The sequence below is a fragment of the Streptomyces sp. NPDC096310 genome, assembly GCF_044763125.1.
In the GTDB taxonomy this organism is placed as follows: domain Bacteria; phylum Actinomycetota; class Actinomycetes; order Streptomycetales; family Streptomycetaceae; genus Streptomyces.
In genome coordinates this window covers 1-56570 of record NZ_JBIWFO010000027.1, presented here as the reverse complement: position 1 = coordinate 56570, position 56570 = coordinate 1, and the positions used below count along the sequence as shown (strand labels likewise).

General features: G+C 72.1%; 49 protein-coding genes and 3 pseudogenes (1 of these 52 running past the window's edge). 37 read left to right on the top strand and 15 right to left on the bottom strand.

What is annotated here, in order from left to right:
• The 4 genes from ACIQ7D_RS32620 to ACIQ7D_RS32605 form a co-directional block, all read left to right on the top strand.
• Positions 1-432: the end of a BNR repeat-containing protein gene (locus tag ACIQ7D_RS32620; protein ID WP_403943894.1), read on the top strand. The gene continues 987 nt to the left of window position 1, outside the view; only the last 432 of its 1419 coding nucleotides appear in the window; its start codon lies off the left edge, out of view; its stop codon occupies positions 430-432.
• A gap of 38 nt (positions 433-470) precedes the next feature.
• Positions 471-1907, top strand: coding sequence for an arabinose isomerase (locus ACIQ7D_RS32615; RefSeq protein ID WP_403943893.1), 1437 nt, complete (start codon positions 471-473; stop codon positions 1905-1907).
• Positions 1907-2932: a LacI family DNA-binding transcriptional regulator gene (locus tag ACIQ7D_RS32610; protein WP_403943891.1), complete on the top strand. Its 1026-nt coding sequence runs from the start codon at positions 1907-1909 to the stop codon at positions 2930-2932. Before ACIQ7D_RS32615 ends, ACIQ7D_RS32610 begins: the two co-directional genes overlap by 1 nt.
• Positions 2933-3097: 165 nt before the next feature.
• Positions 3098-4132 carry a glycoside hydrolase family 19 protein gene (locus tag ACIQ7D_RS32605; protein WP_403943965.1) on the top strand — a complete coding sequence of 345 codons (1035 nt, stop codon included), beginning with the start codon at positions 3098-3100 and terminating at the stop codon, positions 4130-4132.
• Positions 4133-4227: 95 nt separating this feature from the next.
• Here ACIQ7D_RS32605 and ACIQ7D_RS32600 read toward each other — a convergent pair whose 3' ends face one another.
• Positions 4228-5184 (bottom strand): YihY/virulence factor BrkB family protein, encoded by a 957-nt coding sequence (locus ACIQ7D_RS32600; protein ID WP_403943890.1) that lies wholly within the window; start codon positions 5182-5184, stop codon positions 4228-4230.
• A gap of 181 nt (positions 5185-5365) precedes the next feature.
• On the opposite strand from ACIQ7D_RS32600, the gene ACIQ7D_RS32595 reads away from it, so the two are divergent.
• A complete protein-coding gene (locus tag ACIQ7D_RS32595) occupies positions 5366-5875 on the top strand; it encodes a tyrosinase family oxidase copper chaperone (RefSeq protein ID WP_403943888.1) in 510 nt (169 codons plus the stop codon).
• 19 nt (positions 5876-5894) lie between these two features.
• The gene (locus ACIQ7D_RS32590) at positions 5895-6752 is read left to right on the top strand and encodes a tyrosinase family protein (protein ID WP_403943887.1); all 858 of its coding nucleotides are present in this window, start codon (positions 5895-5897) and stop codon (positions 6750-6752) included.
• Positions 6753-6867: 115 nt separating this feature from the next.
• Here the strand turns inward: ACIQ7D_RS32590 and ACIQ7D_RS32585 are convergent, their stop codons facing one another.
• On the bottom strand, positions 6868-7137 hold the full coding sequence (locus ACIQ7D_RS32585) for a chaplin (protein WP_403943886.1): 270 nt from the start codon (positions 7135-7137) through the stop codon (positions 6868-6870).
• Positions 7138-7417: 280 nt separating this feature from the next.
• Between ACIQ7D_RS32585 and ACIQ7D_RS32580 the strand changes: the two genes are divergently transcribed.
• From ACIQ7D_RS32580 to ACIQ7D_RS32570, 3 genes are all read left to right on the top strand, one after another.
• A complete protein-coding gene (locus ACIQ7D_RS32580; protein WP_403943884.1) occupies positions 7418-9127 on the top strand; it encodes a SpoIIE family protein phosphatase in 1710 nt (569 codons plus the stop codon).
• 172 nt (positions 9128-9299) lie between these two features.
• Positions 9300-12803, top strand: coding sequence for a phosphodiester glycosidase family protein (locus tag ACIQ7D_RS32575; protein ID WP_403943883.1), 3504 nt, complete (start codon positions 9300-9302; stop codon positions 12801-12803).
• A gap of 89 nt (positions 12804-12892) precedes the next feature.
• Positions 12893-13111, top strand: coding sequence for a hypothetical protein (locus tag ACIQ7D_RS32570; RefSeq protein WP_403943881.1), 219 nt, complete (start codon positions 12893-12895; stop codon positions 13109-13111).
• Positions 13112-13151: 40 nt separating this feature from the next.
• Here the strand turns inward: ACIQ7D_RS32570 and ACIQ7D_RS32565 are convergent, their stop codons facing one another.
• Positions 13152-13796, bottom strand: a complete 645-nt coding sequence (locus tag ACIQ7D_RS32565) for a GNAT family N-acetyltransferase (protein WP_403943879.1) — start codon at positions 13794-13796, stop codon at positions 13152-13154.
• Between the two features lie 216 nt (positions 13797-14012).
• Between ACIQ7D_RS32565 and ACIQ7D_RS32560 the strand changes: the two genes are divergently transcribed.
• The gene (locus tag ACIQ7D_RS32560) at positions 14013-15068 is read left to right on the top strand and encodes an alpha/beta hydrolase (protein ID WP_403943877.1); all 1056 of its coding nucleotides are present in this window, start codon (positions 14013-14015) and stop codon (positions 15066-15068) included.
• A 61-nt stretch (positions 15069-15129) separates the two neighbouring features.
• Here the strand turns inward: ACIQ7D_RS32560 and ACIQ7D_RS32555 are convergent, their stop codons facing one another.
• On the bottom strand, positions 15130-15981 hold the full coding sequence (locus ACIQ7D_RS32555) for an NAD(P)H-binding protein (protein ID WP_403943875.1): 852 nt from the start codon (positions 15979-15981) through the stop codon (positions 15130-15132).
• On the opposite strand from ACIQ7D_RS32555, the gene ACIQ7D_RS32550 reads away from it, so the two are divergent.
• The 5 genes from ACIQ7D_RS32550 to metF all read left to right on the top strand — a co-directional run bounded on the left by ACIQ7D_RS32550 (position 15920) and on the right by metF (position 21033).
• Positions 15920-17518, top strand: a complete 1599-nt coding sequence (locus ACIQ7D_RS32550) for a type III polyketide synthase (protein WP_403943873.1) — start codon at positions 15920-15922, stop codon at positions 17516-17518. The genes ACIQ7D_RS32555 and ACIQ7D_RS32550 overlap by 62 nt on opposite strands.
• Before the next feature lie 138 nt (positions 17519-17656).
• Positions 17657-18187, top strand: coding sequence for a cupin domain-containing protein (locus ACIQ7D_RS32545; RefSeq protein ID WP_403943870.1), 531 nt, complete (start codon positions 17657-17659; stop codon positions 18185-18187).
• A gap of 4 nt (positions 18188-18191) precedes the next feature.
• Positions 18192-18812, top strand: a complete 621-nt coding sequence (locus ACIQ7D_RS32540; protein ID WP_403943868.1) for a hypothetical protein — start codon at positions 18192-18194, stop codon at positions 18810-18812.
• A complete protein-coding gene (locus ACIQ7D_RS32535; protein WP_403943865.1) occupies positions 18809-19870 on the top strand; it encodes a PrsW family intramembrane metalloprotease in 1062 nt (353 codons plus the stop codon). The genes ACIQ7D_RS32540 and ACIQ7D_RS32535 overlap by 4 nt, the downstream gene beginning before the upstream one ends.
• A 218-nt stretch (positions 19871-20088) precedes the next feature.
• Complete coding sequence (metF, locus tag ACIQ7D_RS32530; RefSeq protein ID WP_403943862.1) at positions 20089-21033, top strand: methylenetetrahydrofolate reductase [NAD(P)H]; 945 nt, start codon at positions 20089-20091, stop codon at positions 21031-21033.
• A gap of 114 nt (positions 21034-21147) precedes the next feature.
• Here metF and ACIQ7D_RS32525 read toward each other — a convergent pair whose 3' ends face one another.
• Both ACIQ7D_RS32525 and ACIQ7D_RS32520 read right to left on the bottom strand, forming a co-directional pair.
• Positions 21148-22722 (bottom strand): MDR family MFS transporter, encoded by a 1575-nt coding sequence (locus tag ACIQ7D_RS32525; protein ID WP_403943963.1) that lies wholly within the window; start codon positions 22720-22722, stop codon positions 21148-21150.
• 88 nt (positions 22723-22810) lie between these two features.
• A complete protein-coding gene (locus ACIQ7D_RS32520; RefSeq protein ID WP_403943960.1) occupies positions 22811-23515 on the bottom strand; it encodes a TetR family transcriptional regulator in 705 nt (234 codons plus the stop codon).
• 55 nt (positions 23516-23570) lie between these two features.
• Here ACIQ7D_RS32520 and ACIQ7D_RS32515 point away from each other — a divergent pair, with 55 nt between their 5' ends.
• Positions 23571-24563, top strand: coding sequence for an aldo/keto reductase (locus ACIQ7D_RS32515; protein WP_403943860.1), 993 nt, complete (start codon positions 23571-23573; stop codon positions 24561-24563).
• A 252-nt stretch (positions 24564-24815) separates the two neighbouring features.
• Positions 24816-25019: a cold-shock protein gene (locus ACIQ7D_RS32510; RefSeq protein ID WP_041994569.1), complete on the top strand. Its 204-nt coding sequence runs from the start codon at positions 24816-24818 to the stop codon at positions 25017-25019.
• 87 nt (positions 25020-25106) lie between these two features.
• Here the strand turns inward: ACIQ7D_RS32510 and ACIQ7D_RS32505 are convergent, their stop codons facing one another.
• Positions 25107-25751, bottom strand: a complete 645-nt coding sequence (locus ACIQ7D_RS32505) for a histidine phosphatase family protein (RefSeq protein WP_403943857.1) — start codon at positions 25749-25751, stop codon at positions 25107-25109.
• A gap of 243 nt (positions 25752-25994) precedes the next feature.
• Between ACIQ7D_RS32505 and ACIQ7D_RS32500 the strand changes: the two genes are divergently transcribed.
• Positions 25995-26258, top strand: coding sequence for a type B 50S ribosomal protein L31 (locus ACIQ7D_RS32500; protein ID WP_403943856.1), 264 nt, complete (start codon positions 25995-25997; stop codon positions 26256-26258).
• 93 nt (positions 26259-26351) lie between these two features.
• Here the strand turns inward: ACIQ7D_RS32500 and ACIQ7D_RS32495 are convergent, their stop codons facing one another.
• The gene (locus ACIQ7D_RS32495; RefSeq protein WP_403943854.1) at positions 26352-26810 is read right to left on the bottom strand and encodes a MarR family winged helix-turn-helix transcriptional regulator; all 459 of its coding nucleotides are present in this window, start codon (positions 26808-26810) and stop codon (positions 26352-26354) included.
• A gap of 163 nt (positions 26811-26973) precedes the next feature.
• On the opposite strand from ACIQ7D_RS32495, the gene ACIQ7D_RS32490 reads away from it, so the two are divergent.
• Positions 26974-27210: a hypothetical protein gene (locus ACIQ7D_RS32490; RefSeq protein WP_403943852.1), complete on the top strand. Its 237-nt coding sequence runs from the start codon at positions 26974-26976 to the stop codon at positions 27208-27210.
• 95 nt (positions 27211-27305) lie between these two features.
• Complete coding sequence (locus ACIQ7D_RS32485; protein ID WP_403943849.1) at positions 27306-28130, top strand: aldo/keto reductase; 825 nt, start codon at positions 27306-27308, stop codon at positions 28128-28130.
• Between the two features lie 78 nt (positions 28131-28208).
• Here the strand turns inward: ACIQ7D_RS32485 and ACIQ7D_RS32480 are convergent, their stop codons facing one another.
• Positions 28209-28958 (bottom strand): FadR/GntR family transcriptional regulator, encoded by a 750-nt coding sequence (locus tag ACIQ7D_RS32480; RefSeq protein ID WP_403943847.1) that lies wholly within the window; start codon positions 28956-28958, stop codon positions 28209-28211.
• 242 nt (positions 28959-29200) lie between these two features.
• On the opposite strand from ACIQ7D_RS32480, the gene ACIQ7D_RS32475 reads away from it, so the two are divergent.
• The 5 genes from ACIQ7D_RS32475 to ACIQ7D_RS32455 all read left to right on the top strand — a co-directional run bounded on the left by ACIQ7D_RS32475 (position 29201) and on the right by ACIQ7D_RS32455 (position 36502).
• Entirely contained in the window at positions 29201-30478 is a 1278-nt protein-coding gene (locus tag ACIQ7D_RS32475; protein WP_403943846.1) for an SLC13 family permease, read from the top strand.
• 35 nt (positions 30479-30513) lie between these two features.
• Positions 30514-31986, top strand: a complete 1473-nt coding sequence (locus tag ACIQ7D_RS32470; RefSeq protein WP_403943843.1) for an acyl-CoA synthetase — start codon at positions 30514-30516, stop codon at positions 31984-31986.
• The gene (locus ACIQ7D_RS32465) at positions 31979-33385 is read left to right on the top strand and encodes a carboxyl transferase domain-containing protein (protein ID WP_403943840.1); all 1407 of its coding nucleotides are present in this window, start codon (positions 31979-31981) and stop codon (positions 33383-33385) included. Before ACIQ7D_RS32470 ends, ACIQ7D_RS32465 begins: the two co-directional genes overlap by 8 nt.
• A 61-nt stretch (positions 33386-33446) precedes the next feature.
• On the top strand, positions 33447-34400 hold the full coding sequence (locus tag ACIQ7D_RS32460) for a DUF2510 domain-containing protein (RefSeq protein ID WP_403943839.1): 954 nt from the start codon (positions 33447-33449) through the stop codon (positions 34398-34400).
• Positions 34401-35023: 623 nt separating this feature from the next.
• Positions 35024-36502, top strand: a complete 1479-nt coding sequence (locus tag ACIQ7D_RS32455) for a UDP-N-acetylmuramoyl-L-alanyl-D-glutamate--2,6-diaminopimelate ligase (RefSeq protein ID WP_403943837.1) — start codon at positions 35024-35026, stop codon at positions 36500-36502.
• 106 nt (positions 36503-36608) lie between these two features.
• Here the strand turns inward: ACIQ7D_RS32455 and ACIQ7D_RS32450 are convergent, their stop codons facing one another.
• Complete coding sequence (locus tag ACIQ7D_RS32450) at positions 36609-37631, bottom strand: alpha/beta fold hydrolase (protein WP_403943835.1); 1023 nt, start codon at positions 37629-37631, stop codon at positions 36609-36611.
• A 216-nt stretch (positions 37632-37847) separates the two neighbouring features.
• Here ACIQ7D_RS32450 and ACIQ7D_RS32445 point away from each other — a divergent pair, with 216 nt between their 5' ends.
• On the top strand, positions 37848-38840 hold the full coding sequence (locus tag ACIQ7D_RS32445) for an SDR family NAD(P)-dependent oxidoreductase (protein WP_403943832.1): 993 nt from the start codon (positions 37848-37850) through the stop codon (positions 38838-38840).
• Positions 38841-39125: 285 nt separating this feature from the next.
• Here the strand turns inward: ACIQ7D_RS32445 and ACIQ7D_RS32440 are convergent, their stop codons facing one another.
• Positions 39126-40046, bottom strand: a complete 921-nt coding sequence (locus tag ACIQ7D_RS32440) for a LysR family transcriptional regulator (RefSeq protein ID WP_403943830.1) — start codon at positions 40044-40046, stop codon at positions 39126-39128.
• Between the two features lie 98 nt (positions 40047-40144).
• Between ACIQ7D_RS32440 and ACIQ7D_RS32435 the strand changes: the two genes are divergently transcribed.
• Together ACIQ7D_RS32435 and ACIQ7D_RS32430 are read left to right on the top strand one after the other, a co-directional pair.
• On the top strand, positions 40145-40636 hold the full coding sequence (locus tag ACIQ7D_RS32435) for a GNAT family N-acetyltransferase (protein ID WP_403943829.1): 492 nt from the start codon (positions 40145-40147) through the stop codon (positions 40634-40636).
• Positions 40637-40663: 27 nt separating this feature from the next.
• Positions 40664-41403 (top strand): annotated as a pseudogene (locus tag ACIQ7D_RS32430) (transposase).
• Between the two features lie 22 nt (positions 41404-41425).
• Here ACIQ7D_RS32430 and ACIQ7D_RS32425 read toward each other — a convergent pair.
• Complete coding sequence (locus tag ACIQ7D_RS32425; RefSeq protein WP_403943828.1) at positions 41426-42322, bottom strand: helix-turn-helix transcriptional regulator; 897 nt, start codon at positions 42320-42322, stop codon at positions 41426-41428.
• Between the two features lie 125 nt (positions 42323-42447).
• On the opposite strand from ACIQ7D_RS32425, the gene ACIQ7D_RS32420 reads away from it, so the two are divergent.
• From ACIQ7D_RS32420 to ACIQ7D_RS32405, 4 genes are all read left to right on the top strand, one after another.
• Complete coding sequence (locus ACIQ7D_RS32420; protein WP_403943826.1) at positions 42448-43470, top strand: zinc-dependent alcohol dehydrogenase family protein; 1023 nt, start codon at positions 42448-42450, stop codon at positions 43468-43470.
• Between the two features lie 94 nt (positions 43471-43564).
• Positions 43565-44332 carry an SDR family NAD(P)-dependent oxidoreductase gene (locus tag ACIQ7D_RS32415; protein ID WP_403943823.1) on the top strand — a complete coding sequence of 256 codons (768 nt, stop codon included), beginning with the start codon at positions 43565-43567 and terminating at the stop codon, positions 44330-44332.
• A gap of 642 nt (positions 44333-44974) precedes the next feature.
• Positions 44975-46120, top strand: coding sequence for a PQQ-dependent sugar dehydrogenase (locus tag ACIQ7D_RS32410; protein WP_403943822.1), 1146 nt, complete (start codon positions 44975-44977; stop codon positions 46118-46120).
• Between the two features lie 268 nt (positions 46121-46388).
• Positions 46389-47453 (top strand): alpha/beta hydrolase, encoded by a 1065-nt coding sequence (locus tag ACIQ7D_RS32405; RefSeq protein ID WP_403943820.1) that lies wholly within the window; start codon positions 46389-46391, stop codon positions 47451-47453.
• Between the two features lie 356 nt (positions 47454-47809).
• Here the strand turns inward: ACIQ7D_RS32405 and ACIQ7D_RS32400 are convergent.
• The 3 genes and pseudogenes from ACIQ7D_RS32400 to ACIQ7D_RS32390 form a co-directional block, all read right to left on the bottom strand.
• Positions 47810-48162: pseudogene (locus tag ACIQ7D_RS32400) on the bottom strand (Tn3 family transposase).
• A gap of 13 nt (positions 48163-48175) precedes the next feature.
• Positions 48176-48892 (bottom strand): annotated as a pseudogene (locus ACIQ7D_RS32395) (DUF4158 domain-containing protein).
• Positions 48893-49145: 253 nt separating this feature from the next.
• Positions 49146-50174, bottom strand: coding sequence for a LacI family DNA-binding transcriptional regulator (locus tag ACIQ7D_RS32390; protein ID WP_403943818.1), 1029 nt, complete (start codon positions 50172-50174; stop codon positions 49146-49148).
• Between the two features lie 271 nt (positions 50175-50445).
• Between ACIQ7D_RS32390 and ACIQ7D_RS32385 the strand changes: the two genes are divergently transcribed.
• The 5 genes from ACIQ7D_RS32385 to mptB all read left to right on the top strand — a co-directional run.
• Positions 50446-51753, top strand: a complete 1308-nt coding sequence (locus ACIQ7D_RS32385) for an ABC transporter substrate-binding protein (protein ID WP_403943816.1) — start codon at positions 50446-50448, stop codon at positions 51751-51753.
• A gap of 152 nt (positions 51754-51905) precedes the next feature.
• Complete coding sequence (locus ACIQ7D_RS32380) at positions 51906-52919, top strand: carbohydrate ABC transporter permease (protein WP_403943814.1); 1014 nt, start codon at positions 51906-51908, stop codon at positions 52917-52919.
• 18 nt (positions 52920-52937) lie between these two features.
• On the top strand, positions 52938-53864 hold the full coding sequence (locus ACIQ7D_RS32375; RefSeq protein ID WP_403943812.1) for a carbohydrate ABC transporter permease: 927 nt from the start codon (positions 52938-52940) through the stop codon (positions 53862-53864).
• A gap of 81 nt (positions 53865-53945) precedes the next feature.
• Entirely contained in the window at positions 53946-55394 is a 1449-nt protein-coding gene (locus ACIQ7D_RS32370) for a GH1 family beta-glucosidase (protein WP_403943810.1), read from the top strand.
• A 136-nt stretch (positions 55395-55530) separates the two neighbouring features.
• Positions 55531-56570 (top strand): polyprenol phosphomannose-dependent alpha 1,6 mannosyltransferase MptB (gene mptB / locus ACIQ7D_RS32365; RefSeq protein WP_403943808.1); only part of this gene is annotated, 1040 nt, incomplete at its 3' end.

Here is a 56570-nt window from a genome sequence, read left to right as displayed (position 1 = left end):
TCGGCCGGACTGCCGCACGCCGTCATCAGCTACGTCCCCGGCCGCTTCGGCCAGTGCACCACGAACTACGTGGCCGACCGCACCGCGAACGGCCGCGCCTTCCACCTCTTCAAGAACGAGGCGGGCACCTGGAAGAAGACCGAGATACCGGTCGCGCTCGGCTCCAGCCAGCGCACCCGGCTCGTTCTCGACCGGTACGACAACGCCTACGCCGTCCTGCCGTACGGCCGGATCGTCGCCGCGTCCAAGGCATCGGGGTACACCGACTGGAAGACCCTGTTCGACGGTGCCGGACTGAACGCCTTCGGTGAGGTCGTCGTCGACGACACGCGCATTGCCCAGGACGGTGTCCTGTCGTTCATGTACCAGCAGAAGTCGAGCGGCACCACCCCGTCCGCCCTGCGCGTCGTCGACTTCCGGCTGCCGTCCTGACAACGCCGTCCCGCCCAGAGAGGTACAGAGGAGCCGCCATGACCGCACGTACCCCCACCCGTACACCCGCCGTCGCCCGCAAGCCCAGGATCGGACTGGTCGCCGGGGGCCTGGGCGCCTACTGGCCCCAGTTCCCCGATCTCCTCCCGCAGCTCCGGAGGTCGGCGGCGCGCGTGGCCGAACGCATGCGGGAGTTCGACGCCGAGGTCGTCGACGTCGGATTCATCTCCGACGCCCGGGAAGGGGCCGAGGCCGCCGAGAAGCTGCGCGCCGCCGACTGTGATCTGATCGTCGGCTTCCTCACCACCTACATGACGGCCACGATGCTCGTCCCCGTCGCGCAGCGCAGCGGCGCGCCCGTGCTGCTGATCAACCTCCAGCCCTCCCCGGCCATGGACCACGCCTCCTTCGACACCGGCAAGTGGCTGGCCTACTGCGGCGCCTGTCCGCTGCCCGAGATGGCCAACGCCTTCGAGCGCGTCGGTGTGCCCTTCCGCTCGGTCTCGGGCCATCTGGAGGACGAGCGGGCCTGGCGGCGCATCGGCCGCTGGATCCGTGCCGCCGGGGTAGGTGCCGTGCTGCGCGGCGGCCGGCACGGACTGATGGGCCATCTCTACCCGGGGATGTACGACGTGTCGACCGACCTCACCATGGTCCCGGGACAGCTCGGCGGCCATGTCGAAGTCGTCGAATTCGACGATCTGCGGGTGCGGGTCGAACAGGTCGGCGACGACGCGCTCGCCGCGAAGCTGGAGGAGACCCGGGAGGTCTTCGAACTCGCCGACTCCGTGGTCGAGGAGGACCTGCGCTGGGCGGCCAGGGTCTCCGTCGGTCTCGACCGGCTCGTCGCCGACTTCGACCTGGACTCCCTCGCCTACTACCACCGCGGTCTGGACGCCGAGATCCACGAGCGGCTCGGCGCCGGCATGATTCTCGGCTCCTCGCTGCTGACCGCGCGCGGGATCCCGGCCTGCGGCGAGTACGAGCTGCGTACGTCGCTGGCCATGCTGGTCACCGACCGGCTCGGCGCGGGCGGCTCCTTCACCGAACTCCAGGCCCTCGACTTCGACGCCGGGGTGGTCGAGATGGGCCACGACGGTCCGGGACACCTCGCCATCAGTGCCCGCCGGCCCCTGCTGCGCGGACTCGGCGTCTACCACGGCAAGCGCGGCTGGGGCGTCTCCGTCGAGTTCGACGTACGGCACGGCCCCGTCACCCTGGTCGGAATCGGCCAGACCCGGGACGGCCGCTACCGGCTGATCGCCGCCGAGGGCGAGGTGGTCGACGGACCGCACCTGGAGATCGGCAACACCACCTCCCGGGTCGACTTCGGCTGCGACCCGGGCGAGTGGACCGACGCGTGGAGCGCCAGCGGCGTCGGCCACCACTGGGCCCTGGCCACCGGCCGGCTCCTGCCGGAACTGCGCGCGCTCTCCGGTCTGTCAGGCCTGGAGCTCGTGGAAGTCTCCGTCTGATGCGTCGTCCGGTGGGGATCAAGGACGTGGCGGGGGAGGCCGGTGTCTCGGTGGGCACCGTCTCGAATGTGATCAACCGCCCCGAGTCCGTCACCGAGGAGACCCGCCGGCGCGTCCTGTCCGCCATCGAACGGCTCGGCTACGTACGCAGCGAGTCCGCGCGCCAACTGCGCGCGGGCCGCAGCCGTATTCTGGCCATGCTCGTCCTCGACATGGCCAACCCCTTCTTCGTGGACGTGGCCTCCGGCGCGGAGCGCTCCGCGCGCGCCGCCGGGCTCGGTGTGATGCTCTGCAACAGCGCGGAGTCCCCGGCCGAGGAGGCCACGTATCTCACGCTCTTCTCCGAACAGCAGGTACGCGGCGTCCTGGTCACCCCGGCCGACCTGAGCGGCCGCAACCTCGACGCGTTCCGCCGCCACCACATTCCGTTCGTCCTCGTCGACCGCGTCGTGCCCAGCGCGGACGGCTGCTCGGTCTCCGTGGACGACGTCAGCGGCGGCGCCCTGGCCGTCCGCCATCTGCTGCGCGGCGGCTCCCGGCACATCGTCTACATCAGCGGCCCGATGCACCTCGCGCAGTGCCGCAACCGCCGCGAGGGGGCGCTGCTGGCCCTCGCGGAGGCGGGACTGCCGCCCGGTGCGCTGCGCCATGTGGAGGCCGCGCGCCTCGATGTCACCGAGGGCCGCGACGCCGGAGCGCGGCTGCTGGGCATGGACCCCCGCCCCGACGCGGTGTTCTGCGCCAACGACCTGCTCGCGCTCGGTGTGCTCCAGATCCTTTACCACGCGGGCGTGCGGGTGCCCGAGGACATCGCGCTCGTCGGATACGACGACATCGAGTTCGCCTCGGCCGCCGCGGTCCCCCTGACCTCGGTGCGCCAGCCCGCCGTCCAGCTCGGCGGCACCGCGGCCGATCTGCTCATCGAGGAGACCGGGGACGCCGCCGCGGCGCACACGCACCGGCGCATCGTGCTCCAGCCCGAACTGGTCGTCCGCGCCTCCACACTGGCGCGTTCACGCCACTGACGGCCGGGAAGTGACGCCACGTCGCCCCCGACTTGGTCTAGACCTTGACAGGTGCACGCGATTCCGGTTGGTTCTTGCTCACCCCCCATGGCGAGCGCCTGACCCGGTCGCTCGCGCGAAGGAGTGAGTCGTTTGAGACAGCGCGCACTTGCATTCCTCACGGCGATGGCAGCGGCCCTCGCCCTGGTGATCTTCCTGCCGGCCTCCTCGGCGTCCGCCGCGGCCTGCGCCTCCGGCTGGTCGGCGTCCGCCGTCTACACCGGCGGCGCCACCGCCTCGTACAACGGTCGCAACTGGTCGGCCAAGTGGTGGACGCAGGGCGAGGCCCCCGGTACCAGCGACGTCTGGGCCGACCTGGGCGGCTGCGACGGATCGAGCCCCGGCGGCGGCTCCGGCACGAGCTGCGACTACCCCGCGTGGGCCGCGGGACGGTCGTACGTCACCGGTGACATCGTCCGGTACACCGACGGCAAGCTCTACCGGGCCGAGCACGACAACCCGGGCTACGACCCGGTCATCTCCACCTGGTACTGGGAGCCCTACACCTGCACCGGCGGGCCGAGCGACCCGCCGCCCTCGGGCTCGTTCGTGGTCAGCGAGAGCCAGTTCAACCAGATGTTCCCGAGCCGGAACTCCTTCTACACCTACAGCGGCCTGACCGCGGCGCTCAGTGCCTACCCGGCGTTCGCGAACACCGGCAGCGACACGGTCAAGCGGCAGGAGGCCGCCGCCTTCCTCGCCAATGTGAGCCACGAGACCGGCGGTCTCGTCCACATCGTCGAGCAGAACACGGCCAACTACCCGCACTACTGCGACGCGAACCAGCCCTACGGCTGCCCCGCCGGGCAGGCCGCCTACTACGGGCGCGGACCGATCCAGTTGAGCTGGAACTTCAACTACAAGGCGGCGGGCGACGCGCTCGGCATCGACCTGCTCCGCAACCCGAACCTGGTGCAGACCGACGCGGCCGTGGCCTGGAAGACGGCCCTCTGGTACTGGAACACCCAGACGGGCCCGGGCACGATGACCCCGCACAACGCCATGGTCAACGGCCGAGGCTTCGGTGAGACCATCCGCTCCATCAACGGCAGCATCGAGTGCAACGGGGGCAACCCCGGGCAGGTGCAGAGCCGCATCAACAGCTACCAGAGCTTCACCCAGATCCTGGGGACCACCCCCGGATCCAACCTGAGCTGCTGACGGCATCACCCCAGGTACGCGACCGGGCCGGTGCGACGGGACCTCCCCGTCCGCACCGGCCCCTTCGCGTACCAGGACGCCGCGCCGTACGTGCGCTACGTAGCCCTCAGCCGGTCCGCCGGACGGCCGCGCACTGTCTCCCCTCGCACCGTTTCCCCGCGCGCCAGCTCCGCGTTGAACTGCGCGCCCGCCAGCAGCGAGAGATTGGTGACCCAGAGCCACACCAGGAAGACAATGATCCCGGCGAGCGAGCCGTAGAGCCGGTTGTACGTGCCCGCGTGCGCCGTGTAGACGGCGAACGCCGCCGAGGTCAGGAGCCAGAGCGCCACCGCGAGGATTCCCCCGGGCAGCGCGCGCCGCAGCCGGCGCGTTCCGGGCGGTCCGGTCCGGAACACCATCAGCACCAGCACCGCCGCGATCGCCAGCAACAGCGGCCACTTCAGCGCGTTCCACACCCACAGCACCGCCGTGCCCATCCCCAGCATCCGCCCCACCGCCGCGGCGGCCTCGCCGGTCAGCACCAGCGTGATCGCGCTGGTCACCAGGAGCGCCAGCAGCGCGCAGGCGGTGAGCGCGATCCGTGGCGCGGTACGCCACGGCGGCCGGTGGTCGACCGCGCCGTGCATGGCGTGCAGCCCCCGGCGGAACACCCCGAGATAGCTGGAGGACGACCAGAGCGCGCCGACCGTGCCGAACGCCGCCAGCAGCCAGGCCGCGGAGCGCTGGCGCGCCATCTCCTCCAGCGAACTGTGCACCAGGGCCCGCGACTGCCCCGGCACGATGGCCGCGACCTGGTTGGCCAGCTTCCCGCTGGCGTCGGGCCCGGCCAGCCCGATGGAGCAGACAGTGACCAGCAGCGCCGGAAAGATCGCCAGAACGGCGTAGTAGGTGAGCGCGGCGGCCCGGTCCGTGGCGTCGTCGTGCCACAGCGCGAGAGGCGTACGCCTCAGCGCGCCGGCCAGACGCCTGACCCGGCCGGCGCCCGGCGGTGCGGGATCCGGGCCGTCGCCGGACGGCGACGATGCCCTGGGCCCGGGTTCCTCGGCGGACAACTCTGCCTCCTGCGTGCTCGAACGTGGTACCCGGCCGGCGACCGGCCGCAGGTCACAGCCTGCCTCATCACTCCAGCGGGCATCCGGTACGGGTGACGGCGACGGTGACGGTCGTCGGTATCGGAGGAACCGTATCGACTCCCTCTCGTTGTCCCGTTCAGGGCAACGAGAGGGAGGTTTCATGCCAGGCGGATTCCCGGCGAGGCCCGGAGGGCGACGGACACCACGCGGAGCGCACCGCACCCGGCGCCACTTCCTGCGCGCGCTGTTCACCCTCGGTACGGTCGCGGGGACCTCGGCGGCGCTCGTCCCCGTCGTCCGGGCGGGGCGGGGCACGCCGCCGCACCTGCCGCCGCCGGACGACGCCGGAGCCACGGCCGACGGCGTCCTGGAGGAGCGCTACCGGGGACGGCACATCCGGGTCGCCCCCGGGGCCACCGGCGCTGCCACCGCGATCGCCACGGGAGCGGCCGTATCCGCCGGGCCCGTGCCCGACATCCGGATCGACGGACGGCCGCTCCGGATGATGCGCCGGGCCGACGGCAGCTATCTCAGCGTCGTCAACCACTACGAGTCCTTCCCGACCCCGCTCGCAGCGGCCCGCGCGGCGGTCGACGACCTCGGCGGAGCCCAACTGGCGCCCGCCGGGCCGGTCCACGGACCGCACCACGGCCCGGACCCTCACATCTGACGGCGGGAGCCCCTCACCGGTGTACACCAGGAAGAACCAGCGCGCGCTCACCGGCGCCGAGAAGAAGCGCTTCGTCGGCGCCGTACTCGCACTCAAACGGCGCGGCGAGTACGACGAGTTCGTCCGCGTCCACGCCCGGTACTACGTCTCCGACACGGAGGACGGTGTCCGCACGGGACACATGGCCCCTACGTTCTTCCCCTGGCACCGGCACTTCCTGCTGGAGTTCGAGCGGGCCCTCCAGCGGGTCGACCCGCACGTGAGCGTCCCGTACTGGGACTGGACGGCCGACCGGACCCCCGCCGCCGCGCTGTGGGGCGAGGACTTCCTCGGCGGCACCGGCCGCTCGGGCGACCAGCAGGTCATGACCGGGCCCTTCGCCTACCAGAACGGTGACTGGTCGATCAAAGGCAAGGTGACGGAGGGGAAGTACCTCACCCGCGACCTGGGCCGCCCGTCGGACCCGGTCGCCCTGCCGACCGGGGACGAGCTGGCCTGGGCGATGAACGAGACGGTGTACGACGCGCCGCCCTGGGACTCGACCGTCAGGACCGGTTTCCGCAACCGTCTGGAGGGGTGGATGTCCGGTCACCGCGAGCGCAACCACAACCGTGTCCACCGCTGGGTCGGCGGGCACATGCTCGGCGCGGACTCCCCGAACGACCCGGTGTTCTGGCTCCACCACGCCTTCGTCGACCTGCTCTGGGACCGCTGGCAGCGCAAGCACCCCTCGGCGGCCTATCTGCCGAGGACCGCGCTGGGCCAGGGGGACCCGCAGCGGGGCCGGGTGCTGAGCCTGGAGGAGCCCATGCCGCCCTGGAAGGTCACGCCGTCCTCGCTCCTGGACCACCGCTCCCACTACCGCTACGACACCTGAACCGTCCGGCGCGCTCGACCGCCCGGTACGTGCGACGGCCTCCCGCGTGCACACGCGGGAGGCCGTCCCTCACTCCAGGCACGCCGTCCGGGGACCGCGCGCCGCCGAACCGGTCTCAGCCGCCGTAGCCGCGGTGGTGCTCGCCCGACAGGTTGGCGCACTTGTTGCCGAACGCCGGGTTGAGCAGACCGACCACGTCGATGGTGTTGCCGCACACGTTGACCGGGAGGTGCACGGGCACCTGGACCACGTTGCCGGACAGGACACCGGGTGAGCCGATGGCCGCTGCCTCGGCGCCGGCGTCGGCAGCGGCCATACCGGCGCCACCGGCCAGGACGGCGCCCGTGCCGACGAGAACGGCGGTTGCCTTCGCGATACGCGACATCAAGTTTCTCCTTGAACGTTTCGAACACAGCCGCGGGATGCGCGGCCTTCACGCACTTCAACGCCCCGACTCACCCTGGGTAACGGACCAGCGGCCATTCGATGTCGGTGGTCCGGATCATCACCTGGTCAGCGCAGTGCCCCGCACGGAGAAGGCAGCGGGACCGGCCCTCCCGGCCGGAGCGCGGGGGCCGCGGCGTGTTCCGGCCGCGCGGGCCGCCCCGTCCGGCGGTTCGCGCCTCCGGGGAGTGGCCGGGACCGATCGGTGAGATGGTTGCTCCATGGCCGATCGGGGCACACCTCCGGCTGCCGTACCGCTGCCGGACGACTGGCCGGCCCGCCCGGCCCGGAGCCTGGCCCTCAACCGCATGGGCAGCTTCGACTGGGACCTCGACAGCGGGCTGCTCCACCTCGACCCGGCCGCCCTCGCCGTGCTCGACCTGCTCCCCGGGGAGTACGGCGGCGACCCCGCGACGCTGCTGCGGCGGATCCCGCACGCCGACGCCGCCCGGCTCAAATCCCTCGCCGCCCGGGCCCTCAAGGCCGGCACCGCCCGGCACAGCGCGTACTTCCGGGTCCGGCTGCGCGACGGATCCTCCCGCTGGGCCCACGCCCAGGCCCATCTCGGCCACGACGCCGCCGGACGGCCCCGCCGGCTCATCGGTGTCGTACGGAGCGCCGAGCACGAGCTGGCCCAGGCCGCCGCCCGGAGCGATCTGACCGAGGCGCGCCGCCGGCTGACCGGGGTGGTGACCCGGACCACCGCCCTGCTGGCCCGCGCGTCGAGCGTCGAGGACGTCCTCGACGTGCTCCATGACCCGCAGGCGCTGGGCCATCTCACCGCGGTCAGCGTGATGCTCGGCGTGGTCGAGGGCGGCCGGATCCGGCTGGTCGCCGAGGGGCGCGCGGGATCGTACGTACCGGAACTGCGCTACACCCGGGTCGACGACGCCTTCCCGATGAGCGAGGTGGTACGGACCCGGCGGCCCCGGTTCATCGGCTCACGCGAGGAGTTCAGAACCTCCTACCCGCTGCTCTGGCCGTACATCGCGTCCCTCTCCGTCTCCTCCGGCGCCTATCTGCCGCTGATCGCCCAGGCCGCCCCGATCGGGGTGCTCGGGCTGCTCTCCCCGCTGCCCGGCGCCTTCAGCGACGAGGAGCGCACGCTGCTGCTCGCCCTCGGCAGCTCCATCGCGCAGAGCCTGCAGCGCGCCATGCTCTACGAGCAGGGGCACGATCTCGCCGAAGGGCTCCAGCAGGCGATGCTGCCCCGTAGCATCCCCGACGTCCCCGGCGCGTCGACCGCCGTACGGTACCGCTCGGCGCGGCTCGGCCGGAGCGTCGGCGGGGACTGGTACGACGTACTGCCGCTGCCCGGTGGCCGGGTGGGGCTGACCATCGGTGACGTCCAGGGCCACGACACGGACGCGGCCGTGGTGATGGGCCAGTTGCGGATGGCGCTGTGGGCGTACACCGCCGAAGGCCACCCGCCCCCGACCGCGCTGGCCCGGGCCTCGGCGCTGCTGCGCGAACTGGGCACCGAACGCTTCGCGACCTGTACGTATGTGGAGGCGGACCTGGTAGGAGGAGGGCTGCGGATCGTGCGCGCCGGCCATCTCGACCCGCTGCTGCGGCACGCCGACGGGCGGTGCGAGTGGATCGAGACGGCCGGCGGGCTGCCGCTCGGCCTCTCCGCGGAGTTCGCCGGACACGGCGGCATCGGCTACCCGGTGACCCACGGGGTGCTCGGTCCCGGCGAGACCCTGCTCCTGTGCACCGACGGGTTGGTGGAACGGCCCGGCACCGATCTGGGCGACAGCCTCGAAGCGCTCCGGGAGGCCGTACGGACGGGCCCCGCGGAGCTGCCCGCACTGGCCGATCTGCTCTTCGGCACGGTAGGGGAGCCCGGGGGCGGCGACGACATGGCCCTGCTGCTTCTGCGCCGGGACGCCACGGGACCCGGTGGTCCTCCTTCCCCGGGCGTGACGTGACGTGACCTGAGGGGCCCGCGCGGCGTTGACCCGTTCGCCTTCGCCCTTGTCACCGCGTGTTCTCCACATCGTTCCCGCGAACCCCTGGTTCATTGGCGTGTGCACGGCAATCCTGGGCGTGTCAGCGAAGCAGCGCTCAGCCATGTCCACTCACCGTCATCCAGGAGAAGTTGTGGGCCCAGGCATCGCCGGGCGGACCGCCGTGCTGGTCGCGGCCGTGACCGCCCTGACCGTCGGGGCGAGCGCCCCGTCCGCCGCCGACTCCACCCCCGACCCGCGCCCCCGTACCGCCGCGGAGATCCTGCGGCCCGCCGCACCGCCGCCCGCCAGTGCCGGATCCGCCGCCACGGCGCGCTCCGTGGCCGACGGCGACGGCATCGAGACGGCCCGCACCGCCCGGCCCGTCGCCCCCGGGGTCCGGCTGTCCTCCTACGACCGGCTCGAATCCGACAAGTGGCTGCGGGTCGACACCCTCTCCGTCGATCTCGGCAGTGGCGGCGCGCGGGCCGACTACCTCTCCACCGGGAAGGTCTCCGACCGCCGTACGGTCTCCGAACTCGCCGCCCGGCACGACCCGGGGCCCGGCCGCCGCACCGTCGCCGCGATCAACGCGGACTTCTTCGACATCAACGAGACCGGGGCGCCGCAGGGCCCCGGCATCGCGGACGGGAAGGTCGTGCACTCCCCGGCGCCCGGCACCCACCAGGCGGTCGGTATCGGACCCGGCGGCGCGGGACGCGTGCTGCGGCTCTACTTCGACGGCACCGTCACCCTTCCCTCGGGGCCCCGCGCGCTGGAGGCGTACAACGCGGCGAACGTGCCCGCGGGCGGCATCGGCGCCTACACGGCCGCCTGGGGCGAGGCCGACCGGACGCTCACCGTGGACCGGGCGGCCCCGGTCGCCGAGGCCGCCGTACGGGACGGGCGCGTCGTCTCCGTCACCGACCGGCCAGGCACCGGGCCCGTCGCCGCCGGTACGACCGTCCTGGTCGGCAGGGAGGCGGGCGCCGAGGCACTGGCCGCGCTGCGCCCCGGCGACCCGGTCACCCTGGAGTACCGGCCGCGCACCGACGACGGCGGGCCCGTGCCGCGTACCGCCGTCGGCGGCCGGGAACTCCTCGTCACCGACGGCAGGGCGGTGAGCCACGAGGGCGAGGGCAACAACACCGCGGCGCCCCGCACCGCCGTCGGCTTCTCCCGCGACGGCACCACGATGCAGGTGATCACCGTCGACGGCAGGCAGGCCGACAGCGGCGGCGTCACCCTCACCGAACTGGGCCTGATGATGGCGCGGGCCGGCGCGTACAGCGCGCTCAACCTCGACGGCGGCGGCTCCTCCACCCTCGTCGCCCGCGCACCCGGCGGCGACGCGCTGCGCGTGGAGAACAGCCCCTCCGACGGCAGCGAGCGCACCGTCCCCAACGGCCTCGCTCTCACCGCCCCCGACGGCAGCGGAAAGCTGACCGGCTTCTGGGTCGAGCCCCGCACGCCCCCGGGCGCCGCCCCTACCGTCGACCCCGTCGAGGGCGGCCACCCCGAACGGGTCTTCCCCGGGCTGACCCGCCGTCTGACGGCCGCCGGGTACGACGAGACCTACGGCCCCGCGGCCGGCGCCGCGCACTGGCGGAGCCTGCGGCCCGCCGTGGGCCGGGTCGACCGCGACGGCGTCTTCACCGCGCGGTCCGGCGGCACCGCACCGGTACGGGCCGAACGCGGCCGCGCCCACGGCTCCACCGAACTGACGGTGCTCGCCCCGCTCGACCGGATCCGGCCGACCACCCCGCGTATCGGTCTCGCGGACGCCACGGCCACCGGCACCTTCGGCATCGTCGGGCTCGACGCGCACGGCACCAGCGCGCCCGTCGAACCCCGCGACGTGACACTCCGCTACGACCGCGCCCTCTTCTCCGTCACCGACGACGGCCGGGGCTCCTTCACCGTCGCCGCGCTGAAGGACGGCGGCGCGGGCCGGATCACCGCCACGGCCGGCGGGGTCACCACCGCGCTCGCCGTCGGCGTCGGACTGGAGGAACAGCAGGTCTCCGGCTTCGACGACGCCGCGTCCTGGACCTTCAGCCAGGCACGGGCGGACGGCTCCGTCGCGGCCACCCCGGACGGCCGCACCGGCACCGGGCTCGCCCTCCGCTACGACTTCACCCGCTCCACCGCGACCCGCGCGGCCTACGCCACCCCGCCGCTCCCGCTCCCGGTGGCCGGTCAGCCGCAGTCCTTCAAGCTCTGGATCAAGGGTGACGGGAAGGGCGCCTGGCCCACCCTGCACCTCAAGGACGCGGCCGGCTCCGACCAGTTGCTGCGCGGCCCGTACCTCACCTGGACCGGCTGGCGGCAGGTGACCTTCGACGTACCGGCCGGGGCCGCGACCCCGCTCGCCGTGCACCGCTTCTACCTCGCGGAGACAGCGGCGGCCGAGCAGTACACCGGGGAGGTCGTCATCGACGAGCTGACGGCGCAGGTGCCGCCCGCCGTCGACCTGCCCGCCGCGCCCCGCGCCGCCGACCCGCTGATCGCCACGGCCGCGAGGACCGCGGGGCGCGACTGGCGGTTCGCCGTGATGTCCGACGCGCAGTTCGTCGCCCGTGACCCGGACAGCGCGATCGTGGCCCAGGCCCGCCGTACCCTGCGCGAGATAAGGGCGGCGAAACCGGACTTCCTCGTCGTCAACGGCGATCTGGTGGACGAGGGTTCGCCCGCCGACCTCGACTTCGCCCGGAAGGTCCTCACCGAAGAACTGGGCGACGCGCTGCCCTGGTACTACGTCCCCGGCAACCACGAGGTGATGGGCGGCTCCCTCGGGGAGTTCGTGGCGCGGTTCGGGCCCGCCCAGCGGGTCTTCGACCACCGGGGCACCCGCTTCCTCACCCTCGACACCTCCAGCCTGACCCTGCGCGGCGGCGGCCTCGCCCAGATCAGGGCGGTACGGGAGCAGCTCGACGCGGCGGCGCGGGACGACCGGATCGGCTCGGTGACGGTGATCGAGCACGTACCGCCACGCGACCCGACCGTCCAGCAGGCCAGCCGGCTCGGCGACCGCAAGGAGGCCGCGCTCCTCGAACAGTGGCTCGCGGAGTTCCGCCGTACGACGGGCAAGGGCGCCGCGTTCATCGGCGGCCACGTCGGGGTCTTCGACGCCTCACGCGTGGACGGCGTGCCGTATCTGATCAACGGCAACTCCGGCAAGGCGCCCGCAGCCCCGCCGGGCGAGGGCGGCTTCACCGGCTGGTCGCTCGTCGGGGTGGACCAGGTCTCCAGGAGCGCGTGGACGGCCGCCCGGCTGAAGCCGTGGACGGGCGGCCCCGACTGGATCTCCGTGGCGACCCGCGCGCACACCGACGCGCTGATCCTCGACGCCCCGGCCACGCTGACACCCGGTCGCGGCGCGACCGTGACGGCGACGGTCGCCCAGGGCGCCCGGAGCGTCCCCGTCGGCTTTCCGCTCAGCGCCGACTGGACCGGCTCCCTCAACCTCCGTATCGGTGACCGTGCCGGCGCCCGGCCGCGCCACGCCGCGGTCCTCGACCCGGCCACCGGCACCCTCACCGCGCTACGGCCGGGAACGGTCACCCTCGCGGTGACCGTCAGCGGGGTGACCACCCGGGCGCGGATCCGGATCACGGCCGCCGGGCGGGGCACGGTGGGAGCGGCGACTTTGGGATGAACAGTGGCCACGGCGCGGGCGACTTTCGTCCCGAAGCCCGCGCCCGATGGCCAATAGCCGCCCCGACGTGCGGTTTCTAGCCTGGGCGGGTGAAGACGTTTCTCGGATTCCTCTGCTTTGTCCTGCTGTCCCAAGGGGTGGGCGGTCTGCTGTACGAACTCACCGACGGGTGGTTCCGGCTCTGGTCCTTCGTGTCCAGGGTGAGCTTTTTCGACGGTTACGAGATCTATGTGAGCGTCGTCCTGGTCGTCGCCGGCGCCGCCATGGGCGCGGCGGCCGGGGCGGTCACCAGGAAGGGCGGTGCCTGACAGCCGTGTCCGGGCGCGTCCCCGGGGGACGCGCGTCTCCTCACCGGGCTGAAGGGGCTCCGTCCACGATGGTCGAACGCCCGAGGTAGGTGACGGGAGCGGGGTCAGGCACCGCGATCACATGGAAGCCGAGCCGGTCGTAGAAGGCGCGGGCCGGGGTGTTGGCGGTGGCCATCGACAGATGGACGGCCTCGACACCGCGGTGACGCAGGGCGCCGAGAAAGGCGTGCATCAGCGCCCGGCCGTGCCCCTGGCGCTGGGCCTCGGGCAGCAGATCGATGTGCAGGTGCGCGGGATACCCGGCCAGTTCGGGCAGGACCATCCGCTCCGGCCGGTGCAGCAGGGCGGTCATCTCCTCGCCCGGGGTACGGGCCGGCCCCGTCGGCATCGGATAACGGCCCGTCAGCGGCGGCAGCCAGACCTCACGGAACGCCGTGACGAAGGCGGCGGTGTCGGCGGTGCCGAGCACATAGCCGACCGCCCGGCCCGTCCCGTCGTCGACCACGAAGGTCAGCTCCGGTTCCAGTACGGCGTAGGGCGCGGCGAAGATGCTCGGCAGCAGTTCGAGGTCGGGGTACAGGTGACGGGAGTCCCGGCCCCTGTCCCCGGTGCGTACGCAGATGTCGTACAGCGCGGGCAGATCCTCGGGACGGTAGGGGCGTACGGCGGGAGCAAGGGAAGACATGGCCGCATGCTGCCCGCAGCGGCGCCGCTCTCACAAGGGGCAACGGCGCCCGCCGGGCCGGATTCCCCGCCGCCGTCCCCCGTCTGCCGCCACGGAGCCCACGGCGCCCACGGTCAGGGTGATTCCGGGTTTTCTCCGGGGCGGGCCGGGCCCACGGCGGGCAACTTCTCCACCCGTGCGGCCGTCCTGTCCCGCACAGCCCGAAGGAGGAGGACCATGCCCCGCACACAAGCCTTACGCCGCGCCCTCGCCGCCCTGGTCACGGCGGGCGCCCTCGGCGCCGCCGCCGTGACCGGCCCCGCCGCCCCGCCCGCGGGCGGGGCCGTTCGGACGGAACGCGACAGCGGCGCGCGGGTGATCGAGGAGCGGGCGGCGGGGGAGCGGCTGGTCGATCTGACCGTCCGCTCCCCGGCCCTGGCGGGGGACGGCGCCGTACGGCTGCTCACCCCCGACGGCTGGGAGGAGCGCCGCCCAGGTGACCGGTGGCCGGTGCTGTACCTGCTGGCCGGCGGCGACGGGGACCATCTCACCTGGACCGAGGAGTACGGGATCCAGGACCTGCCCGAGCTGCGCCACACCCTGGTCGTGATGCCCGCCATGCCGCTGTTCGGCTTCTACAGCGACTGGTGGCGGCGGGCCGAGGACGGCCCGCGCGCCGTGGAGACCTTCCATCTGCGCGAGGTACGGCCCCTGCTGGAGCGCCGGTACGGGGCGGGGACGCGCCGGGCGGTGGCCGGGGAGTCCCAGGGCGGCTTCGGGGCGCTCGCGTACACCGCGAGGAACCCCGGGATGTTCCGCGGCGCCGCGAGCTACAGCGGATTCGTCCACCCGTCGGCGCATCCGCGCGCGGTCCGGGCGGCGATGACCTACCTGGGGCTGGACTGGCGCCGCCTCTGGGGCGATCCGGTGGCCCAGCGGGGCGTCTGGGAGGCGCACGACCCGTACCATCTCGCCCCGTGGCTGGGCCGCACCCCGGTGTTCGTCTCCAGCGGGGACGGCCGGGCCGGCGCGCTCGACCCCGATGACGTGCGGCCCGACCCCGAGATCCCCGGCCTGGAGGATCCGGCGCGCCCCTTCCCCGAGGATGTCATCTCGCCTACCGAGGCCCTGATGGGCGAGGAGAGCCGGGCGGTGGCGGAGCGCCTGCGCCGTCAGGGCACGCCGCTGACCACGCACTTCTACCGGGGCACGCATGACCCGGTCTACTGGGAGCGTGAACTGCGCCGGTCACTGCCGATGCTGCTGCGGTCCCTGGGGCCACAGCCGGGCTGACGGCGCGGCGGACCGGCCGGTCGGGCGCCGGGCCATGGCGCCGGCGCGGACGGCGGCCGGTTCAGCCGCCGAAGGCGGCGAGGTGGTCCCGGGCCCAGAGACGGTAGGGCCGGGCCGGTCGCCCGAGCAGTGTCCGCACCGCCGGCTCCACCCGCGCCCTGGCGCCCCAACCCCGCCGGTCGGCGCCCGCCAGGAGCGCGTCGGCCACCGGGCGCGGCCAGCGGGCGAGCAGGCCCTCGTACGCCTGGTCCCGGGTCAGCTCCACCAGCCGCAGCGGGCGCCGCAGCAGCCCGGAGACCACGGCGACCTGCTCGGCCGCGCTGATCGCGGCCGGGCCGGTGAGCGGATGGGCGCGGCCCGGGAGCACGGCGCCGGTGAGGGCCAGCGCGGCGACCTCGGCGATGTCACGCGGATCGACGGTGGCATGGGGCGCCGTGCCGCGGAAGGCGCACACCACCCCCTCGTCGCGGACCGAACGGGCCCAGCCCAGGGTGTTGGACATGAACGCCCGGGGCCGCAGAAAGGTCCACGCGAGCCCCGAGGCGCGGAGCAGATCCTCGGCGCCGCGCTGCCAGCGGGTGATCAGGTCGTCGGCGTCGGGCTCGGCCACCGCCGACGCCGACAGCTTCACCACATGGGAGACGCCGGCGCGGCGGGCCGCGGTGACGAAGTGCTCGTCGTGGGCGGGCGCGAGCGGGTCCGCCGTGACCAGGAACGCCGCCCGCACCCCGGTCAGCGCGGCGGCCAGCGAGGCGGGATCCGCGAAGTCACCGCCCACGACCTCGGTGCCCGGCCCGGCGAGCGCGGCGGCCCGGCGGGGGTCCCGGGAGAGCAGCCGTACCGGCTCCGCGGTGGTGAGACGTTCCGCCACGAGCCGCCCGACGGTGCCGGTGACCCCGGTCAGCAGGATCACCGGCCCGCCACCGGGCATCCCGCGCCCGCGACACGCCGGGCGCCGTGCGAACTCCGGGCCGTACGCCGCCGTCCGCCGGGCGCCGGGACGGGGGGAGCGAGCCCCCTCGGGCGACCGTCACCACCAGCCGGAATCCGGTACGCACACCACCAGAACGCCATGGGGACCATCCCTCCCGCGTCCGGCCTCCGGTGATGTCCGTGCGGCTCCACTACCCCCTGAACGGGCGATCCCGCCGACGCCTTCCCTACGTTCCGTAGTCGCGCGTGGAATCCTGACGGCTCTTCGGTTCCCCCGCCGATCCGTCCCCGGCCGACGGCCCTGCGGTTCTGCCACCTGTTTTCCCCAGGTTGCGGGGCGGTGGCCCAGCCCCGAATGTGGGCCCCAGTTCACAGCGAACACGAATGAAGGAGAGCGCGTCGTGGCGACTCTGTGCAAACCCGCGGTCTCGGTCCCCGAACATGTGATCACCATGGAGGACACGCTCGCCCTCGCGCGCTCGCTCCACGCGGACCACCCGCAACTGCCGCTCGCGCTGCGGCTGATCGAGAACACCGGGGTCAGAAAGCGCCATATCGTCCAGCCCATCGAGGAAACACTGCGCCATCCCGGCTTCGAGGACCGCAACATGCTGTACGAGGCCGAGGCCAAGCGCCGGGTCCCCGAGGTGGTCCGGCGCGCCCTCGACCACGCCGAGCTGCGCCCCGCTGACATCGACATGATCGTCTACGTCTCGTGCACCGGCTTCATGATGCCGTCACTGACCGCCTGGCTGATCAACACGATGGACTTCCCCGGCCACACCCGGCAGCTCCCGATCGCCCAGCTCGGCTGCGCGGCGGGCGGCGCCGCCATCAACCGGGCACACGACTTCTGCCGGGCCTACCCCGGCAGCAATGTGCTGATCGTCGCCTGCGAGTTCTGCTCGCTCTGCTACCAGCCGACGGACCTCGGTGTCGGTTCGCTGCTCTCCAACGGTCTGTTCGGCGACGCGGTCGCCGCCGCCGTCGTACGGGGCGAGGGCGGCACCGGCATCAGGATGGAGCGCAACGGCTCCCACCTCGTGCCCGACACCACCGACTGGATCGCCTACAGCGTCCGCGCCACCGGATTCCACTTCCTGCTGGACAAACGCGTGCCCACCACCATGGAACCGCTGGCCCCCGCGCTCCGTACGATGGCCGACCAGCACGGCTGGGACGCCACCGGGCTCGACTTCTACATCATCCACGCCGGCGGCCCGCGCATCCTGGACGACCTCAGCCGCTTCCTCGAAGTGGCGCCGGAGGCCTTCCGGTTCAGCCGGGGCACCCTCACCGAGTACGGCAACATCGCCAGCGCCGTCGTCCTCGACGCTGTACGCCGCCTCTTCGACGAGGGCGTGGTGACCGACGGGGCACGCGGCATCGTCGCCGGGTTCGGGCCCGGGATCACCGCCGAGATGGCGCTCGGGCGGTGGACGGGGGCCGGCTCCTCCGCCGAGCTGGAAGCGCCCCACGGAGTGCTGGAGACGGCGGGCCGCGGCGCCCTCTCCTGACCGGCGCCAGGTCCCGGCCGGCGCCCGGATCCGCCCGGTGACGACGCGCCGGCGGCCGTCCGCCGCGCCCGGGGCCGGGCCCGCCGCACCACGGCGGGCCCGCCGCCCGTACGCACCACCCATCGTCCTGGAGGAGACATGACCCATGTGACGCCGGCCGAGGGGCTGATCGTCCCGCCGGGCGGGGGCACCACCATCCTCACCGAGGCGCAGCAGGTGACCTTCAAGGTCACCGGAGGACACTCACAGGTGTCCTCCAGCTTCGAGGTCGTCGTCCCGCCGGGGTTCGACGTCGGCGCCCACCGGCACGCCCACAGCGAGGAACTGTTCTACATCCTCGACGGTGAACTCGATGTCCTCGCCTTCGAACCGAGGGTGCTCGGCGAGGACTGGCGCCACTGGGAGTCCGCGTCCGGGCTGACGTCCGTACGCGCCACCCCGGGTACCGTCGTCGTCGTACCGCCCGGCTGCCCGCACGCCTTCGCCAACCGGAGCGGGGAGCCCGCCAAGATGTTCTTCCAGGCGTCCCCGCCCTCCGACCACGAACGGTACTTCGAGGAACTTCTCGACATCCTCAAGGAGGGCGGCACCCCCGATCCCGCGGCCATCGCCGATCTGCGCAAGCGGTACGACATCGAGCAGCTCACCCCGCTGCGCCACGACGCCTGACCCGATGGACCGCGCACCGGCCGCCCGGCGCCCGCCCGAGGAGCCGCCCCGGGACCGGCGGGGGAGCGTGCGGCCCTGGCAGGCGGTCCTCGGGGTGCTGCTCGTCGTCGTCGCGCTGACGGCCGGCTGGCCGCTGATCGACGGGGCCCTGGGCGACCGCGAGCGCGTCGCGGCGGGGACCGCCCTGGTGCTGGGCCCCGACGACGAGATCGCCGTGCTGCGGGTGACGGGGCACGGCTGGACGCTCAGCAAGTCCTCCAGCGACCCGGACATGGCGTACGCGCTCTCCCGCGACGGCGTCGACCTCGCGGCCCGGTACGTCCCCCTCACCGGGGCGGGCGACCCCGGCGCCCTCTGGGGCGGCCTGCGCAAGGTCCAGTCCGTCGCCGACAGCGGCAGCCGGCTGGGCGCCGGACGCCGGCTCACCGGCGCCCGGGGAGCCATCGGACGGTCGGGGAGCCTGACCGGCGGCGGCCGGGTGGGATCCGCCACCGTCTGGCTGCCGCCCGGCCTGGGCTACGCCGTCGAGATCATCGTGCTGGCACGGCCCGGCGCCGCGCCCGGCGCGGTGGCCGACGCCACCGCCATGGCCCGCGGCCTCACCTTCCCCCAGGGGGCGCCGTGACCGCACCCGTCACCTCGCCTCGGGCGGCCTCCCGGCTCCGGTCCCTGATCACCTCCGTACGCGGATCGTGGAGACGCCGGCCGGCCCGCTGGGCCTTCGGCGCCCTCTGCCTGCTCGGACTCCTGCTGCTCCTGCACGACTTCGCCCCGGTCGTCCGGGTCTTCCCCGGCTCCGCGCTGCTGGCCCTCGTCCTGCTGGCGCTCACCGTGAGCGTCGGAACGGCCGTCCTCGGACGGGTCCGCCCGTTCCGGCCACCGCCGCCCGGCTGGGCCTGGAGCGGGGTCCTGTGGGGCGCCACCGCGGCGGCCGGCTGCGCCGTCGTCGCCAACACCGGTCTTCAGGGCATCTGGTACAAGTCGGCGGGGATCGCCTTCGGCTCCCGGTGGGGCGCCGCGCTCACCGCGCCGCTCAACGAGGAACTCCTCAAACTCTGCGGTGTCGTCCTGATCGCCCTCGCGGCCCGGCCGCTGGTCCGCGGTCCGCTGGACGGGTTCTTCCTCGGCGCCTTCACCGGTCTCGGCTTCCAGGCCATGGAGAACTGGACGTACGCCATGAACGCCATCCTGCTCGGCGGGGGAGTGCGCGGGAGCGCCGACGTCAGCCAGTCCTTCGTCACCCGGGTCGTGGTGACGGGGCTCGGCTCGCACTGGACGATGACCGCCGTCGCCGGAACCGGCGTCGGCATCCTGCTCGCCCACGACGACCGCCCCCCGCGTCGCAGGATCGCCCCGGCGGTGGCCTGTGTCCTCGTCGCGATGTTCATGCACTGGCTGTTCGACGCACCCCTGCTGGACTCCGCGGCGGGTCTCGTCACCAAAGTGGCGGTCAACTTCTTCCTCGCCCTCGGTTTCTTCCTCGTCCTGCGCCACCGGGCCCGGCGACGGGCCCGCGCCTTCCTGCTCTCACCGGGGACCCCGCTCTCGGTCGACCTGCTCACCCGGGGCTCCCGGCGCCGCGTCCTGCGCACGCTCCCGCCCGCGCGCCGCCCCGCCGCGGAGCAGCGCGCCGCGGCCCACCTCGCGGTGGTCGAGGAACAGGCGGTGCTGTGGCGCCCGTAGACACGCGACGTCGCCCCCTCCCCGGTGTGACGAGTACGACGAGACGATCGGCCCCGGGGCGTACGGAGCCGAACTCCGCCCGGCCCGGGGCCGGTTGCCCCGTTCCCCGGCGCCGGTGATCAGACTGTGGTCACGCCCCCGGGCGGACACGTATCGCGGCTACTGTGTGCGGACCGTACGCGTCCACGTACCGAGCGACTTCAGGAAGGACCCCCTCCATGGCGGCAGAGATCGCGGACCGTCCCCACCACGCCCGGCAGGGCTCTCGCGCCCTGCCGGCCGGCGACGGGCCCTCGTACTCCTTCGAGTTCTTCCCGCCGAAGACCGCGGCGGGCGAACGCACGCTGTGGAACGCGATCCGCCGGATCGAGGCGCTCGCGCCGTCCTTCGTCTCCGTGACCTACGGAGCCGGCGGCTCGTCGCGCGACCGGACGATCGAGGTCACCAAGCGCATCGCCGCCGAGACGACGCTGCGCCCGGTCGCCCACCTCACCGCCGTCGGCCACTCGGTGGCCGAGCTGCGCCACATCGTCGGCCAGTACGCCGACGCCGGGATCCGCGACGTCCTGGCCCTGCGCGGCGACCCGCCCGGTGATCCGCGCGGTTCCTGGGTGCCCCACCCGGAGGGCTTCGCCCACGCCGATGAACTCGTCACCCTGATCAGGGAGCTGGGGGACTTCACGGTCGGCGTGGCCGCCTTCCCCGAGCGCCATCCGCGCTCCGCCGACTGGGAGAGCGACATCCGTCACTTCGTCGCCAAGTGCCGGGCGGGCGCCGACTACGCCATCACCCAGATGTTCTTCCACGTCGAGGACTATCTGCGGCTGCGCGAGAGGGTCACGGCGGCCGGCTGCACCACGCCGATCATCCCGGAGATCATGCCCGCCACGGACGTACGGCAGATCCGCCGCTTCGCGGAACTCAGCGACGCGCGTTTTCCCGACGAGCTGGCCGGGCGGCTGGAGGCGGCCAAGGACCGGCCCGAGGAGGGCCACCGTATCGGCGTCGAGTACGCCACGGTGATGGCCGAGCGGCTGCTCGCCGAGGGCGCCCCCGGCCTGCACTACATCACCCTCAACCGCTCGACGGCCACCGCGGAGATCCACCAGAACCTGGGGGTCGGCGTACGGCGCGACCGCGCCCTGGCCGCCACGCCCCTCTGAGAGGCCGCGCGAACAGGCGGGGCGGCCTCTCGGACAAAGGGGAAGGGGCGGGGGCCGGACGGGAAAGCTCCCCGCCCGGCCCCCGCCCCCGCACCTGGCAGCGGAGTCCCGGAGCTAGCTCACCGGGGCGGCCGGGGTCTTCTCGGCGCCCTCCCCGCCCTGCTTGCCGGCCTCGGCCTCCTCGGCGAGCCGCTCCATGCCGCTCGTCGTCTTGAGCGGCTTCTCCTTGATGAAGACCACCGCGACCAGCGCCAGCGCGGCGAACGGGGTGGCGACGAGGAAGAGTTCCGCCGTCGCGACCCCGTAGGCGTGCTCCACGATCGCCCGCATCGGAGCGGGCAGGGTCGTCATGTCCGGTACGGCGCTCTCGCCCGAGCCGCCGGCCGCGGCCTGGCCGCTCCCGCCCAGGCTCTTGGTGATCTCGGCCGTCACCCGGTTGGCCAGGACGGCGCCCAGCACGCTCGTTCCGATCGTGCCGCCCATGCTGCGGAAGAACGACAGCACGGACGTGGCGGCGCCCAGCTCCGAGGCCGGTACGTCGTTCTGCGCCGCCAGGACCAGGTTCTGCATCAGCAGACCGACGCCGATGCCCAGGACGGCCATGTACAGGCTGAGCACTCCGAAGCCGGTGTCGGCGTCGATGGTGGCCAGCAGCCCCAGACCGGCCGTCATGATCACGGCGCCCGCGACCAGATAGACCTTCCACTTGCCGGTGGCGCTGATGATCTGACCGGCGACGGTGGACGACACCAGCAGCCCCAGGATCATCGGCAGGCCCATCAGACCGGCGACGGTCGGGGTCTTGCCGAGGGATATCTGGAAGTACTGGGAGAGGAACACCGTGCCGCCGAACATGGCGACACCGACCAGCAGGCTGGCCACCGTGGTCAGGGCGACGGTGCGGTTGCGGAAGATGTCCAGCGGGATGACCGGCTCGGGCACCCGCGCCTCCACGAGGACCGCGGCCACCAGCAGCACCACACCCGTACCGGTGAGCGCGAACGTCTGCCAGGACATCCAGTCGAAGCTGTTGCCCGCGAGGGAGGTCCAGATGAGCAGCGCGCTGACGCCCGCGACGATCAGGAACGCGCCGAGGTAGTCGATCTTCACCTCACGGCGGACCGTGGGGAGTCGCAGCGTGCGCTGGAGCAGCAGGATCGCGACGAGCGCGAACGGCACCCCGATGAAGAAGCACCAGCGCCAGCCGAGCCACGAGGTGTCCACCATGACACCGCCGACCAGCGGCCCGGCGACCGTACCCACGGCGAAGACCGCGCCGAAGATGCCCGCGTACTTGCCGAGGCGGCGCGGCGGGATGACCGCGGCCATCACGATCTGGGCGAGCGCGGTCAGACCGCCCGCGCCGATGCCCTGGACGACCCGGCTGAAGATGAGCAGACCGACGCCCTGCGAGAAGCCGGCCAGCAGCGAGCCGACGACGAACAGCGAGAGCGAGAGCTGGAGCAGCAGCTTCTTGTTGTAGAGGTCGGAGAGCTTGCCCCACAGGGGCACGGTCGCCGTCATCGCGAGCAGTTCCGAGGTGACGACCCACGTGTAGGAGGACTGGCTGCCGTGCAGGTCGGCGATGATACGGGGCAGTGCGTTCGCCACCACCGTGCCGGCCAGGATCGCGACGAACATCCCGGCCATCAGACCGGACATGGCCTGGAGTATCTGGCGGTTGGTCATGGAGGTCGGCGCCTGTTCCGGCGCCTCTGTAGCACTCAAGGTGTCCTTCTTCGTATTCATTCGGTTCGAGGCATGCGTGTCAGGGGGATCAGCCGTCGGCCCGCGGCTCGGTCAGCCCGTCCGCGAGATGGCCGAAGACCCGTCGGAAGGTGTCCGGGAAGGAGTCCGAGTCCCCCTGGGCGCACCAGTGTTCGATGGCGACCCGTACGGCCGTGGTGGCGACCGCGGCGAGCAGCCGGGGGTAGAGGCCGAGGTGCGAGGTGTCCGGGCCCTTGCCGCAGGAATCCGGCGGGCCCGGCGCCTTCCCGGCGTGCGGCTCCGGCTCCGGAGGGGGCGGCGCGCCGAGCCGTTCGGCGATCGTCCGGGCCAGTTGGAACTCCTCGGCGACATGGGCGCCCATGCCGCGCAGCAGCAGTTGGGGCGAGCGCTGCAGCACCGCGCTCCGCAGGGCCCAGATCTCCTGGCTCTCCTCGACATGGGTCAGTTCGGTGGCCAGCGCCTCGCGCACCGCTTCGAAGGCGGTCAGCCCGGGCGGCGCCTCGCGCACCGCGCGCCGTACGCGCTCGCCTATAGTGCGGTCGATCATGACGAACGCGTCGTCATGACTGTCGAAGTAGTTGAAGAACGTACGCGGCGAGACCCCGGCGGCTTCGCTGATCGCCTCGACGGTGACGTTCTCCGCGCCGTGCACGGCCGCCAGCCGCACCGCGGCCTCCGACAGCGCCGTCCGGGTGGCCTGCTTCTTGCGCTCGCGGAGCCCGAGCGCCGTACCTTCACTCTGCACATCGTGCAGGGTATGCAAAAATGCACGGACCGCAAAATTATTTGCCCGCCCCGGACGCCGTAGCATGATCCGCATGGAGCGGCGCGTGTGGGACAGGACAGGGCGGGTCGTCTCCGCCGTAGGACTCGGCACCTGGCAGCTCGGCGCGGACTGGGGCGAGGTGGCCGAATCGGACGCCTTCGCCGTTCTGGACGCGGCCGTCGAGTCGGGTGTCACCTTCTTCGACACGGCGGACGTGTACGGCGACGGGCGCAGCGAGCGGCTCATCGGCCGCTACCTCAAGGACCGGCCCGACGCCGGGGTGTTCGTCGCGACCAAGATGGGGCGGCGCGCCGAGCAGCGTCCTGAGCACTACACCCTGGCGAACTTCCGCGACTGGAACGACCGTTCGCGTGCGAACCTCGGGGTCGACACGCTGGACTACGTACAGCTCCACTGCCCGCCCACGCCCGTGTACGCGTCGGACGAGGTCTTCGACGCGCTCGACACCCTGGTCGAGGAGGGGCGGATCGGGGCGTACGGCGTGAGCGTCGAGACCTGCGCCGAGGCGCTCACCGCCCTCGCGCGCCCCGGTGTCGCGGGCGTGCAGATCATCCTCAACCCGTTCAGGCCCAAGCCGCTGGAGGAGGTCGTACCGGCCGCCCGCGCGGCGGGTGCGGCGATCATCGCGCGGGTGCCGCTCGCCTCGGGGCTGCTCTCCGGCCGGTACACGAAGGACACGGTCTTCGCCGCCGACGACCACCGCGCGTACAACCGGCACGGCGAGGCGTTCGACCAGGGCGAGACGTTCTCGGGCGTGGACTACGCCACGGGGCTGGCCGCCGCGGCCGAGTTCGCCGGGCTGGCGCCCGAAGGCGTGACGCCCGCGCAGGCCGCGCTGCGCTGGATCACCCAGCAGCCCGGGGTCACCAGCGTGATCCCCGGCGCCCGCTCCGTCGCACAGGTCCGGGCCAACGCGGCGGCCGGTGCGCTGGAGCCGCTGCCGGACACCACCCTGGACGCGGTGAGGGAGCTGTACGACCGCCGGCTGCGTGCCTCGGTCCACGGGCGCTGGTAGGGGCGAAAGGGTGATTGTGGGCCGAACGCGGTCCGATCGCGCGGCACAGACGCAAGAGTTGGTCGTTTCTGTGGCTGTATCGCGTCGCGCCCTGTAGCGTCTTGATCAAGCTGTCGTGGTTCCGAAGTACCGCTCGCCCGTGACGTGCCGTCACGGGCGTTTGTGCTGTTCAGCGTCTCTAAGGACCAAGGCGATCACCTCCGGTTCCCGTATCGTGCGGGAACCATGCGTCCCTTGAATTGGAGACTCATCATGGCCAGTGGAACAGTGAAGTGGTTCAACTCGGAAAAGGGCTTCGGCTTCATCGCCCAGGACGGCGGCGGTCCGGACGTGTTCGCGCACTACTCGAACATCGCGACCTCCGGCTTCCGTGAGCTGCAGGAGGGCCAGAAGGTCACCTTCGACGTCACGCAGGGCCAGAAGGGCCCGCAGGCGGAGAACATCCTCCCCTCCTGAACCGGGGCACCAGGGCGCCGGTCCGGTGGATTGACCTCCACCGGGCCGGCGCCCGCCGCGTGGTACGGGCCACCGGCCGGGGCGCGGTCAGGCGGAGGTCTCCCGCGCGCGGGGCGCCGCGGTGTCCCCGTTCCCGGGCAGGGTCAGGTTCCAGGCGGTGACCACCGGGCGGTCGTGCTCGGTGCCCAGCCGGGAGACGGTGCCGGTCGCGAGGTGGAACAGGGCACCGGCCGCGGGCGCCAGCCCGAGATAGCGCGCGGTCAGCACACGCAGGAAGTGGGCGTGCGCCACGAGCGCGACATCCGCGCCGTCCCCCGAGTCGAGTGCGGTGAGCGCCTCGGTGAGGACCCGGTCGGCGCGGTGCCCCACCTCGCCGGGGCCCTCGCCGGGCTGACCGGCGGGACCGGGCACGACACCGTCGGTCCACAGGTCCCAGTCGGGGCGCGTGCGGTGGATCTCGACGGTCGCGACGCCCTCGTACCCTCCGTAGTTCCACTCCCGCAGATCCGGCTCCACCCGGTACGGGGCGAGACCGGCGAGCTCGGCGGTGCGCCGTGCGCGGGCCATGGGGCTGACGAGCGTGAGGCCGATCCGGCGTTCGCGCAGCAGCGGCGCCAGGGAGCGGGCCTCGTCCTCGCCGTGCCCGGTCATCGGCAGATCGGTGTAGCTGGTGTGCTGTCCGGACAGGGACCAGGCGGTCTCCCCGTGCCGTACCAGGATCAACTCGCCCATGGAGGACGCCCACCTTCCTGTTCGCCGCGCTCGTGCCGGTGCGACCGCGCGGATCCGAAAGGAAGAACCCGGCGGGCCGTGATCACATTCCGTCCGGCCCAGTGTCTCGTGTTCCCGCCCCGGCGACCCGGTGGGAATGGAGCGGGCGGCTGTCGCGTTACACCCGATGTGCCGCTTGATGGACATGACATCCAGTTCCGCGTCCGGCGTGACCGTCCAGGACCATCGAGGAAGGAATCCCGCATGAAGCCTCGTATCCACCCCGTCTCCCGCCAGGTCGTCTTCCGGGACCGCGCCGGGGGAGTGGCCTTCCTGACGCGCTCCACCGCGGACTCGCGGCGACGGGTCGAGTGGGAGGACGGGAACACCTACCCCGTCATCGACGTGGAGATCTCCTCCGCGAGCCATCCCTTCTACACGGGCGCCGGCCGCGTGGTGGACACCGCGGGCCGGGTGGAGCGCTTCGAGCGCCGCTACGGCGGGCACGGGGCCGCGCCGCGCCGCTGACCGTATCGCTTGGCGAGGAGCCAGACGCGCGAAGCGTCGGTGAGGAGCCGGGCGGGAGACCTGAACAAGGTCTTCCGCCCGGCTCCTCGTCTGTCAGACGGCGGCGCCCCGGGAGGCGACGGCCCGGACGAGAGGGGCCAGTTCCGGGTTCTTCGCCGCCTCGTCCAGGGCCTCGCGCAGCGCGGTGTCGTTGGTGGGCCGCGCCTCGGCGAGCAGTCGCAGCCCCGCCTCGCTCACATTGGTGTAGATGCCGCGCCGGTCCGTCGGGCAGAGGTAGCGCGTGAGCAGTCCCCGGTCCTCCAGTCGGGTGACCAGCCGGGTGGTCGCGCTCTGGCTGAGCACCACGGCCTCGGCGACCTGCTTCATCTGGAGATGACCGCCCTCGCCGTCGTGCTGGCGGCTGAGGGCGTCCAGCAGCGAGTACTCACGGACGCTGAGATCGTGCCCCCTCTGGAGCGCGCGCTCGATATGCGCCTCGATCCTGCCGTGCAGCAGGGAGAGCGCGCACCAGCCCTGGGCGAGCCCGGTGAGCGCGGTGTCCGTGGCGGTCATGGCTTCCTCCTGCGTACGGGGCGTGAGGCTCCCAGGATAGGACACATCCGCAATAGACCGCGTTTGCAGGTAATCGGCGTCTGCAACTATTGTGCACGCCTGTAAGGTGCCCATGCAATCGTGCGTTCCTCGGTCGGAGATCCGGGCCGGAAAGGTGACATTCGTGCCACTCGCGCTTCTCGCGCTGGCCGTCGGGGCCTTCGGGATCGGAACCACCGAGTTCGTGATCATGGGGCTGCTCGTCATCGCCGCCGGACACGGCTACACCGCCCCGAACGCGGTGGGCGCCGCGCTGGCCGCCTCCGCGCTCGTCCTCGCCGTCGTCTCCGCCGCGCTGGAGCGCCGTACGCCGACTGCCGGACGCCCATGGCGCGCGGTGCCCACGGCGTCGGTACGTTGAGGGGTGATCTGCCCCCTTTGTTCGCCTTCTCGCAGCACACGACCCCACCGGTCCGACCGGACCGACCGGACCGGACCGGAAGAAGAGGAAACACCATGACCTCCGTCCCCCACGTCGTCCTCAACAACGGCGTCAGGATCCCGCAGCTCGGCTTCGGTGTCTTCCAGGTCGACGACGCGCGGACCACCGACGCGGTCCGCACCGCGCTGGAGACGGGTTACCGCAGCATCGACACGGCCGCCGCGTACGGCAACGAGCCGGGCGTCGGCCGCGCGCTCGCCTCCTCGGGGGTGCCGCGCGACGAACTGTTCGTCACCACCAAGCTCTGGAACGACGACCAGGGGTACGACGCGGCCCTCACCGCCTTCGACCGGAGCCTGGCCAGGCTCGGCCTCGACCAGGTGGATCTCTACCTCATCCACTGGCCCACTCCCGGACGCGACCGTTACGTCGACACCTGGCGCGCGCTGGAGAAGCTGCTGGCGGACGGCAGGACCCGCGCCATCGGCGTGTCCAACTTCCAGCCCGCCCACCTCCAGCGACTGCTGGACGAGACCGGGATCGTCCCCGCCGTGAACCAGATCGAACTGCACCCCGGCCTCCAACAGGCCGCGCTGCGCGACTTCCACGCCCAGCACGACATCGCGACCGAGGCGTGGAGCCCGCTCGCGCAGGGCGCGCTGCTCGACGACGCGACGATCACGCGGATCGCCGGGCGCCACGGCAGGACGCCCGCCCAGGTGGTGCTGCGCTGGCATCTCCAGCTCGGGAACATCGTGATCCCCAAGTCCGCGACCCCCGCGCGGATCCGGGAGAACTTCGACATCCTCGGCTTCGAACTCTCCGCCGACGACCTCGAAGCACTGACCGCGCTCGACCGGGGCCTGCGCACGGGCCCGGACCCCGACAGCTTCAACTGAGCCGGGCAGGGGCCCGGTCGCGCGGGCGCATGTCGCACGCGCGACCGGCCCGCCCGGGACCGCGCGCGGGCGGCGGTCTCAGGCGCCGTCCTCCGGATTCCAGTCCAGCAGGCGCACCTTCGCCACCGTCCGCACATGGCGCCGCATCGCGGCCGCGGCCGCCTTGCCCCGCCGGTCCTCGATCGCGTCGAGGATCGCGCGGTGCTGCGCCAGAGACCGCGCGGGGCGGCCGGGCTGCCGCAGGGACTCGTGGCGGCTCTCCGTGATCTGCTCGGAGATGGAACGCATGAACTCCGCGAGCAGGGTGCTGTGCGCGGCGGCGGTCACCGCGGCGTGGAAGAGACGGTCGCCCTCGACGCCGTGACCGCCCGCCGCGATCTCCTCCTCCATGTGCCGCAACGCGTCGTGCAGCGCGGCCAGATCCGGCGCGGTGTGCCGCTCGGCGGCGAGTTCCGCGAGCTTGGTCTCCAGCGCCTCGCGGGCCTCCAGCACATCGGGGAGCCGCCGTCGGCGCTCCACCAGCCGCTCCACCGGCTCCGGGTCGAGACTGTCCTTGCGCAGATATGTGCCGCCGCCGTGCCGCACCTCGACCAGCCCCTGGACCTCCAGGACCACGATCGCCTGCTTGACGGAGGCGCGGCTGACACCGAGCCGCTGCGCCAACTCCCGTTCGGGCGGCAGCCGGTCGCCCGAGCCCAGCCGTCCCTCGGCGACATAGCTGCGCAGCCGGTCGAGGACCTGCTCGTACAGGCGTGGCCGGGCCATCGGCCGCAGGGCCTGGGCCGCGTTCTCACGCGGTGTCGCAGCGGACTCTCCCTCGTCGGACATCCGCCACCCCCCTCCCTGCCCCGTTTCCTCCGGGTCCCTGACGCGTCAGCCTAGCACCGGGCGGCCAAGTGGCTGAGCCAATTCCCGTCCGATCCCTTGACGCCCGTCCCGCTCGACGGCCAATGTGGTCCAGCCACTTGGCCAGTGGTCCAGTCAGCCGCTCGACCCCCTCGGCCGCCCGCCGACCGGTCGTCGGCCCATTCCTCTCCGTATCGAGGGACCCAGGGACGGGAGCCCGCGCCATGTCCGCCGAACTGATCTCGATTCTTGTGCTGGTGGTGGTCTTCGTGATCGCCACCACCCGGTCCATCAACATGGGCGCGCTCGCCTTCGCGGCCGCGTTCGGCGTCGGGGAACTCGTCGCCGGGCTCGACGCGAAGGGCATCTTCGCCGGTTTTCCCGGCGACCTCTTCGTGGTGCTCGTCGGCGTCACATACCTCTTCGCGATCGCCCGCGCCAACGGCACCACGGACTGGCTCGTCCATGCCGCGATCCGGCTGGTACGCGGCAGGATCGCGCTGATCCCGTGGGTGATGTTCGCGATCACCGCGCTGCTGACCGCGATCGGAGCCGTCTCCCCGGCGGCCGTCGCGATCGTCGCGCCCATCGCGCTGAGCTTCGCCGCCCGTTACGGCATCAGCCCGCTGCTGATGGGCGCCATGGTCGTGCACGGGGCCCAGGGCGGCGGATTCTCGCCGATCAGCATCTACGGGACGATCGTCAACGGCATCGTCGAACGCGAGAAGCTCCAGGGCAGCCCGCTCACCCTCTTCCTCGCCTCGCTCGCCGTCAACCTCGTCATCGCCGGGATCGTCTTCGTCTGCTGCGGCGGGCTCGGGCTGCGCGGCACCCAGCCCGGGCCCGGCCGGGACGGCACAGCGGGCAAGGACGGCAACGAGGCCGCGGAGGAGGGGAGTTCACGGCTCAACCCCGCCCGTACGGCGACCCTCGCCGCCCTGGTCGTACTCGTCGTCGCCGTTCTCGCCCTCGACCTCGACGCCGGGCTCTGCGCCATCACCCTCGCCGTCCTGCTCAGCGCCTGCTGGCCCGAGACCAGCCGCAAGGCGGTCGGCGAGATCGCCTGGCCGACCGTGCTGCTGATCTGCGGTGTCCTCACCTACGTCGGTGTCATGGAGGAGATGGGCACGATCGACTACGCGGGCAACGCCGTCGGCGGTATCGGCGTCCCGCTCCTCGCCGCCGTACTGCTCTGCTACATCGGTGCGATCGTCTCCGCGTTCGCCTCCTCCGTCGGCATCATGGGCGCGCTCATCCCGCTCGCCGTGCCCTTCCTCGCCCAGGGCGAGATCGGCGCGATCGGCATGATCACGGCGCTCGCGATCTCCGCGACCGTCGTCGACGTCAGCCCCTTCTCCACCAACGGCGCCCTGGTGCTGGCCGCCGCGCCCGACGTCGACCGTGAGCGTTTCTTCCGGCAGCTCATGGTGTACGGAGGGATCGTGGTGGCGGCGGTACCCGCCGCTGTCTGGCTGCTCCTGGTGGTACCAGGCTTCGGATGACCGGTCAGACCCGTCCACAGCAAGGAGAACGACGCGTGTCCCCTCTCTTCCCGGCCCTGGCCGCCCGCTCCCGGCGCCCCGCGCTCCGGTTCGGCGACCGTACGCTCACCCATGCCGAACTGGCCGGCGCGGCCGGCTCCCTGGCCCGCCGGCTCTCGGGCGAGCGGCGGGTCGCGGTCTGGGCCACCCCCACCCTCGGCACGGCGGTGGGGGTGGTGGCGGGGCTGCTGGCCGGGGTCCCGGTCGTCCCCGTCAACCCCAGGAGCGGCGAGAAGGAACTCGCCCATATCGTCGCGGACAGCGCCCCCTCGCTCGTCATCGCGGAGCCCGGCGTCGCGCTGCCGCCCGCGCTCGCCGCACTGGAGCGCGTCGACGTCACGGCGGACGCCCCGCCGACCGGGGCCGCGCCGGAGGCCGGGACCGGGGAGACGGGCGGGTCCTTCCCCGAACCCTCGCCCGAGGCCCCCGCGCTGATCGTCTACACCTCGGGCACCACCGGACCGCCCAAGGGCGCCGTCCTGCCCCGCCGCGCCCTCACCACCAACCTCGACGCACTGGAGGACGCCTGGCAGTGGACCGCCGACGACGTGCTGGTCCACGCGCTGCCCCTGTTCCATGTCCACGGGCTGATCCTCGGCATCCTGGGCCCGCTGCGCCGGGGCGGGTCCGTCACCCACCTCGGACGGTTCGACACCGCGGGCGTCACCCGGGAGCTGTCCTCGGGCGCCACCATGCTGTTCGGGGTGCCCACGATGTACCACCGGATCGCCGAGGCGCTCGCCGACGACCCCGCGCTCGCCGAGGCGCTGGCCGGTGCGCGGCTGCTGGTGTCGGGCTCGGCGGCGCTGCCGGTCCACGACCACCGGCGGATCGCCGCGGCGACCGGCCGCCGGGTCGTCGAGCGGTACGGCATGACCGAGACCCTGATGAACACGAGCGTCCGCGCGGACGGCGAACCGCGCGCCGGAACGGTCGGCGTCCCGCTGCGCGGCGTCGAACTGCGGCTGGTCGACGAGGCGGGCGCCGCCATCGGGACATACGACGGCGAGAGCGTCGGCGAGATCCAGGTCCGCGGCCCGAACCTCTTCACGGAGTACCTGAACCGCCCCGACGCGACCGAAGCGGCCTTCACCGACGGCTGGTTCCGCACCGGCGACATGGCGATCAGGGACCCCGACGGCTATGTCCGGATCGTCGGCCGCAAGGCCACCGACCTGATCAAGAGCGGCGGTTACAAGATCGGCGCGGGCGAGATCGAGAACGTCCTGCTGGAGCATCCCGGGGTAAGGGAGGCCGCCGTCACCGGTGAGCCCGACCCGGACCTCGGTGAGCGGATCGTCGCCTGGATCGTGCCCGCGCGGCCCGAAGCACCGCCGACGGAGAAGGAGTTGGCCGATCATGTGGCCGGGCAGCTCGCCGCGCACAAGCGCCCGCGCACCGTGCGCTATCTGGACGCGCTGCCCCGCAACGACATGGGGAAGATCATGAAGCGGGCGCTCCATGGCTGAGCGGCGCGGCGCACGGGCGGCGATCGCGGCGGTCCTCGGACCGGACGCCGGAGCCTTCACCGAACTCTCCTCGCCCGAGGGCCCGTCCGTGCCGGACGGACCGCTCGGCTGGGAGGGGTACGACGCCGCGCGGGCCCGCGCGGCGGAGCGTACCGGCGAGCGGGAGTCCGTCGTCTGCGGCACCGGCCGGATCGGCGCCACCGAAGCCGTCGTCATCTCCTTCGAGTTCGGCTTCCTCGGCGGATCCCTCGGCGAGCGCACCGGCGACCGGCTGGAGGCCGCGTACCGCCACGCGCGCGAGCGGCGGCTGCCGGTCGTCTCGCTGATCGCGACCGGCGGCAGCCGCATGCAGGAGGGCATGCGGGCGCTGCTCCAGCTCCAGCGCGTGGCCCGGCACGCCGCGCTGACCCGGACGGCCGGGCTCGCCCAGCTCGCGGTGGTGCGCGACCCGACGACCGGCGGCGGCTGGGCCACCCTGGGGGCGGGCGCCGATGTCGTCCTCGCCCTGCCCGGCGCGCAGATCGGCTTCGCGGGATCACGGGTACGCCCGGCGGACGCCGATCCGTACGCGTACACCGCCGAGGCGCAGCTCGCCGCCGGCCAGATCGACGCGGTGGTGGGCGAGGAGGGGCTGGGCGCGTTGGTCGGACGGTGGCTGGCCCTGCTCACCGGCGGCGGAGCGCAGGTGGCCGGGTCAGGGGCGGGCGCCGCGCCGCCGCCCGACGCGCTCGGCGGCGCCCGTCCCGCCGCCACCGGATGGGACGCGGTCCTCGCCGCCCGGTCGCCCGAACGGCCGCGCGCCGCCGCCTACCTGGACGCGTACTTCGACCACCGGGAGGAGATCGGCGGCGACCGCTGCGGGGGTAAGGACCCGGGGATGCTCTGCGGGTTCGGCCGCCGCGAGGGACGCACCGTCGCCTTCGCCGCGCAGTGCGGCACCGCCACGCTCCCGGCCGGATACCGTACGGCAGCCAGGCTGATCCGGCTCGCGGAGCGGCTGGACATCCCCGTACTCACGCTGGTGGACACCCCGGGCGCGGCCAACGACGCCCGGGCGGAGCGTACGGGGGCGGGGGCCGCCATCGCGGATCTCTTCGCGGCCGTCGCCACCGCCCGGGTCCCCGTCACCACCCTGCTGATCGGCGAGGGCGGCTCGGGCGGCGCGCTCGCCCTGTCGGCCCCGGACAACACCTGGGCCACACCGGACAGTTACTTCTCCGTCATCGCGCCCGAGCTCGCCACCGCCATCCTCAAACGCGACCCCGGGCACACCCGCGCGACGGCGGACCAACTTCGGCTCAGGCCCCAGGACCTGGTGTCCCTGGGGGTGGTACGCGGCATCGTCCCGGCGGGCAACGGGCGGGAGAACGCGGACGGGCCGACGCCGGGGGAGCGGTGAGTGCACCGATTCTCATGGGCCTCTCACCAGCCGTTCAGACAATATGCCTAAGCTGAGAGCCGTGACTTACACGACGCCGCCCGGCTGGCATCCCGATCCGGGGCACACAGGTGACGGTCCACGCCAGGAACGATGGTGGGACGGGTCCGCGTGGACCGACGAACTCCGCGCCACGCCCACCGGCCAGTGGGACCCACCGGCCGCACCGCCCTACCCCCTGGCGCCCCCTCCGGCACCCCGGAACAACGGGCGGCGGATCGCACTCGGCGCGACCGCGGTGGTGGTGGCACTGGCCCTCGCGGGCGGCTTCTACCTGCTCGGACGCGACGGCGGCCACAACGACGCCGTGGGCAGGTCGGGTTCCGGCCCCGCGCCGTCCACGGCGCCCTCACAGCCGGGGCAGGACGCCCCGGACCCCGACGGCCGGGGCGGCCCCGGCGGGGAGAGCGGCGCGCCCGGCCAGCCACGGACCGAGGACGGCTACGCCACCGACGGCGCCAGCGGCATCAGCCTCCCCGTCCCCGACGGCTGGACCGGAGAGTCCGGGCCGGTCGGCGCCGGGGTGACCACCGGGACGTACGACTGCCCCGGGGACACCGCGCAGTCCTGTGTACGGGGCGGTGTGTTCTCCGTACCCGCCGCCGCGCTGAAGATCACCACCACCTCGGCCAAGGCGGCGGCCGAACAGGACATCGAGACCAACGCCGAGGAGTCGTACGGCGGTACGACCTACGGCAAGATCTCCTCGCACCAGCAGCTCAAGTCGGAGGCGGTCACCGTCGCCGGGCAGAAGGGCTACCTGGTGCGGTGGAAGGTGGTCACCGGCAAGGGCGACGACGGCTATGTGCAGTCGCTGGCCTTCCCCTCCCCGTCCTCGCCGGAGATGCTGGTCGTCGTACGCTCCGGCTTCGACGTCAACGACAAGGCGCCCGAACTCTCCGTCATGGACGAGATCACCCAGGGGATCAAGAAGGCCGCCGGGACCGGCGCGGGCGGGACCGGCCGGGGGGTCTGACCGCACATCCCCCGACGGACGGAGCAGTGGGGCGGGGCGCGCGCCGCCGCCCCCCCCCCCCCCCGGCCCCCCCCCCCCCCCCCCGCGCCCCCCCCCCCCCCGCCCCCCCCCCCCCCGGGTGTACCCCGGGGGTGGGGGAGGGGCGGGGTGGGCCCCCCGGGGGGGGGGGGGGGGGGCGGCGGGGGGGGGGGGGCGGGGGGGGGGGGGGGGGCCCCCCCCCCCCCCCCCGGCCGGGGGGGGGGGGGGGGGGGGGCCCGGCGCCCCCCCCCCCCCCCCACCGCCGTGTCCCCGGCCCGGTCCCCGGAGCGCCGCCGCGGCCGTACACTCGCCTCATGGGTTGTCCACGTGGTGTGAGGGAGTGCCTGCGAGGGGCCCCCTGCGCCCGGTGCGGCGCCGCCGGCCGCGTGTCCGCCACGACGCCCGGCCCCATGATCGCGCCCGAGGCCGCCTGCCTCGCCCTGCACGGCCACGGTTAGGGCCTTTCGCCCGGATCCGGCACGGCCGGCCCGTGCCCGTGCCCGTACACCACCGCCGGATCCCCCCTCCTCCCGTCACTCCGCGAAACGCTGCCCTCCGGGCCGGTTCGCGGTGCCCCGCGCCCCCGCCACCACGAGAGGACCCCCTTGAAGCTGAGCACCCTGCTCACCGGGTACGACCACGAGATTCTGCGGGGCGATCCGGAGACGGAGATCACCGCGGGCCCCTGCTTCGACACGCACCGGGTCACTCCCGGCACGCTGTTCGTCGCCGTCCCCGGCCACGAGGAGGGCGGCCCGGCCTCCGTCGGCCCCGCCCTCGCGCGCGGTGCGGTGGCGGTACTCGTCGGCGCGGCGGGACCCGGCGCCGACGCGCCGGTGTGGGCGGACACGGACGTGTGCGTCGTACGGGTGGCGGACACACGCACCGCCACCTCCGCCATTGCCTCCCGGTACCACGGCGAGCCGGGCCGGGAGATGGACATGGTCGCCGTCACCGGCACCAACGGGAAGACCTCGGTGTCCTACATGGTCGAGTCCGTCCTGCGGCTCGCCGAGGGCACCAGGGTCGGGGTGATCGGAACGGCGGGCAGCCGGATCGGTGACGAGCTGATCCCCATGCCCCGCTCCGTCCTGACGACGCCCGAGGCGCCGGACTTCCAGTACCTGCTGGGGCGGATGCGCGACCGGGCGGTCTCCACGGTGGTCCTGGAGGCCACCTCCATGGGCCTGCTGACCCACCGGGTGGACCATGCCCACCTCGACGTGGGGATCTTCACCAATCTGACGCAGGACCATCTCGACGACCACGGCACGATGGAGAACTACCGGGACGCCAAACTCCGGCTCTTCCAGGGGCTGTGCGAGCGCGCGGTGGTCAACGCCGACGATCCGGTGGGGGCCGGGATCGCCGCGCTGATGCCCGGCGCGGTGACGACGTACGCGCTCGACACCGACGCGGACTACCGGGCCACCGATCTCGCCATGGACGCCTTCGGCACCCGCTTCACCCTGCACCACGCGGGGCGCAAGTACCCGGCGGCGATCCCTGTGCCCGGCCGGTTCTCCGTCTCCAACGCCCTCGCCACCGTGGCTGCTTGCCATCTGCTCGGACACGGGCTGTCCGGCCTCGTCGGCGCGCTCGACCGGATGCCGCCGGTCCCCGGACGCTTCGAGCGGTACGAGACCCCGCGGGGCACCGCGGTCATCGTCGACTACGCGCACTCGCCGGACTCCCTGGAGAAGGTGCTCACCACGATCCGGGACTTCGCCCGTGGCCGGATCATCACCGTCTTCGGCTGCGGCGGGGACCGGGACAACACCAAGCGGGCCCGGATGGGGGAGATCGCCGGTACCCACTCCGACCTGTGCGTTCTCACCTCGGACAACCCCCGGGGCGAGGACCCCCTGGGGATCCTTGACCAGATCACCCCCGGACTCGCCGCCACCGGCATCCCCTTCGAGCGGCTCGCCGACCGCCGCTCGGCCATCGCCTTCGCGCTGGAGGCGGCCGGGCCGGGCGACATCGTCCTGATCGCGGGCAAGGGGAGCGAGCCGTACCAGATCGTGGGCGACCGGCTCCTGCCGTTCAGCGACATGGCGACGGTGCGCGAACTCGCCGCGTAGCGGTACGGAGCGGGGCCGCGCCCGGACCGGGCGCTGTCCGCGCCGTCGGCGGGCCCAGGCCGCCCCGCGACGGCCGTGCCGGGCCCGCGGCCGGGCCCGGGCGACGTCAGAGCGCGGCGCGGCCACCGAGGCCGACAGGGGCCGGCGCGGCGACCGCCGTGCCCAGGATCTCGGGACGGGAGGCGTACGGCAGCCCGTCCACCGAGCGGTCGGTGCAGAAGCGCGCCATCAGATCGGCGAAGTCGGGGATCCGCTCCACCGGGGCGAGATGGTCGGTCTCGTCGATCGTCAGGAACCGCGCCTCGGGCAGCGTCGCGGCCACCTCGCGCCCCATCGCGGGCGTGGTCAGCGTGTCGTACTCGCCGGTCACCACCAGGCTCGGCACGGCGGGGACCGGCTCGGGCCGGTACCACTCGTGCCGCATCAGCCGGGTGTTGTGCTCGGCGGACTTGCCGAGCTGCTCCGGGTCCTGGCCGGCGATCTGCTGATACACCAGCCGGGCGACGGCGGCGTGCTTGCGGACCACTCCGGTGCCGGGGGGCGACATGAACCGGTCCGCCAGTTCACGGGCGATGGTCTCGGTCTCCCCGCGGTCGATCATGACGGCCCACCGCTCCATCGCCGCCGCGTAGTCCGCCGGGATCCGGGGAGTCATGCCCACCAGCATCAGCCGGGCGACCATCGCCGGGTAGTGCTGTGCGAACCGTACCCCGATCGCCCCGCCGAAGCAGGCGGCGACCATGTTGACGCGCGGCACGCCCAGTTCGTCGAGCAGGTGCCGGACGGCGGCGGCGAGGAAGTCCACACCGTACGCGGCGGGCAGGAAGTCCGCCGTACCGTACCCCGGCAGGTCCACCGTGATCACCGGTCCCACCGGACTCAGCCACTTCTCGTGCCGCATCCAGGAGTTACGGTCCTGGGAGGAGCCGCCCAGCACCACCACCGGCTCCGTCAGCGGGGCGTCACGGTGCACGACGCGACAGGTGTAGCGGAATCCGTCGAAGGTGAGGTCCCGCTCCTCGACCGGGCCGGCCGCTCCGCGCGCGCCCCCGTCGTACCCCTGCCCGGGGATGAGCGGGTGGGCGCGGGGCGACTCGTGGTCCTGGGCGAGAAGGGCGTCGATCGGCATGGGTGACTCCAGAGCTCCGGTACGGACAAGAACGTCCCTGCCTAGCAGTTGACCCGTCCGGGCCACGTATCACTGACCCGATCGTGGGCGGGTCGCGCGCCGAACTCCGCCGTCCTGTTCGACGCTCGCGCAACCGGACGTCCGGTGGGGTGAACCGCGCCCGGGTCCGCCGGTGCACTTGACTTCGAGAGCGCTCCAATTCGTAGCCTGCGTCGCATGACAACGCCACAGAACGAGGCAGCACCCCACCGGACACCCCAGCACCCGATCGGATCGGGGTTCGGCGCCACGAGCACCGCCCGGGAGGTGCTGCGCGGTGTCGACCTCGACGGCGCGCTCGCCCTGGTCACCGGCGGCTACTCGGGCCTGGGCCTGGAGACCACCCGCGCGCTCGCCGGGGCCGGTGCCCGGGTCGTCGTACCGGCCCGGCGGCCCGACATCGCGCGCGAGGCACTGGACGGCATCGACAACGCCGAGGTGGACGAGGTGGACCTCGCCGACCTCGACAGCGTCCGGGAGTTCGCCGAACGCTTCCTCGCCACGGACCGGACACTCGACATCGTCATCAACAACGCGGCGGTCATGGCCTGCCCCGAGACCCGGGTGGGCCCCGGCTGGGAGGCCCAGTTCGCGACCAACCACCTCGGCCACTACGCCCTGGTCAACCGGGTCTGGCCGGCGATCGCGAGCGGGGCGCGCGTCGTCTCGGTGTCCTCCACCGGGCACCACAACTCCCCGATCCGCTGGGAGGATCCCTGGTTCGAGCGGGGCTACGACAAGTGGCAGGCGTACGGCCAGGCCAAGACGGCCAATGTGCTCTTCGCCGTCCACCTCGACGCGCTGGCCAGGCAGTCCGGCGTCCGGGCGTTCGCCCTGCACCCCGGTGGCATCCTCACCCCGCTCCAGCGCCATCTGGCCCGGGAGGAGATGGTCGCGGCCGGCTGGATCGACGAGGACGGAAACGCGCTCAACCCGTCGTTCAAGACACCCGAGCAGGGCGCGGCCACCCAGGTCTGGGCGGCCACCTCGCCCCGGCTCGCGGACGCCGGCGGTGTCTACTGCGAGGACTGCGACATCGCGGAGACCACCGTGGAGGGCGGCCCCCGTAAGGGCGTACGGAGCTACGCGACCGACCCCGAGCAGGCGGCGCGCCTGTGGCGCCTGTCCGCCGAACTGACCGGGGTGGACGCGTTCGCGACCACCGGCTGAGCGCGGTGCGGTACGGGCGCGTACGGCCCAGGTGTCCTGGCTCAGGCACCAGCCGCAAAGTAGCGGCGTGATCACGTACGCGCCGCTGTGGCGGCCTGCTCGTCGTGCTCGCGAAGCATCCGCCGGCCGAGCAGATCGCACACCTAAGAGGCTGCGCGGATAGGAGCGGTTTCGGGATCGTCGGCTTGGGCTGTTGTTGCAGCGGTGGGTGCTCCAGGCCCGGCGGATGAGCTGCGCACGGTACGCCTTCGAGTGGCCCTTGCTTGGAGGTGCTCGCTCCTCAAGTCAGCGCACGCTCATCGTCCGGTCGTGGTCACGGCCTGTCATGGACTCAGATGCTGCGATGAAGGCTTGCAGGAGAGGACGGTCGTCTCCTCGGCGGGTGGCCATGAAGATCCGGCTCACGGTAGGAGGCCCGTCGAGTTCGAGCCTTCGGACGCCTGCGGGTAGCAGCGTCGTGACGCTGTAGGGGGCGATGCTGATGCCGAGGCCGGCCGCGACGAACATGATGATGGTGTGCCAGTTCGAGCACTCCTGTGCGACCTGGACGTCGATGCCCGCGTTCCGCAACGGCTGCGTGTTCATGTCGAACGCGTGAGTTCCTGCTGAACGCGGGAACAGGATCAGCGGGTCAGCGGCCAGAGCCCTTGCTTCCACACGGTCACCCCTTGCGGCGGGGTGCTCTGTGGGGATAACGGCGACGAACCGTTCCGATGCCAGTAGAGAAAGGTCGATGTCGTTTCGCTCCTCGGCGTCCCGCACGATCCCGACGTCGGCCGTACCCCGCTCCAGGGCTGCCAGGACGTCGGTGGTGAAACCGTCGTGAAGTTTGACCTGGACGTCCGGGCGGCAGCAGGAGAATGCACGGAGGTGTTCGCTGACGATCGCGGTGGCGGAGGTGATGAAGGCGACATCCAGACGGCCGGCCTCACCTCGGCCGACACGCCCGGCCTCGTCGAGGTCGGTCGCCAGACGGCCCAGAAGGTTCCTGGCCCTTGGCTGGAACGCCGCTCCCGCCTCTGTGAGGCGGACACTTCGAGAGGTCCGCCGGAACAGTTCAACGCCGACGATCTTCTCAAGCTGCCTGACCTGCTGGGACAGGGCGGGCTGAGCGATGTGCAGCCGCTGGGCGGCGCGGCCGAAGTGCAGTTCCTCAGCCACAGCCAGAAAGTACCGCAGATGACGGAGCTCGATTCGCTGATCCATAGCTCGAGCTTATTGATAGAGGTCAAGGTGTGTATTGGACATATGAGTGAGTGGAGCCGGAGGCTACGAGAAGCCATACCGGAAAGGGAACCCTTCTCATGCCGCACACCTCTGCCCCGACCATGGTCTCCTCGATCGGCTCACAGAGTGACGCCGACGCGTTCTACACGCTGAACGAGGAGTGGATCTCGCTCCTGTTCACCCTGCAAGAAGAGGACCGGGCCGTTCTCGGAGATCCGTTCGGCCGCATCGTGGGCCCGGGCGGCGACGTGCTCATGGCGCGCGAGCCGGGAAGCGGCACTGTAGTGGGGTGCGTCGCACTTCTGGCCTATCCGGACGCTGTGTTCGAGCTGGCGAAGATGGCCGTGGCTCCCGCCGCGCAAGGACGCGGCATCGGCCGCCAACTCATAGCCGCCGCGATCGACCGCGCCCGGGCACTCGGTAGGGCCCGGCTGTTCCTCGGCACGAACAGCAAGCTGGCCCCCGCCCTTCACCTCTACGAGGACGCGGGGTTTGTCAAGATCACCCGCGACCGTCTCCCCGTGGCCGACTACTACGCCCGCGCCGACATCCTCATGGAACTGCAGTGATAGCGCTCTGTGATCACTGGGAGACCTGTGCCTGCGCTTCCTTCATGGCTAACCGAACCGCTTTGGGACCAATTCGCGACCCTGCTGCCGGGGCGCCCGGTCTACGATCCGGCCCACCCCCTGGGCTGCCACCGCCGCCGGGTCAGCGACCGGATCGTCTTCGACCAACTGCTGCAGGTGCTGCGTTTCGGCTGCTCCTACCAAGCCATCGCCGATTCCACCTGCTCAGCCACCACGATCCGAGGCCGTCGACAGGTCGATCACAAAGGCCCCCGGAGGCGGGGAAGTCGCCGGACGCTCGTCCGTCGACCGAGGCAAACGGGGGATGAAACGCTCAGCCATGACGGATGGTTACGGCATCCCCCTGGGCCGAGTCCTGGCCGGGGCTAACTGCCACGACTCCCCGTTGCTCGCTCCCACCTGGACCTCCTGAACGACCTCGGCCCGCTGCCCGACGACATCACCGTGCACCTGGATGCCGGCTACGACTCGGCCAAAACACGTGCAGTCCTCGACGAACGCGGCCTCCGCGGCCAGATCGCCCACAAAGGCGAGAAGGCCCCTTGCAGGCCACTCAGCGCTGGCACGTCGAGCGCACCCACGCATGGCAGAACGCCTTCCATCGGCTCGCCTGCTGCTACGAACGCCATCTCCACGTCATCAACGCCTTCTTTGACCTCGCAGACGCCGTCATCACCGTATGTAGCCTCATCCGCCGCGGCTGGACCACTCACCGCTGGGACAACCGCCCAACCCGACGCCCCTGAAACTGCCCTATCCGTGCGGCCTCTAAAGGTGATGGGGGCGAATGCGGCGTACGTCGTCGCTGATGGCCTGCGGCTGCTTCTGCGTATCGGCCCAGGTGGCCAGCAGGGTGAGAGCGTCAGCGCTGGGCGTACCGGGGTCTGCGGTGTAGGTGGTGATGGAGACGTGCGGGTCGCCGGGCAGTGCGAAGTCGTCGTACGCGAGGTCCATCGTTCCGACGGACGGGTGGTGGACGACCTTGCGTCCGCGCGAGTGGCGGCGCACGTTGCGCTTGGCCCAGCGGGTGCTGAAATCGGTGCTGCGCGTGGAGAGCTCGCCGATGAGTTCGGTCACCTGCTTATCCAGCGGGTCGCGTCCGGCGGTCGCGCGGAGCATCGCGACCACCTGGTCCTTCGCCTCGTCGAGGTCGGCGTAGTAGGCCTCCGCACGTGGATCGAGGTACACGTACCGGGCGAGGTTCGGGGGCTGCTGGGCCATGTCGAAGAGGTCGGCGTACAGAGCGCGGCCCAGGTCGTTGGCCGCGAGGAGGTCGAGGCGGCCGTTCTGTACGACGGCGGGAACGCTCATGGAGTCGAGGACCTGCTGTACGGACGCGGTGATGGGGTAGGTGCGCTGGGGGCGTTTGCGGCGTGCACCGGGTGCGACGTTGCGTGCCAGGTCGTACAGGTGGGCGCGCTCGTCGTCGTCGAGTTGCAGCGCACGGGCGATCGCATCGAGGACGCTCTCGGACGCGCCACCGAGTTGGCCGCGCTCCATACGGGTGTAGTACTCGACGCTGAGGCCGGCGAGCATCGCGACTTCCTCGCGCCGCAGCCCTTTGACGCGGCGGTTGCCTCCGACGTAGGGCAGCCCGGCCTGCTCGGGCGTGATCCGCGCCCTGCGGCTCATGAGGAAGCCCCGGATCTCCTGCTGAAACTCCATGGCTCCCAGGCTAGGGCGCCTGTTCCTGGCGTGGGGGTCCCTGAGAGTGCCTGGCAGGCATCCGCGAGGCGGGGGACGGTGGATGGGCAAACCCAGAAAAGCTGTCTGAAGGGGATGTCTGCCAAGTGCGTGGAGCTGTCCTGTATGCCCCGGGCGATGTCCGGGTGGAAGAACGTGAGTACCCGGCGATCGTCGCGCCGACGGATGCGGTCATCCGTGTGTCTGCGACCTGCGTGTGCGGGTCTGACCTATGGGACTACCGCGGGATCAACGAAGTGACGCAGCCCACCCCGGCGGGGCACGAGTACGTCGGTGTGGTCACCGAGATCGGCGACGAGGTCAAGAACATTGCGGTCGGTGACTTCGTCGTCGGTTCCTTCTTCGCCTCGGACAACACCTGTGAGATCTGCGAGGCCGGCTACCAGTCGCGGTGCGCGCACGCCGAGTTCGTCGGCGCCGGCGGGGCGCAGTCGGAGTACCTGCGGGTGCCGCTGGCCGACGGCACCCTCGTTGCCACCCCCGGGATGCCGGACGAGGACCTGATCCCCTCGCTGCTGGCCGCCTCCGATGTGCTCGGAACGGGCTGGTTCGGCGCCGTGGCCGCTGAGGCCGGGCCGGGCAAGAGCGTGGCCGTGGTCGGTGACGGCGCCGTGGGCCTGCTCGCCGTGCTGGCCGCGAAGCAGCTGGGCGCGGAGCGGATCATCGCGATGTCGCGGCACGCGTCGCGGCAGAAGCTCGCCCTGGAGTTCGGTGCGACCGACATTGTCACCGAGCGCGGTGACGAGGGCGTGGCCAGGATCAAGGAGCTCACCGGTGGATACGGCGCCCACAGCGTGATCGAGGCCGTCGGCACCCAGGAATCGATGATGCAGGCCATCCGCTCCACCCGCGCCGGCGGACACGTGGGATACGTGGGTGTGGCGCACGGGGTGGAGCTTCCGGGCGAGGAACTGTTCTTCGCCGAGGTGCACCTGCACGGCGGGCCCGCTCCGGTGCGCCGGTTCCTGCCCGAGCTGGTCCAGCTCATCTGGGACCGCGAGATCGACCCGGGCAAGGTCTTCGATCTCACCCTCCCGCTCGATCAGGCCGCGGAGGGATTCGAGGCGATGGACGAGCGCCGCGCCATAAAGACCCTGCTGAAGCCCTGACCCCTCGCTCACCCCTTCCAGCCCCCCTCGCCCGGGGCCTCGAAGATCCTGGGCAGCTTGCGGAACCTCATTTTGATTTCGACAGGAGAACACCATGAACCCCACCTACGACTTCTCCGGGCGGGTGGCTCTGGTCACCGGCGCCGCCTCCGGCATGGGGCTGGCCGCAGCCCGCGCCTTCGCCGACTCCGGCGCCGCCGTGGTCCTGGCCGACCTCCACCCCGAAGCCGTCCACAAGGCGGCCGAAGAGATCACCGGCAGCGGCGGCCGGGCGATCGGTGTCGTCTGCGATGTCACCGACGAACAGCAAGCGGAAGCGGCAGTGCGGGCCGCGGTGACGGAGTACGGCCGCCTGGACATGGCGTTCAACAATGCCGGCATCCAGGTGCCGCCGACCGACGCGGCCGACGAGACGGCCGAGAGCTTCGACCGCGTCAACGCCGTCAACCTGCGCGGCGTCTGGGCGGCGATGAAGCACGAACTGCGGCAGATGCGCGAGCAGGGCGGCGGCGCCATCGTCAACTGCTCCTCCCTGGGCGGGCTCGTCGGACTGCCCGAGCGCGCCGCCTACCACGCCTCCAAGCACGGCGTCATCGGCCTGACCCGCAGCGCCGCGGTCGAGTACGCGCCCCGCGGCATCCGCATCAACGCCGTGTGCCCCGGTGTCATCAACACCCCGATGGTCGCCGACATGGTCGAAAACCAGGCCGAGGCCATGGCCGGGATCATCAAGGAGCAGCCCATCGGCCGGCTGGGGAGTGCGGACGAGGTCGCCGCAGCCGTCCTGTGGCTGTGCAGCCCCGGCGCCAGCTTCGTCATCGGAACGGCTCTTCCCGTCGACGGTGGCTTCACCGTCCACTGATACGGCGCCGGACAGGCCCCCGGTCTCCGCCGGCGGACAGGCGAAAGGGTCGGGGTTGTGGCAGGGGTTCGGGGTGGTGGTTGGCCTGTTGAACAGCATGTTCGTGGGTCGGGCTGTGAATCGCCCCGATGCGGAGTCCACGGAACTCGGGGCAGGCCGTCGGCTCCACCGAACGCAGGGCAGTCCGGAGATCTGTGTCGAAGCCGGGGCGGTTCGGTCCGCGTCGGCCCGGCATGGTTCGTCAGGACCCCGGAGCCCGCTGGGTCGCCCTCGCGCCGGTGGCCGCCGCGCCGGCGATTTCGTTGCCGACGGGCGCCTGGGGGTTCCTGACCGGCTTCGCGCTCGCGCGCCAGGATGCGGTGCCCCTCTGCGCCATCGCATCGACTCGTACCGGTCTTGGGGGCTCTTCGCGGACGTACCCGGGGCGCTCCCGTGCCCGGGACGGGCGGGTTGAGGTGTCCGACGGGAGGGGACCGCCGGACCAGGACTCGGCAGGACCTGATTCGGGCGCGCGGCCCTCCCTTGCGTAAAGACGGCATGAAGCCGGCCGGGATGCCGACGACGCATCCGGAGGGCAATTGATGATCGCCGACCGAGGTTCCGCGATATCAGCCGCAGATTCACCACGACCTGGAGACGATCATGAAACGAGCAGCTGTCTTGCCCGGCCTCGCCGCCGCCCTGCTCCTGACAGGATGCACCGGTGCCTTGGGCGGGACGACCACCCCCTCGCCCCCTTCATCCGGGCTGCCGGAGGCGGCCCCGCCGACAGGCGACACCCCCGACTACACGGGGCCGAGCCTGGTCGGCCTGGGCACCGATGACTTCGGCGTCACGGTCGTCACCGACGAGCTGGACTACCCATGGGAGGTGCGCCAGTCCGAGGGCACGCTCGTCGTCACCGAGATCGCGGGCACCATTGCGATGGTCGACCACGAGGACCGATTCGACCGCTACGAGGTGCAGACCTCCGCCCCGGTCGTCCATGACGGCGGCAGCGGCCTGATGGGGCTGGCGCTGGCCGAGGACTTCTCCGAGTCGGGCACCGCGTACCTCTACTACACCTACGAGGGCCAGGACGGGCTGACGAACCGGATAGCCGCGGTGCGCTTCGACGGCTCCGCCTGGCGCGAGACCGGGGTGCTGCTGGACGGCATCCCGGGCCACGAGCTCTACAACGGGGGCAGGATCGCGATCGGCCCCGACGGGTACCTGTACGCGACGACCGGCTGGGTCCATGACGAGCGGATGCCCCAGGACCGCAACAGCCTCGCCGGGAAGATCCTTCGTCTGGGGCTGGACGGCTCCGTGCCCGAGGACAACCCGTTCGACGGCTCCTATGTGTACTCCTACGGGCACCGCAACCCGCAGGGGCTGGCCTGGGACGCCGAGGGCCGGCTGTTCTCGGCCGAGCACGGTGAGGCCGCCCACGACGAGATCAACCTCATCACCCCCGGCACGAACTACGGCTGGCCAGTCGCCGAGGGGACCGACGACCAGGACGGCATGGAGCCTGCGTTCCTGGGCTCGGGATCCGACACCTGGGCACCGTCGGGCATCTCCTTCGCCGGCGACGAGCTCGTGGTCGCGGCGCTTGCCGCGCAGATCCTCTACGTGATGGACCACGACGCGCGGCGCATGGACCCGCTGTTCAGTTCCGGCGAGCGCGCCCGCGCCGTACTGCCCTACCAGAACGGCATCTACGTCACCTCCACCAACACCTCCCCGCGCGCGACCGAGGAGGCCGAGTCGGTGGACCGTCTGCTGTGGATCAGCGCCGCGTCATGACGAGGCCCGCACTCGTCCGGGCCCTCGGCATGCCGGCCACGACGACAGGCAGCGTCTTGAGGGGCGCTCCCGGCGGAACCGGGCAGCCCAGAGCGATCCAGCGCGGCACGGCACCGGGTGACGGGACACCGTGCCCCGAGGCCGGCGGGCCCCTCCCCGCAGATGCCCACTTCTTCACCGGCCGGCCGCCGATCGTCGCCGGCCGAACCGTCGTCCCCGATGCCGGGGACCCACGCTCCCAGCCCCAGACCGAGAGACAGGACCCAGGATGACGAACACCACCTCGACGCTCAAGCGCCGCTCGCTGCTCCAAGCGGCGTCGGCCGCGCTGCTGGTGAGCGGATGCTCCAGCGCCGGAGCGGACCCGAAACCGGCCGCCTCTACGGCGGCTGCCGGCGCCAAGACCGGCCACGCCGAGGGTGCGGAGAGCGTGACCTTCCCCAGCGACTCGGTCACGATCGCCGGCAACCTGTACCGCCCGCCCGGCTTCGACGCCTCGCGGACCTATCCCGCGATCGTGGTCTCCCACCCGTGGGGCGGCGTCAAGGAGCAGACCGCCGGCCTGTACGCCCGCTCGATGGCCGAGCAGGGATTCATCACCCTGGCCTACGACGCCTCGCACTACGGGCAGAGCGAGGGGAAGCCGCGGAACATGGAGGACCCCAGCCACCGCGTCCGCGACATCCGCAGTGCGGTCACCTATCTCAGCAACCACCGACAGGTCGACGCGGACCGGATCGGAACCCTCGGCGTCTGCGCCGGCGGCGGCTACACCATCGACGAGGCCCAGACCGACCTGCGCGTCAGGGCCGTGGCCACGGTCGTGGCCTACGACATGGGTGCCGCCGCGCGCGAAGGGATCGACGGGGCACCGGTCTCCTACGACCAGAGGATGACCCAGCTCGAGGAGATCGGCCAGCAGCTGACCCGCGAGGCCGGCGGCAAGCCGCTCGTCGAGCAGCTCGTCCCCAGCCCTGACCAGCAGACCGACGACACGCCGTCCTTCTTCCGCGAAGCCGCGGACTACTACCTGACCGATCGCGGCAGCCATCCCCGCGCGGAGAACCGCTTCGTGGTCACCAGCGTGGGCCTGCACATGTCCTACTTCCCGTTCGCGCAGATCGAGACGATCTCACCCCGGCCACTCCTGCTGATCGCCGGGGAGAACGCCGAGACACTGGGCTTCAGCCGGACCGCCTACGAGGCGGCGAAAGAGCCCAAGGAACTCATGGTCGTGCCCGCGGCCTCCCACTTCGACCTGTACGACAAGCCCGCATACGTCGAGCCGGCCGTGGAACGGATGGCGGGGTTCTTCACCAAGCACCTGGCATAGGGCCAGCCCCTCGGACGCGGCAGGTGCCGCGATGAGGAATCCGGACCCCGGTGGGGCGGTCGCGACAGCGAGCGCCCCACCGGGCGGCGCGAAAGTGGACGAGGCGGCGGACCTCGAGGGAGAAGGCGCCGTCCGAAAAGTCCACGGGCAGGACTCCGGGTGCGGGCAGGCGTCTCCGCCTGCCGTTGTGCAGGAGCAGCCCGTCGACGAAGTCCTTCATCGGGTCTCGGTGCTCGATCGGTCGGCGGCATCCGCCGGGCTGTGGGGGCGGGGCACCGTGAGGACCAGGTCGAGGCGCTTGTCCATGTCCAGGCGGAAGGTGCCGTACGGGTTGACGTTGGACCAGAACAGCGCAGTCAGGCCGCGCCGGTCATCGTCCGAGAGCTTCTTCGCCAGGCCGGTTCGGCCAGGACCTGCTGTACCAGCAGGGTATTGACGTGCACGAGCGCGGACTGGGGCAGGTGCAGGGAGAGCATCGAGGTCTCAGCGTGCTCCTTGTCCGGCCCGGTCAGGGCGCTGTCCTTGCCGTAGTGGAGCACGGTGTTCGCGCTGTTCCAGTTCTCGACGACCTGGAGCCCGCCGTGGATCTCCCGGCGCAGTCCGGGGCTGCCAGGCAGTCACAGGCGAAAACCGTACGGACCGCGCGGCCGAGTTCTTCGAGCGCGGCGTAGGTGGGGTGCTTGGGGCCGCCACGGGTGAAGCGGCGCAGAACCTGTTCCGCCTCAGGCAGCCACCAACTTCTCCGAGCAGTCCGCGAACAACCCGTCAGGCAGCCCGAGCTTGCGCACGTCGTCGAGCTTGGTGATCTCTGTGAGCAGGGAGTCCAGGCCGACCGTGCCCGGGTCGCGCTTGAGCGCAGCCAGCAGGGCGATCCCCGCCTCGTTGTCCTCAGCCACCAAAGACAACAGCCGAGCCGTGCCGACCTCGCCCAGGCGGCCGATCGTGCGGGCGCAGAACGTCTTCTCCCACTTGCCCCGCGCCGCGGCGAGTACCTTCTCGACCCGGGTCCGGCCCGGCGGCTCGATCTTCCGGGCCCGGCACTCGACCAGCAGGGCCTCGCGCTGCCGGTCCTCCACCAACTCGACCGGACAGACCTCCACGGCCAGCCACTCGGCCAGCGCCTTCTCGTCCGCGACCGTCGACGGCCGGAACCCCAGAGCCTCACGGATCTGCTTGCGGTGATACTCGGCAGTCCGGCCGACCAGCGTGTACTTCGCGAAGTCGGTGGCCGGGACCTTCACCAGATCGGCGATCTACTCCACCGCGGCCGACGGGACCTCTTCCAGCACATCAGGGAACCGGCCTTCCAGCTCGAAGAACTTCAGCAACAAACTGAAGCCGAGCCGGGTCGACCCGCTCTTGTTCGCCACCAGGTCCCAGTCGCCCTCTACCAGCGTCCAGTTCGCCAACAGCTCCTCTGGCGACCACTCTTGCCGCACGCCCGCCTCTTTGGCCTTGATCACTCGATCAGACCAACGACGGCGCCATGGACACGGAAACAGGACTCATCCCGCTACCTCGACCTACTTTGCGGCTGGTGTCTGAGCTAGGACACCGAGGCCCGTACGGTCCGTACCGCACGCTTACCGCACCCGCAGCGGCCCCGTACCGCCCCGTACCGCTCGTGCCGGAGCTCCCGTCCCGTGCGTGTCGCACTGCCGCGTGACACGCCCGGGACGCGCCGGCCGCGCGTCAGCCGCTCTCCCGGTGGACGAGCGTCGTCGGCAGCACGAGCCGCCGCCGCGGCCGGGCGGGGTCCCTGATCTCGTCGAGCAGCAGCCGGGTGATGGTCCGCCCGATCTCCTCGGACGGCTGGTCGACACTGGTCAGGGGCGGCACGGTGTGCCGCGCCACCATCGAGTCGTCGAAGCCGATGACCGCCACGTCCTCCGGGACACGCCTGCCTCGCGCCCGCAGCTCGGTCAGCGCGCCCGCCGCCATCACATCGGACGCGGCGAAGACCGCGTCGAGATCCGGCCGGCGTTCGAGGAGCCGCCGCATCGCGTCCCGGCCGCCCTCCTCGGTGAAGTCCCCCAGCGCCACCAGCGAGTCGTCCGCCGCCACGCCCTGTTCGCGATGGGCGTCGCGCCAGCCCTGGAGCCGGCCGTCACCGACGTCCATGTCGAGGGGACCGGTGATGGTGGCGACCGCGGCGCACCCCCGGCCCAGCAGATGGCGTACGGCCTGCGCCGCCCCGCCCGCGTTGTCGGAGCGGACATGGCTCAGCGGCTCGGCGGGGGAGCGCCGCCCGGCCAGCACGGTCGGTATCTGCAGCTTCTCCAGGAACTCCGGCAGCGCGTCGTCCTGGTGGACCGAGACGAGCAGCACCCCGTCCACCCGGTGCGCCTCCACGAACCGGGTCAGCCGGTCGCGCTCGCGCTGGTTCCGCACCAGGATCAGCAGCAGCTGCATCTCGGTGTCGGCGAGTTCGGTACTCACCCCGCGGATGACGGCGGAGAAGTACGGCTCCGAGGCCAGCCGGCTCTCCGACTCGGGGATCACCAGAGCGATACTGTCGGTCCTGCTGGTGACCAGCGAGCGCGCGGCGGGGTTCGGCACGTAGTTGAGCTCCGCGACCGCCGCCTCGACGGCCGCCCTGGCCTTCGCGCTCACGCCCGGCGCGCCGTTCACGACCCGCGACACCGTGCCGCGACCCACGCCCGCGAGCTGGGCCACGGCTTCAAGAGTTGGCCTCCGGCCTGGTGGTTTACGGCTGCTCATCACGTCTCCTGACTCTCGCCCCTGGTCGGCGCCGGAGCGCTCACCAGGAGATTGTGCTGGCCGCCGGGGGATCCGGGGGCGGACGGCCGGAGTTCGGACACATTCGCGCAACGGAACCGACTTCGACTCTTGACACAGACCTGTGTTCACCGAGAGTCTTCCACAACCCGTTGGGAGCGCTCCCAAATTGCTGCGGAGCGGGTCTCCCATCCAGTCGACCGTGAGAGCCGCAGCAGCGCCCGCCTGTGCGCCGCTGCCAGGAGGAATCCACATGGGCACTGCCCGCAGACGCTTCGGTTCCACCCTCGCATCCGTCACCTCGGTTGCGGTGTCCCTCGTCCTTGTCGCCGGCTGCGGAGGCGGCTCGGACACGGACACGGCGCGTACGAAGGACGGCAAGACCGTCATCAGCCTGGGCCTGTTCGGGGTCATGGGGTACAAGGAGACCGGTCTCCTCGACCGCTACATGAAGGAGAACCCGGACATCCTGATCGAGGCGGATGTGACCGGTGACGAGCAGACCTACTACACCGCGCTCCAGACCCACCTCGCCGCGGGCAGCGGCCTCAAGGACATCCAGGGCATAGAGATCGGCCGCGCCAAGGAGCTGGTGGACACCCAGGCCGACAAGTTCACCGACCTGTCCAAGACCGCGAACCTCGACCACTTCCTGCCGTGGAAGTCGAGCCAGGTCACCACCGCCGACGGCAAGCTGCTGGGGCTCGGCACGGACATCGGCCCGATGGCCGTCTGTTACCGCAAGGACCTCTTCGAGCAGGCCGGACTGCCCACCGACCGGGAGAAGGTGGCGCAGCTGTGGGCGGGCGACTGGACCAAGTACGTCGAGACGGGGCGGCAGTTCAAGGCGAACTCCAAGGAGGGCAAGGTCTCCTACATGGACAGCTCCAGCGGGCTGTTCAACGCGATGATCTACGGCGGTGACCAGCAGTTCTACGACAAGGACGGCAAGCTCGTCTACAAGGACAACCCGGTCGTCAAGGACGCCTGGACCCTCGCGACGGACGCCGCCGAGTCCGGACTGACCGCGAAGCTCCGCCAGTTCCAGCCCGGCTGGGACCCGGGCCTGTCCAACAGCACCTTCGCCACCACCGTCTGCCCGGCCTGGATGCTCGCCCACATCAGCGAGAAGGCCGGCCCGGCGAACAAGGGCAAGTGGGACGTGGCCAAGGCACCCAAGGGCGCCAACTGGGGCGGGGCGTTCCTCGGCGTGATGGAGAAGAGCCCGGTCAAGAAGGAGGCCGAGAAGCTGGTCGCCTGGCTGACCGCGCCCGAGCAGCAGGCCTTCATCTTCAAGAAGCTCGGCAACTTCCCGTCGTCGAAGACGGCGATCGACATGCCCGACGTCTCCTCGGGCACCTCCGCCTACTTCAGTGACGCGCCGATCGGCCAGATCTTCGGTGCCGCGGCGAAGGAGATCCCGGACGAGCAGATCCTCGGACGCAAGGACGGCAGCATCAAGGACACCTTCTCGGCGGGGATCCAGCTCGTCGAGCAGGGCAAGAAGCCGGACGAGGCGTGGAAGACCACGGACGAGCGCATCGAGAAGCTGGCGCGCTGACGACGGCCGGCCCCGTCAGCGGGGCCGTTCCCGGCCCGAGATGACCCGGGCCGCCCTGCTCCGACCCGTGGCCCGGTCCGGCGGCCGGTGGTTCCCGCCACCGCCGCCGGGCCGGGCCCGCCCCACCGATCACTCCACGGAAGGAAGCCCGCGTGGCCACCTCCACCCCGGCAGCCCCCACCGGCGGGCAGCCGCACCCCGCGTCAGCCGGCCCCTCCTCGAAGGGCGGCGCCGGCGGCGGGGCGCCCCGGCAGTCGCGGCGCAACCTTCTGCACCGCCTGGACCTCGGGGCGGTGCCGTACGGCTTCATCGCCCCGTTCTTCCTGATCTTCGGCGCCTTCGGGCTCTACCCGCTGCTCTACACCTTCTGGATCTCGCTGCACCGCGTCGAGCTCTCCACGATGGACACCATGGAGTGGCGCGGGCTCGCCAACTTCACGGAGCTGTTCGAGGACGAGCGCTTCTGGAACGCGCTGACCAACACCTTCACCATCGGGGTCATCTCCACCGTCCCGCAGTTGCTGATGGCCCTGGGACTCGCGCATCTGCTCAACTACCGGCTCCGCGGCTCGGTGTTCTTCCGGGTCGCCGTCCTCACCCCGTACGCGACGTCCATCGGCGCCGCCGCGCTCGTCTTCACCATGCTCTTCGAGCGCGACTTCGGCATGATCAACTGGGGGCTCGGGCTGTTCGGCATCGACCACGTCGACTGGGAGAGCCAGAAGTGGCCCGCGCAGTTCGCCATCTCCACCATCGTGATCTGGCGCTGGACCGGCTACAACGCCCTGCTCTACCTCGCCTCCATGCAGGCCATACCGAAGGACCTGTACGAGGCCGCCGCCATCGACGGCGCGTCGCGCTGGCAGCAGTTCCGTACCGTCACCATCCCGGGCATCAGCGCGACGATCATCTTCACGATCGTGCTCTCCACGATCGGCGCGACCCAGCTCTTCGGTGAACCGCTGATCTTCGGGCAGGGGCCCAACGGCATCAGCGGCGGCGCCGACAACCAGTACCAGACGCTGGGGCTGCTGCTCTACGAAGAGGGCTGGAAGAACTACCAGATGGGGCGGGCCTCGGCGATCGCCTGGGCGATGTTCCTCATCCTCATCCTCGTCTTCGTCCTCCAGCGCCTCATCGCCCGCGTCACGTCCCGCAAGTCCTGACAGGGAGCCAGCACCCCCATGACCACCGATATCGCACAGGTCCGGGCGGGCGTACACGACCGGACCGCCCCTCCGCAGGCCCCCGCCCGGCGCCGGTTCGGCCGGCTCCTGCGGCCGGGCGCCGGGCGCCAGCACGACGCGGGCCCCCTCGCGTACTTCCTGCTCGGATTCGCCGCGCTGGTCTCCCTCTTCCCGCTGTACTGGACGATGGTGGCCGCGTCGACGGACAACACCCGGGTCTCCCAGACGCCGCCGCCGTTCCTGCCGGGGCCGAACCTGTTCAAGAACCTCGGGACGGCGTGGACGGACGCCGCGATGGGCCGGGCGATGGTCAACAGCCTGATCGTCGCCGGGGTGATCGCCCTCTCCACCGTCTTCTTCGCCACCCTGGCCGGCTTCGCCTTCGCCAAGCTCCGCTTCAAGGGCCGCAACATCCTGCTGATGCTGGTCATCGGCACGATGATGGTGCCCCCGCAGCTCGGTGTCGTACCGCTGTTCATGATGATGGCCGACCTCGGCTGGGGGCAGCAGCTCCCGTCCGTCATCTTCCCGACGCTGGTCAGCGCAGTCGGGGTGTTCTTCATGCGCCAGTATCTGAAGGAGGCCCTGCCCGACGAACTCATCGAGGCCGGACGCCTCGACGGGGCCCACTCGCTGCGGATCTTCTGGTCCATCGTCCTGCCGATCGCCCGGCCCCCGATGGCCGTCCTCTTCATGATCATTTTCGTGCACGCCTGGAACGACTTCTTCTGGCCCTTCATCGCCCTGGACATGACCAACCCGACCGTGCCCGTCGCCCTCACCCAGCTCAGCGCGGGCTATGTCCGCGACCAGTCGGTGATCATGGCCGGTGCGCTCCTCGGCACCCTGCCCCTGCTGGCGATGTTCATCGTCTTCGGCCGGCAGATCGTCGGCGGCATCATGCAGGGCGCGGTCAAGGGCTGACCCCGACCCCTCCGTCCCGCCCGCGCCTCCTCCCACCCATCCGACGCACCACAACCGTTCGATCTCTGCGGAAGGACCCTTGTGGCCACCTCAGCACCTCTCACCGGCCGAGCCCTGGACCCTGCGGCACCCCTGAGCTTCCCGCCCGACTTCCTCTGGGGCACCGCGACCGCCGCGTACCAGATCGAAGGCGCCGCCCAGGAGGACGGCCGTACCCCCTCCATCTGGGACGTCTACTCCCACACGCCGGGCAGGGTACGCAACGGCGACACCGGCGACATCGCCACGGACCACTACCACCGCTGGCCCGAGGACATCGAGATCATGTCCTCCCTCGGGGTCTCCGCGTACCGCTTCTCCGTCTCCTGGCCGCGTGTGCAGCCCACCGGCAGCGGCCCCGCGTCGCAGAAGGGGCTCGACTTCTACCGGCGGCTCACCGACGCGCTGCTCGCCAAGGGCATCGAGCCCGTCGTCACGCTCTACCACTGGGACCTGCCCCAGCACCTGGAGGACGCGGGCGGCTGGCCGGAGCGGGACACCGCGTTCCGCTTCGCCGAGTACGCGGGCCTCGTCGCCGACGCCCTGGGCGACCGGGTGAAGACCTGGACCACCCTCAACGAGCCCTGGTGCAGCGCGTTCCTCGGCTACGGCTCAGGCGTCCACGCCCCCGGCCGTACCGACCCCGCCGCCGCGCTGCGCGCCGCGCACCACCTCAACCTCGGTCACGGGCTCGCCGTCGCGGCGCTGCGCGAGCGGCTGCCGGCCGGCGCCCAGGTCTCCGTCACGCTCAATCTGCACCATGTACGGCCGCTCACCGGGAGCGCGGCCGACCGCGACGCCGCCCGCCGGATCGACGGCACCGCCAACCGGATCTTCACCGGCCCCATGCTGGACGGCGCCTACCCCGCCGATGTCGTCGAGGACACCTCGTCCGTCACCGACTGGTCCTTCGTCCAGGACGGCGACACGGCCCGGATCCACCAGCCGCTCGACTTCCTGGGCGTCAACTACTACTCGCCCACGCTCGTCTCCCACCACGACGGACCGCCCGTCCACGGCGCCGACGGGCACGGCGCCAGCGACCACAGCCCCTGGCCGGGCGCCGACCACATCGCCTTCCACCAGACGCCCGGCGACCGGACCGCCATGGGCTGGACGATCGACCCGAGCGGGCTGTACGAACTGCTCCTGCGGGTACGGGACGACCACCCCGCGCTGCCCCTGATGATCACCGAGAACGGTTCGGCCTTCGACGACTACGCGGGCCCCGAGGGCGAGGTCCGCGACCCGGAACGGATCGCCTACCTCCACGACCACCTCACGGCCGTCCACCGGGCGATGGAGGCGGGGGCGGACGTCCGCGGCTACTTCCTCTGGTCGCTGCTCGACAACTTCGAGTGGGGGTACGGCTACAGCAAGCGCTTCGGCGCGGTGTACGTCGACTACGCGACCCAGCGCCGTATCCCCAAGTCCAGCGCCCACTGGTACGCGAAGCTCACGCACGACGGGACGCTGCCACCGCGCGGCTGACCCCGGCCGGCGCCCCCGGAGCCGGCCGGGCTCAGCCGGCTCCGGGGGCGCGGCTTCAGTCGGTGGCCAGACGGCTGCCACCGGGACGTGACGGCGTCGTCGCCTGGCGGCCACCCCCTCCTGCGAGCCTCCACAGATGCTCGCCCTGAACGCCGATGTGCGCCTGGACCGGTGCCGGACCGTGGGGCTCGTGGGAACCGTCGCGATCACCGCCGGCGGACTGACCGCGGGCGCCCTGCCCTTCCGCGACACGCCGCCCGCCACCTCGGGCCGGGGCGCCCTGGGCCTGCTGTGCGCGTACTTCGGCCTCGTCCTGCTGATCGCGGCCTGGTGGTGGCTGGGCCGCGCGGTGCGCTCCCCGCGCCCGCCCGCGCCCCGCGAACTGCTCACCACCCTCGCCGTATGGGCGGCGCCGCTGCTGCTCGGACCGCCCCTGTTCAGCCGGGACGTGTACAGCTATCTCGCGCAGGGCGCCATGGTCGACGCGCGGATCGACGTCTACACCCACGGGCCGGCGCTGCTCGGCGGGCCGCTCGCCGCCGAGGTCGCACCGGTGTGGCTGCACACCCCGGCACCGTACGGCCCGGTCTTCCTGGCCGTCTCCGCCCGGGCCGCCGACCTCGTCCCGGCCGGGCTCGCCCCCACCGATGTCTCCGCCGCCGTCCTCGGCATGCGCCTGGTCGCGCTGCTCGGCGTCGGGCTGATGGCCCTCTGTCTGCCGCCGCTCGCCGACCGCTGCGGCGTCCCGCGGTCCGCCGCGCTCTGGCTCGGCGCGCTCAACCCGCTCGTCCTGCTGCATCTGGTCGCCGGAGCCCACAACGACGCCCTGATGCTCGGGCTGCTCGGCGCCGGTCTGGTCGTGGCGCTCGGTCCGGCCCACCGGGCGGAGCCGGACCCCGGCAGGCCCACCGGAAGAGCCGCCGGCTGGGTCCCCGGCGTGCGGCCGCTGTGGGCCACCGTGCTCGTCAGTCTCGCCGCACTGGTCAAGGCGCCCGCCGCGCTCGGACTGCTCGCGGTCGCCGCCCTGTGGTCCGGCCATCTGAGCGGACGCGCCCGGGTGGTCAGGGCGCCCGCGCGGGCCCGCGCCCGCCCCCGGCCCACCCCCCCCCCGGGGCCCGCCCGGCCCCGCCCCGGGGACCGCCGGCGCCCCCCCCCCACCACCCCCCGGGCACCCGC

What these genes read in the sequence shown, in the direction of transcription:
- ACIQ7D_RS32615 (WP_403943893.1), top strand. Translation starts at nt 471, where the DNA reads ATGACCGCACGTACCCCCACCCGTACACCCGCCGTCGCCCGCAAGCCC.
- ACIQ7D_RS32610 (WP_403943891.1), top strand. Translation starts at nt 1,907, where the DNA reads ATGCGTCGTCCGGTGGGGATCAAGGACGTGGCGGGGGAGGCCGGTGTC.
- ACIQ7D_RS32605 (WP_403943965.1), top strand. Translation starts at nt 3,098, where the DNA reads ATGGCAGCGGCCCTCGCCCTGGTGATCTTCCTGCCGGCCTCCTCGGCG.
- ACIQ7D_RS32595 (WP_403943888.1), top strand. Translation starts at nt 5,366, where the DNA reads ATGCCAGGCGGATTCCCGGCGAGGCCCGGAGGGCGACGGACACCACGC.
- ACIQ7D_RS32585 (WP_403943886.1), bottom strand. Translation starts at nt 7,137, where the DNA reads ATGTCGCGTATCGCGAAGGCAACCGCCGTTCTCGTCGGCACGGGCGCC.
- ACIQ7D_RS32580 (WP_403943884.1), top strand. Translation starts at nt 7,418, where the DNA reads ATGGCCGATCGGGGCACACCTCCGGCTGCCGTACCGCTGCCGGACGAC.
- ACIQ7D_RS32565 (WP_403943879.1), bottom strand. Translation starts at nt 13,796, where the DNA reads ATGTCTTCCCTTGCTCCCGCCGTACGCCCCTACCGTCCCGAGGATCTG.
- ACIQ7D_RS32560 (WP_403943877.1), top strand. Translation starts at nt 14,013, where the DNA reads ATGCCCCGCACACAAGCCTTACGCCGCGCCCTCGCCGCCCTGGTCACG.
- ACIQ7D_RS32545 (WP_403943870.1), top strand. Translation starts at nt 17,657, where the DNA reads ATGACCCATGTGACGCCGGCCGAGGGGCTGATCGTCCCGCCGGGCGGG.
- ACIQ7D_RS32540 (WP_403943868.1), top strand. Translation starts at nt 18,192, where the DNA reads ATGGACCGCGCACCGGCCGCCCGGCGCCCGCCCGAGGAGCCGCCCCGG.
- metF (WP_403943862.1), top strand. Translation starts at nt 20,089, where the DNA reads ATGGCGGCAGAGATCGCGGACCGTCCCCACCACGCCCGGCAGGGCTCT.
- ACIQ7D_RS32525 (WP_403943963.1), bottom strand. Translation starts at nt 22,722, where the DNA reads ATGACCAACCGCCAGATACTCCAGGCCATGTCCGGTCTGATGGCCGGG.
- ACIQ7D_RS32515 (WP_403943860.1), top strand. Translation starts at nt 23,571, where the DNA reads ATGATCCGCATGGAGCGGCGCGTGTGGGACAGGACAGGGCGGGTCGTC.
- ACIQ7D_RS32510 (WP_041994569.1), top strand. Translation starts at nt 24,816, where the DNA reads ATGGCCAGTGGAACAGTGAAGTGGTTCAACTCGGAAAAGGGCTTCGGC.
- ACIQ7D_RS32505 (WP_403943857.1), bottom strand. Translation starts at nt 25,751, where the DNA reads ATGGGCGAGTTGATCCTGGTACGGCACGGGGAGACCGCCTGGTCCCTG.
- ACIQ7D_RS32500 (WP_403943856.1), top strand. Translation starts at nt 25,995, where the DNA reads ATGAAGCCTCGTATCCACCCCGTCTCCCGCCAGGTCGTCTTCCGGGAC.
- ACIQ7D_RS32495 (WP_403943854.1), bottom strand. Translation starts at nt 26,810, where the DNA reads ATGACCGCCACGGACACCGCGCTCACCGGGCTCGCCCAGGGCTGGTGC.
- ACIQ7D_RS32485 (WP_403943849.1), top strand. Translation starts at nt 27,306, where the DNA reads ATGACCTCCGTCCCCCACGTCGTCCTCAACAACGGCGTCAGGATCCCG.
- ACIQ7D_RS32480 (WP_403943847.1), bottom strand. Translation starts at nt 28,958, where the DNA reads ATGTCCGACGAGGGAGAGTCCGCTGCGACACCGCGTGAGAACGCGGCC.
- ACIQ7D_RS32475 (WP_403943846.1), top strand. Translation starts at nt 29,201, where the DNA reads ATGTCCGCCGAACTGATCTCGATTCTTGTGCTGGTGGTGGTCTTCGTG.
- ACIQ7D_RS32465 (WP_403943840.1), top strand. Translation starts at nt 31,979, where the DNA reads ATGGCTGAGCGGCGCGGCGCACGGGCGGCGATCGCGGCGGTCCTCGGA.
- ACIQ7D_RS32450 (WP_403943835.1), bottom strand. Translation starts at nt 37,631, where the DNA reads ATGCCGATCGACGCCCTTCTCGCCCAGGACCACGAGTCGCCCCGCGCC.
- ACIQ7D_RS32445 (WP_403943832.1), top strand. Translation starts at nt 37,848, where the DNA reads ATGACAACGCCACAGAACGAGGCAGCACCCCACCGGACACCCCAGCAC.
- ACIQ7D_RS32440 (WP_403943830.1), bottom strand. Translation starts at nt 40,046, where the DNA reads ATGGATCAGCGAATCGAGCTCCGTCATCTGCGGTACTTTCTGGCTGTG.
- ACIQ7D_RS32435 (WP_403943829.1), top strand. Translation starts at nt 40,145, where the DNA reads ATGCCGCACACCTCTGCCCCGACCATGGTCTCCTCGATCGGCTCACAG.
- ACIQ7D_RS32425 (WP_403943828.1), bottom strand. Translation starts at nt 42,322, where the DNA reads ATGGAGTTTCAGCAGGAGATCCGGGGCTTCCTCATGAGCCGCAGGGCG.
- ACIQ7D_RS32415 (WP_403943823.1), top strand. Translation starts at nt 43,565, where the DNA reads ATGAACCCCACCTACGACTTCTCCGGGCGGGTGGCTCTGGTCACCGGC.
- ACIQ7D_RS32410 (WP_403943822.1), top strand. Translation starts at nt 44,975, where the DNA reads ATGAAACGAGCAGCTGTCTTGCCCGGCCTCGCCGCCGCCCTGCTCCTG.
- ACIQ7D_RS32405 (WP_403943820.1), top strand. Translation starts at nt 46,389, where the DNA reads ATGACGAACACCACCTCGACGCTCAAGCGCCGCTCGCTGCTCCAAGCG.
- ACIQ7D_RS32390 (WP_403943818.1), bottom strand. Translation starts at nt 50,174, where the DNA reads ATGAGCAGCCGTAAACCACCAGGCCGGAGGCCAACTCTTGAAGCCGTG.
- ACIQ7D_RS32385 (WP_403943816.1), top strand. Translation starts at nt 50,446, where the DNA reads ATGGGCACTGCCCGCAGACGCTTCGGTTCCACCCTCGCATCCGTCACC.
- ACIQ7D_RS32375 (WP_403943812.1), top strand. Translation starts at nt 52,938, where the DNA reads ATGACCACCGATATCGCACAGGTCCGGGCGGGCGTACACGACCGGACC.